Here is a 49245-nt window from a genome sequence, read left to right as displayed (position 1 = left end):
ATCGCCGCTCGTCTTCCCACCACACCTCATCGGCACGGTGATGATCAAGCGACAGATGTCATGAGACTTCATCCCTGACACATCTCATGGGACTCGACACAGGCGTCACGCCGACGGGTCTCCTCCGGTATCGCGACGGACGCGGAGTCCTAGACGCCGAGGTGGGCCAGCGCCTGGAGCAGCAGGGCGCCCTGCCCGCCGGCCAGCTCCGCGAGGACGCCGGGGTCGCGCGCCTCGTCCGGGGAGAACCACGTGAGCTCGAGCGCGTCCTGCTGCGGTGCGCAGTCCCCCTCGACCGGGACGACGTAGGCCAGCGACACCGCGTGCTGGCGCGGGTCGTGGAACGGCGTCACCCCGGGGGTCGGGAAGTACTCCGCGATCGTGAACGGCTGCGGCGCGGGCGGTACCCGCGGCAGCGCGAGCGGGCCCAGGTCCTTCTCCAGGTGCCGGAGCAGCGCCGAGCGCACCCGCTCGTGGTACAGCACCCGGCCCGACACCAGCGCCCGCTTGACCTGCCCGTCCTCGCCCATCCGCAGCAGGAGCCCCACGGCGGTGACCGCTCCCTGGTCGTCCACCCGCACCGGCACCGCGTCGACGTACACGATCGGCAGCCGCCCGCGGGCGGCGTCCATCTCCTCCGGGGCGAGCCAGCCGGCGTCGGACTCGGTCACATCGGTCACCCGCACTGTCTATCCGACGCCGGTCCGGCGCCCGTGCAGGGGCCCGCTCAGTCGGGCCAGACCGGCGGTCGCTTCTCCAGGAACGCCGTCATCCCCTCGCGGGCGCCGTCGAGCTGGCTGGCGGCGGCCATGACCTCGACGGCGACGTCGTAGGCGTCCCGCTCGGGCCGGTCCAGCTGCGCGTACATCGTCGACTTGCCCCAGGCCTTGCTGGCCCGCGACCCGCGCGTAGCCCGGCCCATGAGATCGGCGACGGCGGCGTCCAGGTCGGCATCGGGCACGACCCGGTTGACCAGCCCCCACTCCAGCGCGGTGCAGGCGTCGATGACGTCGCCGGTGAGCGCCAGCTCCATGGCGCGCTTGCGGCCGACGTTGCGCGCGATGGCGACCATCGGGGTGTGGCAGAACCAGCCACCCTTGCCCCCGGGGGCGGCGAAGCCGGCGGACTCGGCGGCGACCGCGAGGTCGCAGGAGGCGACGAGCTGGCAGCCGGCCGCGGTGGCCAGCGCGTGCACCCGGGCCAGCACGACCTGCGGCACCTCCTGCAGCGTCTGCATCAGCTCCGTGCACAGCGCCAGGAGGCTCCGCACCTCGGTCACCGGGCGGCCGGCCACATCGGCGAAGTCGTGGCCGGCGCTGAACACCGGCCCCTCGGCGGCCAGCACGATCCCCGTGGCGTCGGTGCCGGCGGCGTCGGTCACCGCCTGCAGGAGCTGGCCGAGGTGCTCCCGGGACAGGGCGTTGCGCCGCGCCGGCCGGCACATCGTGATGGTCACGACGTCCCCGGCCCGCTCGGCCCGGGGGACGCCGCTGGTGCTTCCGGTCGCGATGCCGCTCATGCACCGACGCTACCGAGCGGCGGCCCCCGCGGCACCGCCCGCGGGGACGTCGTCCCCGGCCCGCGGGACCGGGAGGTCGCCGCCGCCGGCGTGCAGGACCCCGCGGCCGCGGGCCTTCGCGCCGTACATGGCCAGGTCCGCCTGGGCGAGCACCTCGGGGAACGTCGCCCCGGGCCCGGCCAGGGCGAGCCCGATGCTGACCGAGACCCGCACCGTCCGCCGTCCGACCTCGACCTCGTCGGCGAGCTCGTCGACCAGCCGCTCGCCCACCGCGGCGGCCTCCTCCTGCGTGAGGCCGGGCAGGACCGCGGCGAACTCGTCCCCGCCGAGCCGACCCGCGATCGCGCCGGGCAAGCCGGTCAGCCCCGCCTCCAGCCGCTGCGCCAGCCGGGTCAGCAGCCGGTCCCCCACGGCGTGCCCCGCGCGATCGTTGACCTCCTTGAACCGGTCGACGTCGACGAACAGCACCGCGCCGCCCCGCCCGGTCAGCGCCTTCTCGCCGGCCGCCATCAGGTGGCCACGGTTGGCCAGGCCGGTCAGCGGGTCCACCCGGGCGGTGCGGGTGAGGGCCCGCCGCCAGGCGTCGGCCTCGGTGGCGATCGCCGACAGCCGGGCCACGGTGTCGTCGAGCGCGAGCCGCTGGGCGGCATCGGCGTCCGGGGCCATGCCGCGGACGGCGGCCGCGACGAGGTCGAGGACCTCCTCCCGGCGACCGCCGGTGGCCACGCACTCCAGCGCGCGGTTCTGCAGCTCCAGCAGCCGCGCGTCCCAGCGGTGCGCGGCGACCTGGCGCCGCAGCGACAGCACGCTGCGCACCAGCCGCACCTGGATCTGCAGGACGTCGAGGTCCGCGCCGAGGAACGTGCGCACGTCGTCGTCGAAGACGCCGAGGGAGCCGAGGACGAAGCCGTCCTCGTCGACGAGCGGCACCCCCAGGTAGGCGCGGATGGCCCCGGCGGCCACCGCCGGGTTCTCCGCGAACACCGGGTGTGCCGACGCGTCGCTGATCTCCAGCGGCTCACCGGTGGCCACCACGTAGGCGCAGAAGGACAGCTCGTCGGGCACCGCGGAGAAGGGCACCCCGACACCGATCTCCGCCGGGAAGCACTGCAGGTCCGGACCGACGAGGTTGATCACCGCGATGGGCGCGTCCAGGGCGCGGGCCATGTAGGCCACGACCGCGTCGAGGTCGTCGTTGCCCGCGTGGCCCCCGAGCCGGTAGCTCGCGAGGGCCGCCAGCCGGGCCGGGTCGGCGACAGCGGCGCGGGGGGACTCCACATGCCGCACGGTAACCGCTGTCGGTCACCGTGCACACACGTTGCGGTACGGCGGAGCCGGGACCGTCCCGGCCGCCCGACGCGGTGCGCGAGGTGCATGATCGCGGGATGGACCCCGTGCGCTTCGGCCTGGTCGGCTACGGATTCGGCGGTCGGTGGTTCCACGCCCCGCTGCTCGCCTCGGCGCCGGAGGTCGACCTCCTCGGCGTGGTGACGACGTCGCCCGAACGGCGGGCCCTCGTGGCCGCCGACCACCCCCGCGTGGCCACCTTCGACTCGCTCGGGGAACTGGTGGCCGCGGGCGCCGAGGCGGTCGCGATCTCGACCCCGGCCGGCACCCACACCGCGCTCACCGAGCAGGCCCTGGAGCTCGGCCTCGCGGTCGTCTGCGACAAGCCGTTCGCGCTCGACGCCGCGGCGGCCCGGGGCAGCGTGGAGCTCGCCGCGGCCCGGGGGCTGCCCCTGGCGCCGTACCAGAACCGGCGGTGGGACTCCGACTTCCGCACCGTGCGCGCGCTGGTCGCCGACGGCCGGCTGGGGCGGGTCGCCCGGTTCGAGTCGCGGTTCGAGCGCTTCGCTCCGGAGCCCGGCCCGCCGGCCGCCGGCGGCGGGACGCTGCTGGACTTCCACAGCCACCTGGTCGACCAGGCGCTCGTGCTGCTCGGCCCGGTCACGTCGGTCTACGCCGAGTGGCGGGTGCGCGACGGCGGCCTGGACGACGACGTCTTCGTCGCGCTCGCCCACGCCGACGGCGGGCGGTCCCACCTGTGGGGCAGCTGGAGCCAGGGCGCCCCGGGTTACCGGTTCCGGGTCTCGGGCACCGAGAGCGCCTACGTCGTCGGCGGCCCCATGGACGGGCAGGAGGCGGCCCTCCTCGCCGGCCGGACCCCGGCCGGCGAGGGCGAGCACTGGGGTGTCGAGCCCCCGGAGCGGTACGGCCGGCTGCGCCGCGGGGACGACGGGGCGGTCGTGCCCACCGAGCGCGGCCGGTGGGACGTCTTCTACCCCGCGTTCGCCGCCGCCGTCCGGGGCACCGGGCCCGTGCCCGTCGACCCCCGTGACGCCGTGGTCACCGCGACCGTGCTGGACGCCGCCCGGCGCAGCGCCACGACGGGCGAGGTCGTCCGGCTCGGCTGATCGCCGACGGCGGTCAGGCCGGCGCCGGGACCCGCTCGCCGGAGTCGGCGGGCAGCCCGTTGGCCTCGCGGACCACGTCGACGATCTGGCCCATGATGTCGGTCAGGCCGAAGTCCTTGGGCGTGAAGACCCGGGCCACGCCCTGCTCCCGCAGCCGGCGGGCGTCGCTGTCGGGGACGATGCCGCCGACGACGACCGGGACGTCGTCCAGGCCGGCCTCCCGCAGGCCGCGCAGCACGGCCGGGACCACCTGCAGGTGCGAGCCCGACAGCACCGACAACCCGACCACGTGCACGTCCTCCTCGACGGCGGCCGACACGATCTGGGCGGGGGTGAGCCGGATGCCCTGGTAGACGACCTCGAAGCCGGCGTCCCTGGCCCGGACGGCGATCTGCTCGGCGCCGTTGGAGTGACCGTCCAGGCCCGGCTTGCCGACCAGGAGCCGCAGCCGGCCGCCGAGCTCCTCCCCGGTGGCCCGCACGCGGTCGCGGACGGCGGCCAGGCCCTCGCCGGCCTCCCCGCCGGTGGCCGCGGCGACACCGGTCGGCGCGCGGTACTCGCCGAACACCTCGCGCAGCACCCCGGCCCACTCCCCCGTCGTCACGCCCGCGCGGGCGCACTCGAGGGTGGCGTCCATCAGGTTCTCGTCGGTGCCGGCGACCCGGCGTAGCCGCTCCAGCGCCTGCTGCACCGGCTCGGGGGCGCGCTCGGCGCGCCACCTCCGGACGGCCTCCTGGGCCGCGTTCTCGACCGCCGGGTCGACGACCATGATCGCGGCGTCCAGATCGGCGGTCAGCGGGTTGGGCTCGGTGCTGTCGAACCGGTTGACGCCGACGACGACGTCCTCGCCGCTCTCCATCCGGCGCCGGCGCTCGGCGAGCGAGGCGACGAGCCGGCCCTTCATGTAGCCGGACTCGACGGCGGCGACCGCACCGCCCATCTCCTCGACGCGGGCCATCTCGGCACGCGCGCCCTCGATCAGCTCGGCGACCTTCCGCTCGACGACGACCGAGCCGGTGAACAGGTCCTCGTACTCGAGCAGGTCGGTCTCGTAGGCCAGCACCTGCTGCAGCCGCAGCGACCACTGCTGGTCCCACGGGCGGGGCAGGCCGAGCGCCTCGTTCCACGCCGGGAGCTGCACGGCCCGGGCCCGGGCGTCGCGCGACAGGGTCACCGCGAGCATCTCCAGCACGATGCGCTGGACGTTGTTCTCCGGCTGCGCCTCGGTGAGGCCGAGCGAGTTGACCTGCACGCCGTACCGGAAGCGGCGGTGCTTCGGGTTCTCGACCCCGTACCGCTCCCTCGTCAGCTCGTCCCAGAGCTCGGTGAAGGCGCGCATCTTGCACATCTCCTCCACGAAGCGGACGCCCGCGTTCACGAAGAAGGAGATGCGCGCGACCACCTCGCCGAACTGCTCCTGCGGCACCTGCCCGGAGTCGCGCACCGAGTCCAGCACCGCGATCGCGGTGGACAGGGCGTAGGCGATCTCCTGCACCGGCGTCGCCCCGGCCTCCTGCAGGTGGTAGCTGCAGATGTTGGTCGGGTTCCACTTCGGCATGGCGGTGACCGTGTAGGCGACCATGTCGGTGATGAGCCGCATCGACGGCCCGGGCGGGAAGACGTAGGTCCCGCGCGACAGGTACTCCTTGATGATGTCGTTCTGGGTGGTGCCGGCCAGCTTGCCGACGTCGTGGCCGTGCTCCTCGGCGACCGCCTGGTAGAGCGCGAGCAGCCACATCGCCGTCGCGTTGATCGTCATGGACGTGTTCATCTCGTCCAGCGGGATGCCGTCGAACAGCGCCCGCATGTCGCCGATGTGCGTGACCGGCACGCCGACCTTGCCGACCTCGCCGACGGCCAGCTCGTCGTCGGGGTCGTACCCGGTCTGGGTCGGCAGGTCGAAGGCCACCGACAGGCCGGTCTGGCCCTTGGCCAGGTTGCGGCGGTACAGGGCGTTGGACTCGGCGGGCGAGGAGTGGCCCGCGTAGGTGCGCATGACCCAGGGACGGTCGCGCTCCTCTGGCGACGAGGGGAACGGCATGGACGGAGGATAGGGCGGTTACCGGCCAGTAGCAGCCCCGCCCCCGGCTCCGGCACCCGGTGGAACACTCGAACGGCCGGCCACCGATGGGGTGGGGCGCGAGGCGGGAGGTGGCGGCCGTGGCGGTCGCGGGCAGCGTGAACTGGGTCGTCGGGCCGATCGTCGTCTTCACCGTCCTGTCCCTGCTGGCCCTGTTCATGCGCTGGGCCTTCGGCACCGGCGGCACGCAGCCCCGGCACCGCCGCCCCGCGCCGGCCGACGACGGCCTGCTGCTGCGCGTGGCCACCACCTCGAGCCGGGAGTCCGCGCTCGCGCTGCGGGCCGTCCTGTCCGACGCCGGCATCCGGTCCACGGTCCGGTTCCCCGGCCCGCACCGGGCCGAGGTCCTGGTCTTCCCCGAGGACGCCGACCGGGCACGGTCGCTGGCGGCGACCTTCCCCGGCTGAGGGTCAGTCGGGGCGGGTGACCCGCTCGATCGTCGCGCCCAGTCCCCGCAGCTGGTCGACGAAGTCCGGGTAGCCGCGGTCCACGTGGTGGACGTCGGCCACCTCGGTGACGCCGTCGGACACCAGCCCGGCGAGGACCAGGCCGGCGCCGGCCCGGATGTCGGTGGCCAGCACCGGCGCGCTGGACAGCCGCTCGCGCCCCCGCACGACGGCGTGGTGCCCGTCGATGCGCACGTGCGCCCCGAGCCGGACCAGCTCGTTGACGAACATGAAGCGGCCCTCGAAGACGTTCTCGGTGATCAGCGCCGTTCCCGAGGAGACGGCCGCCAGCGCGACGGCCATCGGCTGCAGATCGGTCGGGAACCCGGGGAACGGCAGCGTCACGACGTCCACGCAGCGCGGGCGCTCCTCCATGACCACCCGCACCCCCTCCGGCAGCACGTCGACCGCGGCGCCGGCGTCGGTGAGCTTGTCGAGCGCGACCGTGAGGTGCTCGGGCACCGCCCGCTCGATGACGACGTCCCCCCGGGTCATGACGGCGCCGATCGCCCAGGTTCCCGCGACGATCCGGTCGGTCACGGTCGTGTACTCGACCGGGTGCAGGCCGGCGACGCCGTCGACGGTGATCGTGGAGGTGCCTGCGCCGTCGATCTGCGCGCCCATCGCGTTCAGCATGGCGCAGAGGTCGGCGATCTCCGGCTCGCGGGCGGCGTTGTCCACCACCGTGGTGCCCTCGGCCAGGACGGCGGCCATGACGAGGTTCTCCGTGGCCCCGACGGAGGGGAAGTCCAGCCAGATCGTCGTCCCGACCAGGCGGGGGGCCTTGGCCACCAGGAAGCCGTGCTCGCTGTCGATGGTGGCGCCCAGCCGCTCGAGTCCCGCGATGTGCATGTCCAGGCCGCGCGACCCGATCGCGTCGCCACCGGGCAGGGCGACCCGGGCGCTGCCGCAGCGCGCGACCAGCGGGCCGAGGACGCTGATCGAGGCCCGCATCTTGCGCACCAGGTCGTAGTCGGTCTCGGTGCCGGGCTGCTCGGGGACGTCGATGGTCACCCGGCCACCGCCGCCGGTGCCCGGCCGCCGCTCGTAGGTCACCTCGCACCCCAGCCGGCGCAGCACCTCGCTCATGATGGCGACGTCGAGGATGTCGGGGACCTCGTCGATGGTGGTGCGCCCCGCCGCGAGCAGCGCGGCCGCCATCAGCTTGAGGGCGCTGTTCTTCGCCCCGGTCACGCGGACCCGGCCGGTGAGCGCGGTGCCGCCGGTGACCTCGAAGCACTCCACGCGGTCACCCTATGGCCCCGCTGCAGGGGCCCGCCGCGAGCCTGCGAGTGGCGGGGGGCAGCGGGGTCCTTCTTCTAAGCTCTGTCCCATGACCGTCCGGCTGACCCGCATCTACACGCGCACCGGGGACGCCGGGCAGACGCACCTGGGAGACATGAGCCGGGTCGCGAAGACCGACCCGCGGCTCGTGGCCTACGCCGACGTCGACGAGACCAACAGCGTGCTGGGGGTGGCCCTGGCCCTCGGAGAGCCGGCCGAGGACCTGGCCGCGCTCCTGCGCGGCGTGCAGAACGACCTGTTCGACGTCGGGGCCGACCTGTCGACGCCGATCGTGCCCGAGCCGGCCCACCCGCCGCTGCGGGTCACCGCCGACTACACCGCCCGGCTGGAGGCGGCCTGCGACGAGCACAACGCCCACCTCACCGCGCTGACCAGTTTCATCCTGCCCGGCGGGACACCGCTGGGCGCCCTGCTGCACCAGGCCCGCACCGTAGCCCGGCGGGCCGAGCGCAGCGTGTGGGCGCTGCTGCAGGCCGATCCCGACCGCACCAACGCCGAGACGGCGCGATACCTCAACCGGCTGTCGGACCTGCTGTTCATCCTCGCCCGGCGGGCCAACCCCGACGGCGACGTGCTCTGGCAGCCCGGCGGGGGCCGGGCCCGCTAGCGGCTCCGGGGGGGGTTAGCGGCCCCGGGGAGCCGACTCCACCCAGGACAGGAAGCCGGTCACCGTCGAGGAGTCCATCGCCAGGTCCTGCGGCCCGTCCGCCGTGGAGCACGACAGGACCACGACGTCGTCGGGGAGCGCGACGTCGTCCCGGGTGGCCCCGCGGCGGCCCCGCACCTCGAGCTCACCCCGGCACAGCCGATGCTGCGGGCGCACCGAGAGCGACAGCGCGCGGTACCACAGCAGCGCGTCCCCGCCGTACCAGGCGACGCCCACCGACCAGCGCGAGGACCCGCCGGGGCGCAGCCACATGGTCACCGCGCCGAGGCCGGAGAGCAGGAAGCGGCGGCGCAGCAGGAACGCCACGACGACCAGGAGCAGCAGGACCCCGACCAGGACCAGCACCACGGTGGTCATGCGGCGCGTCCGGGGTCCGGCCGAAGGCGGCTGCGGGTGGGGTGGACCGGCAGGGAGCTCAGGCTCCGTGGCCGGCGGCGCGCAGCCGGCTCTGGGCCCGCCGGGCGGCGGCGAGGGACTCGGGGTCGTCGCCCTCCCCCTCGGCCCGGCGCAGTGCCTCGCGGGCGCGCTCGACGTCGATCTCGGAGGAGATCTCCGCCGTCTCGGCCAGGATGGAGACGCCCTGCTGGGACACGGACAGGAAACCGCCGTGCGCGGCGACGACCAGGTCCTCGCCCCCGGTGGTACGGATCGTCACGACACCGCCGTCGGCCAGCTGGCCGAGCAGCGGCGCATGGCCCGGCAGGACGCCGAGCTCGCCCTCGGTGGTGCGGGCGATGACCATGCTCGCCTCGCCGGACCAGATGGTCCGCTCGACGGCCACCAGCTCGACCTGCAGGGTCGCCACGACACTCCTCGTTCCTGGACTGGTACTCGATGTGGTCACGGGGGCCGGCAGGGGCCCCGCTGCCCGGGCCCGGGTCCCGCGTGCGGGACCCGGGGGGCAGCGGGGTCCTCCGTCAGCCCTTCTTGAGCTTGTCGGCGTTGCGCTCGAGGTCCTCGAGCCCGCCGCACATGAAGAACGCCTGCTCCGGCACGTGGTCGTACTGGCCCTCGGTGAGCGCCTTGAAGGCCTCGAGGGTCTCCGACAGCGGCACGAAGGAACCGGGCTGACCGGTGAAGGCCTCGGCCACGAACATGTTCTGCGAGAGGAAGCGCTCGATGCGCCGGGCCCGGTTGACCGTGACCTTGTCCTCCTCGCCGAGCTCGTCGATGCCGAGGATGGCGATGATGTCCTGCAGCTCCTGGTAGCGCTGCAGGATCTGCTTCACCCGCTGGGCGACCTGGTAGTGCTCCTGCCCGACGTACTGCGGGTCGAGGATCCGGCTGGTGGAGTCCAGCGGGTCCACGGCCGGGTAGATGCCCTTCTCCGAGATCGGCCGCGACAGGTTCGTCGTGGCGTCCAGGTGGGCGAAGGTGGTGTGCGGCGCCGGGTCGGTGATGTCGTCGGCGGGCACGTAGATCGCCTGCATCGAGGTGATCGACCGGCCGCGCGTCGAGGTGATCCGCTCCTGGAGCTGCCCCATCTCGTCGGCCAGGGTGGGCTGGTAGCCCACGGCCGAGGGCATGCGACCCAGCAGCGTGGAGACCTCGGAGCCGGCCTGGGTGAACCGGAAGATGTTGTCGATGAAGAGCAGCACGTCCTGGTTCTGCTCGTCGCGGAAGTACTCGGCCATGGTCAGGGCCGACAGCGCGACCCGCAGGCGGGTGCCCGGCGGCTCGTCCATCTGGCCGAAGACCAGGGCGGTGGACTCGATGACCCCGGACTCGGTCATCTCCGTGATCAGGTCGTTGCCCTCACGGGTGCGCTCGCCGACACCGGCGAACACCGACACACCACCGAACTCCTGGGCGACGCGGCGGATCATCTCCTGGATGAGCACCGTCTTGCCCACACCCGCGCCGCCGAACAGGCCGATCTTCCCGCCGGCCACGTAGGGCGTGAGCAGGTCGATGACCTTGATGCCGGTCTCCAGCATCTCGGTGCGACCCTCGAGCTGGTCGAACCGCGGCGGGTTGCGGTGGATGCCCCAGTGCAGGGCGTCGGCCCCGTAGCCGGGGGTGTCCAGGCACTCGCCGAGAGCGTTGAACACGTGGCCCTTGGTCACGTCACCGACCGGCACCGAGATCGGGCGGCCGAGGTCGGTCACCTGGGCGCCGCGCACCAGGCCGTCGGTCGGTGCCATCGAGATGGTGCGCACCACGTTGTCACCCAGGTGCTGGGCGACCTCGAGGGTCAGCGTCTTGCCCAGGTCGGCGAGGGTGACCTCGACCTCCAGGGCGTTGAACAGGTCGGGCATCGCGTCGCGGGGGAACTCGACGTCGACGACCGGCCCGGTGACCCGGACGACGCGGCCGGTCGACTGGGTGGTCGGACGGTCCTCGGTGACGGTCATGGGTGGCTCTCCTGCTCTGCCTCTAGAGGGCGGGGATCAGTCGTCTGCGTTCGCCGAGACCAGCGCGTCGGAACCGCCGACGATCTCACTGATCTCCTGGGTGATGTCCGCCTGGCGGATCTGGTTGGCCTGGCGGGCGAGGTTCTTGGCCAGCTCCTCGGCGTTGTCCGAGGCCGACTTCATCGCCCGCCGCCGCGACGCCGACTCGGAGGCGGCCGCCTCGAGCATCGCCGCGTAGATGCGGGTGGTGACGTACTTCGGCAGCAACGCGTCGAGCAGTGCCTCGGCGGAGGGCTCGAACTCGTACGAGGTCGGCACGCCGGAGTCGGCGGCGCGGCCGGCCTCCCGGTCCTCCCGCTCGTAGTCGAACTCCTCGACCTCCTCGACCTCCAGCGGGGCCATCCGCTTGGCGACGGGGACCTGGGAGAGCAGCGAGCGGAACTCCGTGTAGACGATGTGCAGCTCGTCCACGCCGAGGAGGCCGTCGGTGCCGGCTGCGCCGTCCTCGTCGTCCTCACCGGCGGCGAAGACCGCGATCAGCTCCTGGCCGACGCGCTGGGCGTCGGGGTAGCCCGGCTGCTCGGAGAACCCGGTGAAGGTGTCGGCCATCTCCCGGTTGCGGAAGCGGTAGTAGGTCTCGCCCTTGCGCCCCACGACGTAGAGCACCGGCTCCTTGCCCTCCTGCCGCAGCAGGCTGAGCAGCTCCTCGGTACGCCGCAGGACGTTCACGTTGTACGAGCCGGCGAAGCCCCGGTCCGACGTGATGACCAGGACCGCGGCCCGCCGCGGGTTCTCCCGCTCGGTGAGCAGCGGGTGGTCCAGCGACGCCGACGAGGCCAGCGCCGACAGGACCCGGGTGATCTCGCGGGCGTAGGGCTGGGAGGCCTCCACCCGCGCCTGGGCGCGCACGATGCGGGCACCGGCGATCAGCTCCTGGGCCGAGAAGATCTTCTTCGTCGACTTGGTGGAGCGGATGCGGCGCCGCAGCGCGCGGAGGTTACCGGCCATGGGTCAGGCGCTCCGCTTGACCTGGACGCGCTCCTGGCCGCGCTCGGACGCGTCCATGGCCTCGGCCTCGGGCTCGTTGAGCAGCAGCGAGCCGCCGTCGGGGAGCTGGAACTGGCCGTAGAAGGACTCGACCGCGCGCTCGAGGCTGGAGACGGCGTCGTCACCGAGGGCCCGCGAGGTGCGGATCTCGTCGTAGACGCCGTTGTCGCCCCGGCCGACGAAGTCGAGGAACTCCGACTCGAACCGGCGCACCTCGCTGACCGGCACCTTGTCGAGCTTGCCGGTGGTCCCCAGCCACAGCGAGACGACCTGGCGCTCCACCGGGTACGGGCTGTACTGCCCCTGCTTGAGCAGCTCGACCAGGCGCTGGCCGCGGTCCAGGGTCGCGCGGCTGGCGGCGTCCAGGTCGGAGGAGAAGGAGGAGAACGCCTCGAGCTCGCGGAACTGCGCCAGGTCCAGCCGCAACCGGCCGGCGACCGACTTCATCGCCTTGATCTGGGCGGACCCGCCCACGCGGGACACCGAGATGCCGACGTTGATCGCGGGGCGGACACCGGAGTTGAACAGACCGGTCTCGAGGAAGATCTGCCCGTCGGTGATCGAGATGACGTTGGTCGGGATGTAGGCCGAGACGTCGTTGCCCTTGGTCTCGATGAGCGGCAGACCCGTCATCGAGCCGGCCCCCAGGTCGTCGGAGAGCTTCGCGCAGCGCTCCAGCAGCCGGGAGTGGAGGTAGAAGACGTCGCCCGGGTAGGCCTCGCGGCCCGGCGGACGGCGCAGCAGCAGCGAGACGGCGCGGTAGGCCTCGGCCTGCTTGGTGAGGTCGTCGAAGACGATCAGGACGTGCTTGCCCTCGTACATCCAGTGCTGGCCGATGGCCGAGCCGGTGTAGGGGGCGATGTACTTGAAGCCCGCGGCCTCGGAGGCGGGGGCGGCGACGATGGTCGTGTACTCCATCGCGCCGGCCTCCTCGAGGGCCGAGCGGATCGAGGCGATCGTCGAGCCCTTCTGGCCGACGGCGACGTAGATGCAGCGGACCTGCTGGGCCGGGTCACCGGTGGCCCAGGCCTGCTTCTGGTTGATGATCGCGTCGATGGCGATCGCCGTCTTGCCCGTCTGCCGGTCGCCGATGATCAGCTGGCGCTGGCCACGGCCGATCGGGGTCATGGCGTCGATGGCCTTGATCCCGGTCTGCAGCGGCTCGTGCACCGACTTGCGCTGCACCACGGTGGGCGCCTGCAGCTCCAGGGCGCGGCGGCCGGAGGTGGTGATGGCGCCGCCACCGTCGATCGGGTTGCCCAGCGGGTCCACGACGCGGCCGAGGTAGCCCTCGCCCACCGGCACCGACAGGACCTCGCCGGTCCGGCGGACCTGCTGGCCCTCCTCGATGCCGGCGAAGTCACCCAGGACGACGACGCCGACCTCGCGCACGTCCAGGTTCAGCGCCAGACCCCGCACGCCGCTCTCGAACTCGAGCAGCTCGTTGGTCATGACCGAGGGCAGGCCCTCGACCCGGGCGATGCCGTCGCCGGCCTCGGTGACGATCCCGACCTCTTCCCGGGAGACGTCCGGGGAGTACTCGGTGACGTAGTTCTGGATGGCACTGCGGATCTCGTCTGCGGAGATCGTCAGCTCGGCCATGGCTCGCGTCCTCTTCCCTGCGGGGGTTCGTGTCTGTGGTGCGGGCTGGGTGGGTGGCGGCTCGGGGTCAGCCGACGAGTCGGCGGCCGGCCTCGTCCAGGCGGCGCAGGACGCTGCCGTCGATGACCTCGTCCCCGACGCGGATGACCAGGCCCCCGAGGAGCTCGGGGTCGACGGTGACCTGCACGCCGATGGTCCGGCCGTAGATCCGGCCGAGGACGGCCGACAGCCGCTGCTCCTGGGCGGCGGTCAGCGGCGCGGCGGCGGTCACGTGCGCCACGGACCGGCCGCGACGTCGGGAGGCCGACTCGGACAGCCGCTCGATGGCCGTCTCCGCGGTGGAGACGGCCGGCCGGGTCAGGTGGTTGCGCAGCAGCTGCTCGGTGACCGGGCTGACCCGGCCGGCGAGCAGCCGGTCCAGCAGCGCGGTCTTGCCCGCCGCGGGACCGGACCGGTCGGACAGGATCCGCGACAGCGCGGAGTCCCCGGCGACGATCCGCCCGAACCGGAACAGCTCGTCCTCGACGTTCTCCAGTTCCCCGCGCGCGTCCGCCGCGTCGAGCGCGGCCTCCGTCGCGAGGGTCTCGAAGGCCTCGACGAGGTCGAACGGCCGGGACCAGCGCTGCCGGGCGACGGTCTCGACCAGGTCGAGCGTCGCGCCGGACACCTTGCCGCCGAGCAGCCGCTGCGCCAGCGCCGCCCGGTCGGCCGGCTTGGCCGCCGGGTCCGACAGCGCCCGCCGCAGAGACGGCTGCCCGTGCAGCAGCCGCGCCACCGCGAACAGCTCGTCGGCGAGCCCGACCAGATCGGCGGCCTCGACGACCCGCGGCTGACCGGTCACCCGGTCCCGGGCGCGCTCGAGCAACCCCGACGCCGGTCGGGTCAGGTCGGTGAGGCGCTCCCGGGACTCGCGGAGCGCCGCCCGGCTGGCGGCGTCCATCAGCGGCCGCCCTCCGGGACGGTCGCCCCCGCGCGGCCGTCGGCGCTGCCGGCCATGCCCTCGAGCTGGTCGAGGAACCGGTCCACGGTGCCGCGACGCCGGGCGTCCTCGGTCAGGGACTCGCCGACCACCCGGCCGGCCAGGTCCACCGCGAGGGTGCCGATGTGCGTCCGCAGCTCGTTGACGACCTGCAGCCGGGAGGCGGCCAGCTGCTCCTCGCCGCGGGCGAGGATGCGTGCCGACTCCTCCTGGGCCTGGGCGCGCAGCTCCTCGAGGATCTGCTGCCCCTCCGCCCGGGCCTGGTCGCGGATCTGCGCGGCCTCGGTGCGCGCCTCGGCCAGCTGGGCCCGGTACTGGTCCAGCGCGGCCTTGGCCTCGGCCTGCATCGTCTCGGCCCGCTCGATGCCGCCCTCGATCGCCGCGCGGCGTGCCTGGAAGGCCTGCTCGAAGCGCGGTGCGACGAACTTGATCATCACGAACATCAGCACCGAGAAGGAGATGAGGCCGATGATGATCTCTTGGTACGGCGGGAGGAGCGGGTTCTGCGCCTCCACGGCCAGGATGCTCATCGTGTCAGTGTCCCGTCTGGATCGGTGGTCCGTACCTGGGTGGTACGGATCAGGTGCCGTAGACGAGGGGGGCGACGAAGCCGATCAGCGCGAGCGCCTCGGCCAGGGCGAACCCGAGGAAGGCGTAGGTACGGGTCAGGCCGGCCGACTCGGGCTGGCGGGCGGTGGCCTGGATGTAGGCGGCCCAGACGAGACCGACGCCGATGCCGGGGCCGATCGTGGCGATGCCGTAGCCGATCGAACCGACGCTGCCGGTCACCTCAGCGAGAACGTCCAACATGGTGCGCTTCCTCCTGTGTCGTCGCCCGGGGGATGCCGGGCGGCTTGCGGGGGTCGTACGGGTGGTGCGGATCAGGGCCGGCGGGATGCGCCGGAGCGGTTCGGCCGGGCGCCCTCTGCGCCGCGGCAGGGGGGCCGCGGCCCGGTCAGTGGGCGGCCTCGACGGAGCCGTTGAGGTAGGTGCCCATCAACATGGTGAACACGTAGGCCTGCAGGAAGATGATCAGCAGCTCGAAGAAGGTCACGAAGACGGCCATCAGCATCGAGATCGGCCCGAACACCGCGGAGAAGTTGCCGACGGTGAACAGGTAGGTCGCGCCCAGGGCGAACGTGGCCAGCAGCATGTGGCCGGCGAAGAGGTTCGCGAAGAGCCGGATCGCCAGGGTGAACGGCCGCACGATGAAGTTCTGCAGCAGTTCCAGCGGCGTGATCAGCAGGTACATCGGCTTGGGCACGCCGGGCAGGAACATGATGTCCCGGAAGTAGGGCCACAGGCCCTGGTTGCGGATGCCGACGGCGATGTATACGACCCAGCAGATGACCGCCAGCACCAGCGGGAAGGCGAAGCGCGCCATCGGCGAGATCTGGATCAGCGGGATGATCGCCAGCGCGTTGTTGGCCAGGATGAAGAAGAAGAGCGCGGCCAGGAACGGCGCGAACGGCAGACCCTTGGGGCCGACGACGTCCCGGGCGATGCCGTCGCGCACCAGGGAGTAGCCGGACTCGCCGAGGAACTGCAGGCGTCCGGGGACGATCTCGGACTTGCGCGCGGCCAGCACCAGGAAGAGGAGCATGGCCGCCGTGACCACCCACAGCGCCAGGATGATCCGGTCGATGTCGAACTGGACGCCGAGGATGGTGAACGAGAACAGCGTCTCCGGGAAGAAGTCCCCGATGCCGGGGGGCACGAACCCCCCACCGGGGTCGCTCTCCGCGGCGAGGACGTCGCCGAGCGCGTGGGCGCTGGAGGTCACCGTTGTCCCTTCTGCGTCCTGGGCCGGCTCCGTCGGCCGCCCGTGTCGTCACCGGAGGACTGGCGCCCCGTCGCCGGGTCGACCGCTCCGTACTTCACGACGACCACGTAGATGGCCACCGCCACGCCGAGGATGACGCCGGCCGCGAAGAACACACGGGTGTCCCACCACCGGTCCAGCAACCACCCGACCCCACCCCACACGGCCATCCCGGAGATGAGCGTTCCGGTGACCCCCCAGCCCATGTCAGCACCACTGGGCTGACGAGCAGGGGTCGCAGGGCGTGGTCGGTCTCCCCCGTTCCCGGAGGTGTCCTCGGCCATCGGCCCGGACACTATCAGCCGCTTTCCCGCGGCTCGTCCGGGCCAGGGGTGGGGGTACCTCCCGCCACCCGTCCGGGTGGCGGCGGGGGCGGCACGTAGAACAGCTGCCGGGTCCACACCCAGCGCAGGTGGACCGCGCTCCAGCCGAGGGCGCCGGCCACCACCGTCCACGCCAGCGCGCGGCGGTCGATCCACCCGTCCTCGGGCAGCGCGCTGAGCAGGGCGAAAATCACGAGGGCCTTGAGCATGAAGGTGAGCAGCGCCGCCGGGAGCGTCAGGGTGTCGCCGATGCGTCCCGCCCAGGCCACCACCAGCCCGGAGACCGCGAAGAACGCGGCGACCACGACGAGGCCGAGGAGCACCCCCCACGCGACGGCCCAGCCGCCGGCCAGCCCGGCCACCGGGACGGCGACCAGGGCCGCCGTCGCGCTGACGAGCAGGCCCACCCGGAGGAACGACAGGTCCCACGGCGCCTGCGAGGGGGCCTCTGCTGTGCTCACCCCTCCAGTCTGCCTGGCGCTCACCGGACCGCCTGCCCCGCGCCCGGGGTGCTGGGGGTGTGCACCGGCGCCGCGTCGGCCGGCGGGGACGGCGGCGGGGTGGCCGAGCGCAGGGCGCGGGACGTCGGGTGCGCCGCGCGGCTGCGCCTCCGCTGGGCGATCAGCTCCGCGGCCCGCGCCTCCCGGGCGGCGCGGCGGGTGCGCGGGGCCAGGACGACGACGACGCCGACGACGAGCAGGGCGCCGATCGCCGCGAGCAGCTCCACCCGTCCCCCGGTGATGGACAGCCCGACCGCACCGCTGGACAGCAGCGCGGCCCAGAAGTACATGACGAGGACGGCGCGGCGGTGGGAGTGCCCGATCGCCAGCAGCCGGTGGTGCAGGTGCATCTTGTCCGGGGAGAACGGGGAGCGCCCGCGCCGGGTCCGCCGGATCACCGCCATGAGCAGGTCGATGAAGGGGATGAACAGGACGGCGATCGGCACGAGCAGCGGCAGGGCCAGGGGCAGCAGGCTGGCGGCGGAGTCGAAGGACTGCGGGTCGACGTTGCCGGTCGCCGAGACCGCGGCCGCCGAGAGCATGAGGCCGACGAGCATCGAGCCGGAGTCGCCCATGAAGATGCGGGCCGGGCTGAAGTTGTGCGGGAGGAACCCCAGGCAGGCGCCGGCCAGGACCGCCGTGATGAGGGCCGGCGCGCTGGCGACGTCGTCGTAGCCGGTGAGGCCGAGGTTGTAGCTGTAGGCGAAGAACGCCAGGGCGGCGATGGCGGAGACCCCGGCGGCCAGCCCGTCGAGCCCGTCGATGAAGTTGAGCGCGTTCACCGTCAGCACGGTGAGCAGGATCGTGAGCGGGACCCCGACGTCGGGCCCCAGCGAGATCGTGCCGAGGTCGGCCACCGGCAGGAACACGAACGACAGCTGCACGCCCAGCAGCACCATCACGCCGGCCGCGGCGATCTGGCCGGTGAGCTTGGTCAGCGCGTCGAGGCCGAACTTGTCGTCCAGCACGCCGAGCAGGCAGATCAGCCCGCCGGCGGCGAGCACCGCGGCGGTCTGCGAGTCGTCGAAGGTGCGCTGCAGCGCCGGCAGCCGGGTGGCGACCAGGACCGCGGCCGCGACACCCAGGTACATCGCGACCCCCCCGCCCCGCGGCGTGGGGATGACGTGCACGTCCCGCTCGCGCGGCGCGGCCATCATCCGCAGCCGCACCGCGGCCAGCCGGACCACCGGGGTGGCGAGGAAGGTGACCAGCCCGGCGGTCAGGAGGACGACGAGGTACTCGCGCACGGCGTCAGCCGGTGGCCTGCGGTACGGGCGGGGTGCCCCGGCCGGGGATGCGCATCGGGTGGATCTCCCGGGCTGGACGACGGCGGTCGGTCCACGGTAACGCCCCGCCCCGTCGACGCAGCGTCACCGGCTCGTGGCCCCGTCCAGAGGCTCGTCCCGAGCTTGCGAGGGATGAGGAGGACGGGGTCCTTCTTCAGTCGGTCAGGTCGGGGACGACGGCGCGCAGCCGGTCCACGTCCACGGCGCCGATCCGCAGCACCCGCGGCGTCGGCGCCGTGCAGTCGACGATGGTGCTCGCCGCCGAGCCGGTGCGCGGGCCGCCGTCCAGCACCACCGCCGCCCGGGCGCCCAGCTGCTCGACGGCGGCCGCCGCGTCGGTCGCGGCGGGCCGGCCCGAGCGGTTGGCGCTGGAGACGGCCAGCGGCCCGGTGCGGCGCAGCAGGTCGCGGGAGATCTCGTCGTCGGGCAGCCGGACGGCGACGGTGCCCTCGGCGTCCCCGAGGTCCCAGGCCAGCGAGGGCGCGTGCTCCAGGACCAGGGTCAGCCCGCCCGGCCAGAACTCCTCGGCCAGCCGGCCGGCCACGTCGGGGAGGTCGACGACCAGGCCGGCCAGCGTGGAGGCCTCGCCGATGAGCACGGGCACCGGCATCGCCCGGCCGCGGTTCTTCGCCGCGAGCAGCCGGGTGACGGCCTCGGGGCTGAAGGCGTCGGCGGCCACGCCGTAGACGGTGTCGGTAGGCAGCAGCACGAGCTCGCCGCGCCCGATCGCCGCGGTGGCGGCGTCCAGGCCGGCGGCGCGTGCCTCGGGGTCGGAGCAGTCGTAGAGGTCGGCCACGACCGGTCAGTCTGCCCGGGTGCCCGGATCGGCCCGGCGGGCGGTGGTGAACCGGGGCCGCCCGGCGAGGTCGGGGTGGTCGGCGACGTCGTCCCAGCCTCCGTGGGCGCGCACCAGCGCGGGCAGCGACGTGCCCTGCTGGTCGGCGTGCTCGATGCCCAGCGCGCCGCCGGGGCGCAGCAGCCGAGCGGCCGTGCGCAGCAGGCCGCGGACGACGTCCAGCCCGTCGGGCCCGCCCCACAGCGCCAGCGGCGGGTCGTGGTCGGCCACCTCGCGGGGCAGCCGGGCGCCGTCGGGAACGTAGGGCGGGTTGGAGACGACGAGGTCGACGCCGCCGTCGAGCTCGCGCAGCAGCTGCGCGTCCGTCATGTCCCCGGCGACCACCGTCACCGGCCGGTCCCCCGCCGCCGCCCGGGCCGCGGCGTTGACACGGGTCCACTCGATGGCGTCGGGGTCGCGCTCCACCGCGGTGACCCGCGCGCCGGGGTGCTCGCCGGCGATCGCCAGCGCGATCGCCCCCGAACCGGTGCCGAGGTCGACGACGACGGGCTCCGCGACGCCGGCGAGCAGCTCGAGCGCCCAGCCGGCCAGCTGCTCGGTCTCCGGCCGCGGCACGAAGACCCCCGGTCCGACCGCGAGCTCCAGGTGGCGGAACGCCGCACGCCCGGTGAGGTGCTGCAGCGGCACGCGGTCGGCCCGCTGGTCGAGCAGCTCGCCGAAGCGGACGGCCGCCTCGGCGGGCACCTCGTCGAGGGTGAGCAGACCCGAGCGGGTCCGGCCGGTGGCGTGGGCGAGCAGCAGCTCGGCGTCGACCCGCGGGGAGGCCACGCCCGCCTCGGCGAGCCGGCGTGCGGCGTCGGCCAGGAGGAGGCGGGTGCTCAGGAGCCGGCCGCCAGCAGCTCGGCGGTGTGCGCCCGGGTCAGGGCGTCGATGACCGGGTCGAGCTCGCCGTCGAGGACGGCGTCGAGGTTGTGCGCCTTGAAGCCGACCCGGTGGTCGCTGATCCGGTTCTCCGGGAAGTTGTACGTGCGCACGCGCTCGCTGCGGTCCACCGTGCGGACCTGGCTGCGGCGCTGGTCGCTGGCGGCGGCGTCGGCCGTCTCGCGGGCGGCGGCCAGCAGCCGGGAGCGCAGGATCCGCAGCGCGGACTCCTTGTTCTGCAGCTGGCTCTTCTCGTTCTGGCAGCTCACCACGATGCCGGTGGGCAGGTGAGTGATCCGCACCGCCGAATCGGTGGTGTTGACGCTCTGCCCGCCGGGCCCGGAGGACCGGAAGACGTCGATGCGCAGGTCGTTGGGGTCGACGGTGACGTCGACCTCCTCGGCCTCGGGCAGCACGAGCACGCCGGCGGCGGAGGTGTGGATCCGACCTTGGCTCTCGGTGACCGGCACCCGCTGCACGCGGTGCACCCCGCCCTCGAACTTCAGCCGCGACCAGATGCCCTCGTCGCCGCGGCTCTTCACCGCGACCGACACGTCCTTGTAGCCGCCCAGGTCGGCGTCGACGGCGTCGATCACCTCGGCCGACCAGCCGCGCCGCTCGGCGTAGCGCAGGTACATGCGCAGCAGGTCGCCGGCGAACAGGGCCGACTCCGCGCCGCCCTCCCCCGCCTTGATCTCGAGGATGACGTCCTTGTCGTCGTCGGGGTCCTTGGGCAGCAGGAGCTCGCGCAGCCGGCCGGTCAGCTCCTCGATCTGCTGCTCGAGGGACTCGGCCTCCGCACGGAAGGACGCGTCCTCGGCCCCCAGCTCGCGGGCGGCGGTGAGGTCCTCCCGCGCCTGCTCGAGCGCCCTGGCGGTCTCGACCACCGGGGCGAGCCGGGCGTAGCGGCGGCCGAGCCGGCGGGCGCGGCCGGCGTCGGCGTGCACCGCGGGGTCGGCGAGCTCCACCTCGAGGGCGGCGTGCTCGTCGAGCAGCCCGCGCAGCCGGTCGGTGCCGGCGTCGGTGCTGGTCATCGCGGGAACTCGTGGCCGGGGACCGCCGATGGGGCCACAGCGGCGGGGAGGACGGGGGCGGACACGACGACGGCGCCCGCCCCGCTCCCGGGAGGAGTGGGTGCGGGCGCCGTCGGGGGTGCTACTGGCCGGCCTTGGCGCCGGCGTCGGCGCCGCGCTTGCCGAAGCGCCGCTCGAAGCGGGCGACGCGGCCACCGGTGTCGAGGATCCGCTGCTTGCCCGTGTAGAACGGGTGGCAGGCGGAGCAGGTCTCGACGGTCAGCTGACCGCTGGGGACGGTGCTCTTCGTGGTGAAGGTGTTCCCGCAACCACAGGTCACCGTGGTGGTGTGGTACTCGGGGTGGATGCCGGGCTTCATGCCGTGGACCTCTTCCGCAGGTGTCGGTGCTGTACTCGTGAACGCCGCCTACCGGTGCGGCATTCCAGGGCTGCCGGGCGGTACGTCGACCGACGAGTATCCCCGATCGGTGACCCCGCCCGGCGGGCGGGGTGGTTCAGTCGCCGCCGGGGCCCAGCGTCGTCTTCTGGATCTGCATCAGGAACTCGATGTTGTTACGCGTCTTGCGCAGCTTGTCCTGGAGCAGCTCCATCGCCTGCTGCGGCTCGAGGGCCGCCAGCACCCGGCGCAGCTTGATGACGATCGCCAGCTCGTCGGGTGCCAGGAGGATCTCCTCCTTGCGCGTGCCCGACGCGTTGACGTCGACGGCCGGGAAGATCCGCTTGTCCGCCAGCCGGCGGTCGAGCTTGATCTCGGCGTTCCCGGTGCCCTTGAACTCCTCGAAGATGACCGTGTCCATCGTCGAGCCGGTCTCGACCAGCGCCGAGGCGATGATGGTCAGCGAGCCGCCGTTCTCGATGTTGCGGGCGGCGCCGAGGAAGCGCTTGGGCGGGTAGAGCGCCGTGGAGTCGACACCGCCGGAGAGGATGCGCCCGCTGGCCGGGGCGGCCAGGTTGTAGGCGCGGCCCAGCCGGGTGATCGAGTCCAGCAGGACGACGACGTCGTGACCCATCTCGACCAGGCGCTTGGCCCGCTCGATCGACAGCTCGGCGACGGTGGTGTGGTCGGCCGGCGGGCGGTCGAAGGTCGAGGCGATGACCTCGCCCTTCACCGACCGCTGCATGTCGGTGACCTCCTCCGGCCGCTCGTCGACGAGGACGACCATGAGGTGGCACTCGGGGTTGTTCGTGGTGATCGCGTTGGCGATCGCCTGCAGCACCATCGTCTTGCCGGCCTTGGGCGGGCTGACGATGAGCGCACGCTGGCCCTTGCCGATCGGCATGACCAGGTCGATGACCCGGGTGGTCAGCTGGTGCGGGTCGGTCTCCAGCCGCAGCCGCTCCTGCGGGTACAGCGGGGTCAGCTTGGTGAACTCCGGGCGCTGCCGGGCCTGCTCGGGCTCCAGGCCGTTGACCGTGTCGAGCCGGACCAGCGCGTTGTACTTGTCCTTGCGCTCGCCCTCCCGCGGCTGGCGGACCGCGCCGGTGATCGCATCGCCCCGGCGCAGGCCGTAGCGGCGCACCTGCGACAGCGACACGTACACGTCGTTCGGGCCGGTCAGGTAGCCGGAGGTCCGGACGAAGGCGTAGTTGTCGAGGACGTCGAGGATGCCGGCCACCGGCAGCAGGACGTCGTCCTCGCTGACCGTCGGCTCGCTGGGCTGGTCGAAGCGCTCGCGCCCACCGCGCCGGTTGCGGTCGCGGTAGCGGCGCCCGCGGCGGCCGCGGCCGCCCTCGAAGTCGTCGTCGTCCTCGTCGTCGCGGGGAGCGCGGTCGCTCCGCCCCTCCGACCGGGCGCCGTCGGCGCGGCTGTCGGGTCGCCCGGAACGCTCGCCGCGGTCGGGACCACGGTTGCCGTCGCGCCCGCCGTCGCGGGCGGCACGGTCGCCGTCGCGGTCGCGGTCGCCGTCGCGGGCGGCACGCTCGCCGCGGTCACTGTCGCCGTCGCGCGCGGCACGCTCGCCGCGGTCGCCGTCGCGCGCGGCACGCTCGCCGCCGTCCCGGTTGCGCCCGCGGTTGCGGCCGGGCCGCTCGTCGCCGCGGTCGCCCTCGGTGCGGGAGCCCTCGGTGCGGGGACCCTCGGTGCCCCCGTCGGCCTGCGGGACCGCCGCGGCCTCCTCGGTCCCGGCGGCAGCGGCTCCGGCGACCGGGCTCTGCTGTGCGGCGGCGCCGGCGGCGGGCGTTCCCGCCGGGCGGCTGGCGGCGCGGCGGCGACGCGGCTGCTCGGGGGCAGCCGTGGAGGCCGGCGCGGGATCCGGCGCGGCGTCCGCGGTGGTGCCGGGGGCGGTCAGCGGCCCGCCGTTCGCGCCGCCGCTGACGGGTGCCTCGAGGGGGGTCGCGGTCGCCGCGGCGCCGCGCGGGGCCGGCACGCTCTCCCGGGTGCCGGCGTCGGCCGCCGTCCCGGTGGTGGTTGCGCCGGTCCCGGTGTCGCCGGCGCCGATCTGGCGGGCGGAGATGGCGGCGACCAGGTCGCCCTTGCGCATCCGGGCCGTGCCGGAGATGCCCAGTTCGGCCGCCAGGCGCTGCAGCTCGGGCAGCAGCATCCCCGACAGCCCGCTGCCGCGGCGGCGGGACCGGCCCGCCTGCCCAGAAGCGGCAGGAGCCTCGCCGTCAGCACCCTGGGGCGCGGCGGCGAGGTCGGTGGTTTCGCTCACGTACAGGTCCTTCCCTGCGGTGCCCTGCGCCTACCGGCGCAGGGGGTGACCCGGTCCGCCCGGTCGCCCGGACGGTTTCCGGGGTCGACAGGAGGAGAGGACCGGGTGGGTGCGGGGCGGGATCTGCGGCGATGATCTCCTCGCCAGCAACGCCCCGCGCGAGGCCAGCCCCAGCGGGGCGGCTACGCCGTAAAGCCTAGATGCAGCTCACGGGCAGTGACAACACCGCTCGATCCCGGTGTGTTCCTCGTTATGCAGACGATACCTGACCGGCGGACAGCACCCGCACGCCCGTCCGGTCGACCGACAGCGGCAGCAGCCGCCAGCCCTCCGGGAGCAGCCGGGCGACCTGGCGGACCGCCGCGCCGTCGCTGTGGTCGGCGGGGTCGTCGCCGGGCTGCCGCCGCGCGAGCACGAGCACGCTCGGGCCGGCACCGGACACGACGGCGGCCAGCCCGTCGGCCCGCAGCCGGTCGACCAGCGCCAGCGTCTCCGGCATCGCGTCGGCCCGCTGGCGCTGATGCAGCCGGTCCTCGGTGGCGGCCGTCAGCAGGTCGGCGTCCCAGGTCAGTGCCGCGACGAGCAGCGCCGCCCGGCCGGCGTTGAAGGCCGCGTCGGCGTGCGGGACGGTGTCGGGCAGCAGCCCGCGGGCCGTGTGCGTCGACAGCGTCGACGCGGGCACCAGCAGCAGCGGCTGGATGGCGGGATCGACGTCGAGCCGCTCGGCGACCGGGCCGTCGTCGCCGTCCCACGCGAGGGTCACCCCGCCGTGCAGGCAGGCGGCGACGTTGTCGGTGTGGCCGTCCAGCCGGGCCGCCAGCCGCAGGACGGCGCCGAGGTCGACGGCCGGCACGTGGGGGCACAGCGCCCACGCGGCGAAGACCCCGCCGACCACGGCCGCGGCCGAGGAACCCATGCCGCGGCCCTGGGGGATGGCGTTGACCGCGCGCAGCCGCAGGCCCGGCGGGCTCCAGCCGAGCTCCTCGCACGCCGCGCGGAAGGCCCGCACCACCAGGTGCGACTCGTCGGCGGGCAGGCAGTCGGCGCCCTCACCGGTCACCTCGACCGACAGCCCACCGTCGGTGACGGTGAACTCCAGGTCGTCGGCGCAGCTCAGCGCCAGGCCGGCGCAGTCGAAGGCCGGGCCGAGGTTGGCGCTGGTCGCCGGGACACGGATCCGCACGGTGGTGCGGACCGGGGTGCGCGCGGCGGGACCGGTGGAGGTGCTCACAGGCCGAGCTGCGCGGCCGCCACGGCCGCGTCGACCGGGACCGTCACCGGAGCCGGCGCGCCGGAGATCGCCCACTCCGGGTCCTTGAGACCGTTGCCGGTCACCGTGCAGACCACGCGCTGGCCGGGCTCGAGCCCGCCGGCCGCCGCGACCTTGAGCAGGCCGGCCACCGAGGCCGCCGACGCCGGCTCCACGAACACCGCCTCGGTGCGGGCCAGGAGCCGGTAGGCGGCCAGGATCTCGCGGTCGGTGACCGCGTCGATCAGCCCGCCGGACTCGTCGCGGGCGGCCAGGGCCTTGGTCCACGAGGCGGGGTTGCCGATCCGGATGGCGGTGGCGATGGTCTGCGGCTGCTCGACGACGGCACCGTTCACGATCGGCGCGGCACCGGCGGCCTGGAAGCCCCACATCCGCGGCGTCCTGGAGGCGGGGCCGGGATCCGGGGAGTCGGCGCAGTACTCGCGGTAACCCTGCCAGTAGGCGGTGATGTTGCCGGCGTTGCCGACCGGCAGGCAGTGGACGTCGGGAGCGTCGCCGAGGACGTCGACGATCTCGAACGACGCCGTCTTCTGCCCCTCGATGCGGAACTGGTTCACGCTGTTGACCAGGCTGACCGGGTAGTCGATGGCCAGCTTGCTCGCCAGCGCGAGGCAGTCGTCGAAGTTGCCGTCGACCTGCAGCAGCTTGGCGCCGTGCACCAGCGCCTGGGCCAGCTTGCCCAGCGCGATCTTGCCCTGCGGCACCAGGACGGCGCAGACGAGCCCGGCCCGGGCGGCGTACGCGGCGGCCGAGGCGCTGGTGTTGCCCGTGGAGGCGCAGATGACCGCCTGCGAGCCCTCCTCGACGGCCTTGGTGATCGCCATCGTCATCCCGCGGTCCTTGAAGGACCCGGTCGGGTTCGCGCCCTCGACCTTGAGGAAGACGTCGCAGCCGGTGCGCCGGGACAGCTCGACGGCCGGCACCAGCGGGGTGGCGCCCTCCTGCAGCGTCACCACCGGCGTGCCCTCGCTCACCGGCAGCCGTGACCGGTAGGCCTCGATGAGCCCCGGCCAGTGCGGCGACACGGCCCCCGGCAGCGTCCCGGTCCCGGTCATGACAGCCCCTCCACTCTCAGCACGCTGGTCACCCCGCGGACGGCGGGCATCTCGCGGAGCGCGGCGACGGTCGCCGACAGCGCCGCGTCGGGCGCGCTGTGCGTGACGATGACCAGCGACGCGGCGTCGCCGTGCCCGTCCTGGCGCACGGTCGCGATGCTGACGCCGTGCCGGGCGAACTCCTGGGCCACGGTCGCCAGCACGCCGGGCCTGTCGGCCACGTCGAGGCTGACGTGGTAGCGGGTCGGCGTCTCGCCGATCGACCGCGCCGGCAGCCCCGCGTAGCTGGTCACGCCCGGGCCCGCCACCCCGGCCACCCGGTTGCGGGCCACCGCCACGAGGTCGCCGAGGACGGCGCTGGCGGTCGGCTCGCCGCCGGCGCCGCGGCCGTAGAACATGAGCTCGCCGGCGGCCTCGGCCTCGACGAAGACGGCGTTGAACGAGCCGTTGACGGCGGCCAGCGGGTGCGCCGTCGGGATCATCGCGGGGTGGACGCGGACGGCCACGGAATCCCCCGAGCCGTTGGCCACCCGCTCGCAGATGGCGAGCAGCTTGACCGTGCAGCCGATCTCGGCGGCGCGGGCGACGTCGGTCGCGGTGACCGCGGAGATGCCCTCCCGGTACACGTCGCCGGCGGTGACCGGCGTGTGGAAGGCCAGCGAGGCCAGGATCGCGGCCTTGGCGGCGGCGTCGAAGCCGTCGACGTCGGCGGTCGGGTCGGCCTCCGCGTAGCCCAGGTCGGTGGCCTCGGCCAGCGCCTCGGTGAAGCCGGCGCCGGTCTCGGCCATGCGCGACAGGATGTAGTTCGTCGTGCCGTTGACGATGCCGACCACCCGGCGCAGCTGGTCACCGGCCAGCGACTCGCGCAGCGGGCGCAGCATCGGGATGGCACCGGCCACCGCGGCCTCGTAGTAGAGGTCGACACCGGCCTCGGCCGCGGCGGCGTGCAGCTCGACGCCGTCGTCGGCCAGGAGCGCCTTGTTGGCGCTGACCACCGACTTGCCGGCGGCGAAGGCGGCCAGCAGCAGCGTGCGTGCCGGCTCGATGCCGCCGATGACCTCGACGACCAGGTCGACGTCGTCGCGGGTCACCAGCGCGTGCGCGTCGGTGGTGAGCAGGTGCGCCGGCACGTCCGGGTGCCGGTCGGGTCGGCGGACGGCGACACCGGCCACCTCCACCGGCCGGCCGATGCGCGCGGCGAGGTCGTCGCCCTGCTCGTCGAGCAGGCGCAGCACGGCAGCGCCGACGGTGCCGCAGCCCAGCAGCGCCACCTTCAGCGGCGCCGTCACGAGCGCATCCCGGCGGCGTGCTCGGGTGCCGGCTGGTCGATCGCCGGCGACGGGGCCGGGACGTCGGCGAGGACGGCGTCGAGGGCGAACACGTCGGACAGTGTCTGACGCCGGACGATCTCGGTGGCGGCGCCGTCCCGCACGGCCACGACCGGCGGCTTCAGCAGGTAGTTGTAGTTGCTCGCCATCGACCAGCAGTAGGCGCCGGTCGCGGCCACCGCGAGCAGGTCGCCGGGGACGACGTCCGAGGGCAGCCACAGGTCGCGGACCAGCACGTCACCGCTCTCGCAGTGCTTGCCGACGACGCGGCACAGCGCCGGCGGCGCGGTCGAGGTCCGGTTGGCCAGCACGCAGGTGTAGGAGGCGTCGTAGAGGGCGGTGCGGATGTTGTCGCTCATGCCGCCGTCGACCGACACGTAGTTGCGCACCGGCGGCGTGCCCGGGCCGCCGCCGGCCCCGAGCCGGACCGGCTTGATGGTGCCGATCTCGTAGAGGGTGACCGTGCCCGGACCGGCGATCGCCCGGCCCGGCTCGACCGCCAGCCGCGGCACCGGCAGGTCGAGCGCCGCGCACTCGGCCGCGACCACGGTGCGCAGCCGGCGGGCGACGTCGGCGGGGGCGACCGGGTCGTCGTCGGGCAGGTAGGCGATGCCGAAGCCGCCGCCGAGGTTCAGCTCCCCCAGCACCTGCCCGGTCGCCTGGGAGATCTGGCCGAGCAGCCCGACCACGCGGTGCGCGGCGGCCTCGAAGCCGGCGGTGTCGAAGATCTGCGAGCCGATGTGGCTGTGCAGCCCGGCCAGGTGCAGCGCGGACTCCCGGATCACCCGGACGGCGGCGGTGAGCGCGTCGCCGGTGGCGAGGGAGAAGCCGAACTTCTGGTCCTCGTGCGCGGTGGCGATGAACTCGTGGGTGTGCGCCTCGATGCCGACCGTCGTGCGGATCAGCACCGGCACCGGGGCGCCGCCGGCGGCGACCCGGGCGGCGGCCAGCGGCACCAGCCGCTCGATCTCGTCGAACGAGTCGACGACGACGTGCCCGATGCCGGCGTCGACGGCCAGCCGCAGCTCGACCAGCGACTTGTTGTTGCCGTGCAGGGCGATCCGCTCGGCGGGGAAGCCGGCGGCCAGCGCGAGGGCGAGCTCGTTGCCGCTGCACGCGTCCAGGTGCAGGCCGTCGTCGGCGATCCAGCGGGCGACCTGGCCGCAGAGGAAGGCCTTGGAGGCGTAGTGGACGTCGGCGTCGGCGAACGCGGTGGCGAACTCCTCCGCGCGCCCGCGGAAGTCGGCCTCGTCCAGGACGAACAGCGGGGTGCCGTGCACCCGCGCGAGCTCGGTGACCGCGCGTCCGGCCAGGTGCAACACGCCGTCGACCCGGGCCGCCGAGCGCGGCCAGACGTGCGGGTCGAGGGCGCCCAGGTCGGCCGGGGGGACGCCGATGGCGGCCGGGGTCTCGAAGGCCCCGTGCAGCGGCCCCGCGGGGTGCGCCCTCACATCCGCTCCGGAGCGGAGACGCCGAGCAGTCCCAGGCCGTTGCGCAGCACCACCGCGGTCGCGGCGCACAGCCACAGCCGGGCGGTGGTCAGCCCGGTGGCCTCCTCGTCACCGCGCGGCAGCACCCGGCACGAGTCGTAGAAGCGGTGGTAGGTGCCGGCCAGCTCCTCGAGGTAGCGGGCCACCCGGTGCGGGGCGCGCAGCTCGGCGGCGGAGGTGACGATCCGCGGGAACTCCGCCAGCGCGCGGAGCAGGTCGTTCTCCCGCTCGTGGGTCAGCAGCCCGGCGTCGACGTCGGCGGGGGTGGGCGGGTGGAGGCTCTCGCCCAGGCCCAGGTCCGCGGCGTTGCGCAGCACCGAGGAGATCCGGGCGTGCGCGTACTGCACGTAGAAGACCGGGTTGTCGTTGGTCTGCCGGCTCCACAGGTCGACGTCGATGTCGATCATCTGGTCCACCGAGGCCCGCGCCAGGGCGTAGCGGGCGGCGTCGATGCCGATCGCCTCGACCAGGTCCGACAGCAGCACGATCGTGCCGGCGCGCTTGCTCATCCGCACCGGCTCGCCGCCGCGGAGCAGGTTGACCAGCTGGCCGATGAGGATCTCGAGGTGCTCGGCCGGGTCGTCGCCGGTGGCGGCGACCAGCGCCTTGTACCGGCCGACGTAGCCGGAGTGGTCGGCGCCCAGCATGATCACGACCCGGTCGAAGCCCCGGGCCCGCTTGTCCAGGTAGTAGGCGCAGTCGGAGGCGAAGTAGGTCGTCTCGCCGTCGGCCTTGACCAGCACCCTGTCCTTGTCGTCGCCGAAGGTCGTCGTCCGCAGCCACACCGCGCCGTCGTCCTCGTAGACGTGCCCCTGGTCGCGCAGCCGGCCGATCGCCTTGTCCACCGCGCCGGAGTCGTACAGGGACTTCTCGCTGAACCAGACGTCGAACCCGACGCCGAAGTCCTCCATCGAGCGGCGGATCTCGTCGACCATCAGCGCGACGCCCCGGTCGCGGAACACCTGCACCTGCGCGGCCTCGTCCCGGCCCGTCACGTCGGGCTCGACGGCGACCACCTGCGCGGCGATGTCGGCGATGTAGGTGCCGCCGTAGCCGTCCTCGGGCACCGGCCGGCCCGTGGCCGCGGCCTGGAGGCTGCGGGCGAAGCGGTCGATCTGCGCGCCGGCGTCGTTGATGTAGTACTCGCGGGTCACCTCGGCGCCGCCGGCCTCGAGCAGCCGGCCGATGGCGTCGCCGACCGCCGCCCACCGGCTGCCGCCGATGTGCACCGGGCCGGTCGGGTTGGCCGAGACGAACTCCAGGTCCAGCCGGAGCCCGGCCAGCGCGTCGGTGCGGCCGTACCGCTCGCCGGCGGTGACCGCGTCGACGGCGATCCGGCCGAGCGCGCCCTGGGCGAGGGTGATGTTGAGGAAGCCGGGGCCGGCGACGTCGACCCGGTCGATGCCCGGCAGCGCGCTCAGCTCGCCGGCCAGGACCTCGGCGACCTCGCGCGGCGGGCGGCCGGCGGGCTTGGCCAACCGCAGGGCGACGTTGGTCGCGTAGTCGCCGTGCTCGGGGTTCCTGGGCCGCTCGACCACCGGGTCGTCGGGGACGGGGACGGCGAGCGTGCCGCGCTCGACTGCCGCCCCGACCGCGGTCCGGACGAGGTCGCGCAACTGCTCGGGTGTCACCGCGCGATCGTACGGGGCAGGTCCCGCCGCCCCGCCGCTCCCCGTCCGACGTCCAGGGAGCGCCCAGGTTCGGGACCTAGACTGGCCGGTCGGGAGCCGCCGCCCAGCGCCCCCCGGCTCGCTCCTGGCGGGCCCCACGAGGACGAGCACGAGGAGACGCTGTGCCCAAGGACGACAAGCCCGCCGACGCCCGGAGTGGGCCGGGAGCGTCCGGCCGGGGCGACGCGGCGTCGTCCGGCCGCGGCTCGTCGGGCCGGGCGGGCAGCGGCACGCCGGGCAGGAGCGGCAGTGGCTCGCGGCCCTCCGGGGCGCGCGGGAACGGCGCCCGGGGCAGCGGCAACGGCGGCAGGGGCAACGGCGGCAGGGGCGCCGCCGGCAAGGGCGGCCGCACCCGCCCGGCGGCCAACGTGGTGACCCCCCAGCGCCCCTGGGGCCTGATCGCCGCCGCGATCGCCGTCGTCGTCTTCGCCGCCGCGGTGCTGACGTACGCCGTGCTCCAGGCGCGGGAGTCCGAGGCCGTCGCCGACGACCCGGCGGGCTCCATCGACGGCGTCCAGCAGTACGACTACGCGGCCGGCCAGGAGCACGTCACCACCAGCGTCGACTACTCGGAGTCCCCGCCGGTCGGAGGGCCGCACGACGGGGAGTGGGCCGACTGCACCGGGACGGTCTACGACGCCGACATCCGGCACGAGAACGCCGTGCACAGCCTCGAGCACGGCGCGGTGTGGGTCACCTACGACCCCGAGGCGGTCTCCGACGACGACATCGCCACGCTGGGCGGGCTCGTCGAGGGCACGCCCTACCGGATGATGTCGCCCTACGCCGGGCAGGACTCGCCGATCAGCATCCAGGCCTGGAACCACCAGCTGGCGGTCGACTCCGCCGACGACCCGCGGCTGGCGCAGTTCGCCGACGCCCTCACGCAGAACGACGCCAACACCCCCGAGCCCGGCGCCAGCTGCGAGAACCCGCAGTTCCTGACCTCCCCGCTGGTCGCCGGCGACCCGAGCAGGGGGACGGAGAGCATGGTCACCGACCCGCCGTCGTCCCCGACCGGCGAGACGGCGCCGTGACGGCCGTGCTGGACCGCCCGGCCGCCGCGACGCCCGCACCCCCGGCCCGTCAGCCGCTGCGGGTCGCGCTGCTGGCGGTCATCGCGGCCGGGCTCGTCGCCCTCGGGGGCGGGCTGGCCGTGGCCCTCGGCATCGGTGCCGACGCGGCGCCGGCCGCGCCGGCGGCCGACTCGGTCGACGCGGGGTTCTCCCGCGACATGACGGTGCACCACCTGCAGGCCGTGCAGATGGCCAACCTCGCGCTCGAGCGCAGCACCGATCCCGAGGTGCGCCAGCTCGCCTTCGACATCTCGGCCGGGCAGACCAACCAGGCCGGCCGCATGCAGGGGTGGCTGGCGCTGTGGGGCCTGCCGCTCACCGGGCCCGAGCACATGACCTGGATGGCCGGCGACGACATGGCCGGCCACCACACGGGCGGCACGGACGGGGCCGGGGGGGCCCTGATGCCCGGCATGGCGAGCCGGGAGGAGCTGGCGCAGCTGCGCGGCCTGACCGGCACGGAGTTCGACGTGGAGTTCCTCCGGATGATGATCCGGCACCACCAGGGGGGCGCGGAGATGGCCCGGTACGCCGCCGAGCACGCCGACCGGAGCGCGGTCCGGGTCCTGGCGGGGTCCATCGCCGACGCCCAGGCGGCCGAGACGACGACCATGACGTCGATGCTCACCGCCCGCGGCGGAACGCCGCTGCCGCCGCCCTGAGCGGGGAGGGACCAGCGGCCGGCACCGCCGTCGGCCCGGCCGGGCGGGGCTGGTAACTTCCTCCCTGACCCCGAGCCCCCGTAGCTCAGGGGATAGAGCACCGCCCTCCGGAGGCGGGGGCGCAGGTTCGAATCCTGCCGGGGGCACACATCGCAGGACCGGCCGGACGGCGCTCCACACCCCGCGGCCTCACACCCCGCGCCGCGCGGCACCCGGGGGCTCCCCGGTCACCCGCTTGAAGGCCCGGGCGAAGGCCGCCTCCGACCCGTACCCGAGCTGCCGGGCGACCTCCCCGACCCGCGCACCGCGGGCCAGTGCCCGGCCGGCGACGTGCATCCGGCGGCGGGTGACGTACTGCATCGCCGGTTCGCCGGCCAGCGCGGCGAACCGCGCCGCGAAGGCCGACCGCGACATCCGGGCCTCGCGGGCCAGCCGGGTCAGCGTCCAGTCCGCCCCCGGGTCCTGCAGGACCCGGGCGACGACCGCGCCCACCTGCGGGTCGCGCAGCGCCAGCAGCCAGCCGGGGCCGGTCTCCCCCGCCTCCAGCCACGCCCGGACGACCTGGATCACGATCACGTCGGCCAGCCGGGTCACCACGGCCTCGGAGCCGGGCCGGTCGTGCCGCACCTCCTCCGTCAACAGCCCGAGCAGCACCGGCGACCACCCGTGGGGTGCCGCGTCGCGGGCCGGGACGACGAGCACCGGCGGAAGCAGGTCCAGCAGGGGCTGCGCGCCCGGGCGCTCGGCCTCCATCACCCCGCACACCATGCCCGTCCGGACGCCGCCCCCGCCGATCCGCAGCACGGAGTAGTGCTCGCCCAGGAAGTCCTGCGGGAGCCGATCGGCCCGCCCGGCGATCGGCGCTCCCGGCCCGCTGCGGAGCAGGTGCCCGCGGCCGTGCGGCACCAGGGCGAGATCGCCGGCGCTCAGCGCGTGCGCGGCGCCGGCCACCTCGAGCAGGCAGCTGCCCTCGGTCACCACGTGGAAGGCCAGGCAGCCGTCGAACGCCGGCATCTCCACCCCCCACGGCGCGGTGCCCTCCGCGCGGCAGGAGAAGGTGCCGCGCACCCGCAGGTCGGCGAACACCCCGCCGACGGGATCCACCGGCGTCCAGGGGACGGCGGCCTCGGCTGCCATGGCAGGAGCCTGGCCGCCGCCGGACCGTCCGTCCAGCCCGCGCGGACGAACGGTCATGTCTCCGGGACGGCCGGGGCTGCCGCGGCCGTCCGGCCGCCCCGACGCTGGACGACGCCGGCACCGGGCCGGCGACGAGTCGGAGGAGACGGTCATGCGGGTGCTGGTGGTGGGGGCGACGGGCCGCTCGGGGCGGGCGGCGGTGCGGGCGCTGGCCGACGGCGGGCACGAGGTGACCGCCTTCGCGCGGCGCGCCTCGTCGGTCCCCGATGTGCGGGCGGTGGACGGGGACGCCACGGCGCCGGCCGACGTCGACCGCGCGGTCCGGGGGCAGGACGCCGTCGTCGTGACGCTCGGGATCAGCGAGAGCGCGCTGCGGGTGCGGCTGCGCGGCAGCTCGGGCACCCCGGGCGACGTGCGCTCGCGCGGCACCGCCGAGGTGCTGCGGGCGATGCGGGAGCAGGGCGTGCGCCGGCTGGTGGTGCAGTCCTCCTACGGCGTGGGCCCGAGCCGGGACCGGCTGCCGTTGTCCAGCCGGCTGGTGTTCGCGGCGCTGCTGCGCCCGCAGATCGACGACCACGAGCGGCAGGAGGAGCTGGTGCGGGCCGCCGGGCTGGACTGGACGGTCGTCCAGCCGGTCTACCTGACCGACGGGACGGAGGAGGCCGCGTGCTCCCCGGCCGGGGACGTGCAGGGCTGGCGGGTCTCGCGTGCGGCGCTGGGCGGCGTCCTCGCCGGGGCGGTGGCCGACCCGGGTCTGGCGGGGACCACCCTCGCGGTGTCCGGGGCCGCCCGGGCCGCGCGCGGGTCCCGACCTCCGGCGGGGATCCGTTCCACCGGGTGACGCCGACGCCGGCCCCCGGCTCCGCGGCGGTACCGGGCGGCGAACAGGGCGACCAGCAGCGCGAGGTCGGCGAGGTGGCCGCCGTGGTACATGACCTGGGCGGCCACCTCGACCTCCGGTGCGGCCGGCCCGGCGCCGGGAGGCAGTTCCCCGGCCCGCGCGTAAAGCAGCCGGGCCAGCACCGCGTGCGACCCGCCGGCCGCGACGACGGCGGCCACGCGCACGCCGGTGCCCGGCCGCCGCGGCGCGGGGTCGGGACCGGCCACGGCCCAGGCGAACAGGCACCCGGCGGCCAGCAGGTGCCCGTGCACGAGGACGTGCACCGCCCCGGAGCGGGTGCTCAGCACGTGGAGCGGGGTCGCGTACAGCAGCCAGAGGCCGCCGGAGGTCAGGACGGCACCGGTGGCCGGATGCACGAGGACCCGCAGCGCCGGTGCGTGCAGGACGGCGGCGAGCGGCCGGCGCGCGGGCGGGGACAGCGCCCCCAGCAGGACCGTCAGCGGAGCACCGAGCACGAGCGCGAGCGGCGCGGCCGCGCCCAGGACCAGGTGCTGCACCATGTGGCCGGGCGCACCGGCGGCGGCCTCCTCCAGCGGCGGCGCGAGCGCCGCGCCCACCAGCAGGCACCCCAGCAGCCAGGCCGCCGTCCGCCCGGGTGGCCACGTCCGGCCGCCGTCGCGGCGCACGCGCACACCGGCGAGGTAGAACGCAGCGGGGAGCAGCGCCGCGCCTCCGGCGAACAGCCAGCCGGCGGCCAGCGCGCCGGTCACGCCGGGTCGCGGCCCTCGCCGCGGGAGGCGAGCACCAGGGCCGTTCCGGCGACGAGCAGCAGCACCGCGCCGCCGATCCAGGCCAGGTCGTAGGGGAACAGGTCGACGCCGTAGCGGACCTGGTGCAGCCGGAACACCTTGTGGTCGACCACGCCGTCGAAGAGCTGGAACCCGCCCAGACCGGTGACGAACCCGGCCAGGGCGGACCGGCGGGCCAGCGCGCCGGCCCGCCGCGCGTCGGCCAGCCGGAACGCGCCGGCGACCAGGAGCGCCAGGTAGACCGTCTGCAGCAGGCCGTCCGACAGCAGCCCGACGGCGGTGGTGGAGCGGTCGTAGAAGTGGTGCCAGCCCAGCACCAGGTGGAAGACGACGACGTCCGCCGCCGCCATGGCACCGACGCCCAGCATCGCCCCGGTCAGCAGCGAGCGGCGGCGGGCGAGCGGTCGCGGCACGGCGGTCACGCTCCCGGGGTGCCCGCCCGCGACGCCGCCACACCGGCGCCCGCGTCCTGCTACACCCGGCGGGCTAGCGTCGGCGTCATGGAGCACAACGGGGTGCGGCGCACCGGCGTCGGGGACGTCGAGATCGCCTACGAGGAGTTCGGGTCGCGCGGGGACACCCCGCTGCTGCTGGTCATGGGGCTGGCCACGCAGATGATCGGCTGGCCCGACGGGTTCTGCGCGGAGCTGGCGGCCCGCGGGATGCACGTCGTCCGGTTCGACAACCGCGACATCGGGCTCTCGACGCACCTCGACGACGCCGGTGCACCCGACGTCGTGTCGCTGCTCGCGGGTACCGGGACGGCGCCGTACTCGCTCGCCGACATGGCCGACGACACCGCCGGCCTGCTCGACGCCCTCGGCTGGGGCAGCGCGCACGTCGTGGGCGCCTCGATGGGCGGGATGGTCGCCCAGTCGCTGGCCGTCCGGCACCCGACGCGCGTGCGCAGCCTCACCTCGATCATGTCGACCACCGGCGACCGCAGCGTCGGCAGCCCGGCCGAGGTCGCGCTCGGCGTGCTCCTGGCCCCGGCGGCGCGCACCCGCGAGGAGGCGCTGCAGCGGGCGGTCGACACCTACCGGGTCATCGGCTCCCCGGGCTTCGAGTTCGACGAGGGGTCGCTGCGCGAGCGGGCCGGCCTGTCGTTCGACCGGGCCCACGACCCGGCCGGCGTCGCCCGCCAGCTGGCCGCGATCCTCACCACCGACGACCGCACGCCGCACCTGGGCGGGATCGCGGTGCCGACGCTGGTCGTCCACGGCGCGCAGGACACCCTGGTCGACGTCAGCGGCGGCCGGGCCACCGCCGCCGCGGTCCCCGGCGCGGAGCTGTGGGTGGTCGAGGGCATGGGCCACGACCTGCCGAGGGAGCTGTGGGGCGACCTGGCGGACCGGATCGCCGGGCTCGTGGAGCGTGGCGAGGCCGCCCGCTGACGAGGCTCAGCCGGGCAGCGGGCGGACGACGACCGAGGACACGACCAGCTCGGGAACCGGCACCCCCGTCTGCCCGGCGGGTGCCTTCGCCGGGAAGTCGAACACGCCCAGCATGAGCTGGACCGGGTAGTCGGGCGCCTGGGCGATCCGGCGGACCACCGCGCCGTCGACGGCGAAGACGAGGGAGCCCGGTGCCCAGTCGACGGCGTAAGTGTGGTCCCGGGCGACGTCGAGGGTCATCCGCTCCGCGGAGAACTCCTCGGTGAGGGCCGGGTCGCGGAACCGGTGCAGGCCCGTGCCGACCGCCGCCGTCCCGTCGGCGACGGTCTCGCCGAACACCTCGGCCACGCAGATCTCCCCGGAGTGCTCCGGCACGTCCTCGATGCCCGACAGCCAGAAGGCGACCATCGACCGGGCCGTGACCGTGGCGCGCATCGTGACCTCGAGGTGGCCGTAGGTGGGCGTGAGGCCGCGGAAGTCGGGCTGCTCCTCGCGGACGACCAGGCCCTCGGTGAACGGCTGCTGGCCGCGGGTGCTGCCGACCGGACCGGCCAGGCAGGCCGCCTGCAGGCAGGAGACCCGCAGCGGTTCGGGGTGCAGGTCCGGGCACCACAGCGGCTGGTCGGCCGGGATCGTGAGGCGCAGCCCGCCGTCCCGCACCTCGTACGTGGCCGCCGACGCCGCCCGCGAGCTCCAGTGCGGCAGGTAGTACGGGAACCAGACCTCGCGGTCCAGGTCGTCGCCGGTGAACCGCTCGTCCAGGGTCTCGGGCACGGCGGCACCGTAGGGGGCCGCCGCCGGCGCCCTCAACTGGTCAGCAGGCCGCCCTCGACCGGGATGGTCGTGCCGGTCACGTAGCCGCCGGCCGCGCTCACCAGGAAGACCAGCGCGGCGGCCAGCTCCATGGGGTCGCCGGGCCGGCCGACCAGCACCCGGCCCAGCTGCTGGTCGATGTAGCCCTCCGGGTACTGCTCGGTCATCTCCGAGTCGAAGAACCCGGGGGCCAGCGCGTTGACGCGGATGCCCTTGCGGCCGGTCCACTGCTGCGCGAGGTCCCGGGTCAGCCCGATCAGGCCCGCCTTGCTGGCGGCGTAGGCGGCCTGCGGCAGCCCCGCGGTGGTCAGCCCCAGGATGCTGGAGATGTTGACGACGGAGCTCCCCGGCTGCATGACCCGCCCGCAGGCCTGCGCCATCCAGTAGCAGCCGTTGAGGTTGACGTCGATGACCGAGCGGAACTGCTCGGGGGTCTCCCGGGTGGCCGGCACCGCGGTGCCGATGCCCGCGTTGTTGACCAGGACGTCGACCCGGCCGAACTCGGCCATCGTCGCGTCGACCAGCGCCTGGCAGTCCTCGGGGCGGGCGACGTCGGTGCGCACCGTGATCGCCCGCCGGCCGGCCGCCTCGACCGCCTCGCGGGTGGCCGTCAGCCGGTCCTCGCGCCGGGCGGCGAGCGCGACGTCGGCACCGGCCTGCGCCAGCGCCCGCGCGAAGACGACGCCGAGGCCGGACGACGCCCCGGTCACGATCGCCACCTTGCCGTCGAGCCGGAACATGTCGAGCACGTTCTCGGCCGCGTTGCCGGCCGGGCCCTCGTCCGCCACGCCTGCCTCCTGTCGTCGAAGGATCGGAGGACGACCGTAACCGGCCGGGCCCCCGGCCGCCGCCGTGCCCGCCGGGCGGGCCCGGCACCAGCCGTCGTGCGATCGCAGCGCGACCGTCCCCGCACCGTCACCGCCCCGACACCTGCGGCGCCGACGCTGCTGGTGTGAGCCCGACGCTGATCGCGCCCGCCGCCCCGCACCCCGACGTCCGCCCGCTCCGCCGGCTCCGCACCGCCGCGGTGCTCGCCGGCGCCGGCCTGCGCCCGGGCACCTCCCGCCGTGCCGCGGTCTGCGGCGCCGCCCGCCTGCTGACCGCGCTCGGCGTCCGGGTGCGGGTGCACGCCCCGCTCGTCGCCTGGCCGCGGGTCCGCCCGGGCGCCCCCGGCGTCCTGGTGGTCGCCGACTCCGGATCCGACCTCGCCCACCTCGCCCTGGTGACGGCGGTGCCGGGGACGGTCGCCGTCGACGGCGCCCGCCGCGGACGCCACGCCCGGGCGCTGCGCCTGCCCACCGTGCCGGAGACCACCGGGGCGATCGCGGCCGCCCTGGCCGCCGGCACCACGGTGACGGTGCGGCCCGGCCCGGCGGGCCGGCACTCCCCCGCCGGCTTCGCCGCGGCCGCGGCGGCCGGTGCGGCCGTGTGCCCGGTCGCCGTCCGGAGCCGGCCCGGCGCCGGCGTCACCGTCGTGGAGCTGCACCTGCTGCCCGAGGTCGCCGGCGCGACCGGCGACCCGGCGGCGCTGGCCGACGGCGCCCGCCGCGCGCTGGCCGCCGTGCCGGACGGGCTCAGCCGGCGCTGACCCGCCCCTCGCGGACGTCGAGGCGCCGCGTCGTCTCGACCGCCGCCAGCATCCGGCGGTCGTGCGTGACCAGCAGCAGCGTTCCCCGGTAGCCGGCCAGCGCCTCCTCCAGCTGCTCGATGGCCGGGAGGTCGAGGTGGTTGGTCGGCTCGTCGAGCACCAGGACGTTGACCCCGCGCGCCTGCAGGAGCGCGAGCCCCGCGCGGGTCCGCTCCCCGGGCGAGAGGGTCTGCACCGGGCGCAGCACGTGATCGGCGGCCAGCCCGAACTTGGCCAGCAGCGTGCGCACCTCGGCGGTCGGCCGGTCGGGGATCTCGGCCGAGAACACGTCCAGCAGGGGTTCGGGGCCCACGAACCGGCCGCGCGCCTGGTCGATCTCGCCGATCCGCACCGCCGGCCCCAGCGACCCGCTGCCCTCGTCGAGCGCGACCCGGTCCAGCAGCGCGGCCAGCAGCGTCGTCTTCCCGGAGCCGTTGGGGCCGGTGATGGCCACCCGGTCGCCCCAGTCGACCTGCAGGTCCACCGGGCCGAGGGTGAAGTCCCCCCGCCGGACGACGGCACCGCGCAGCGTCGCCACGACCGCCCCGGCGCGCGGCGCCGCGGCGATCTCCATCCGCAGCTCCCACTCCTTGCGGGGCTCCTCGACGACCTCGAGCCGCTCGATCCGCCGCTCGGTCTGCTTGGCCTTGGCGCCCTGCTTCTCCGCCGTCGAGCGGGCGTGCGCGGTGACGTGCTTGTCGGGGTCCTTCTTCTTCTTGATCGAGTCCCGGACGCCCTTGGCCAGCCAGTTGCGCTGCATCCGGGCCCGCGCCTCGAGCTCGGAGCGGGTGTCGGCGTACTCCTCGTACTCCTCGCGGGCGTGCCGGCGGGCCACCTCGCGCTCCACCAGGTAGCTGTCGTAGCCGCCGTCGTGCACCCGGACCAGCTGCTGGGCCAGGTCGAGCTCCACGACGCGGGTGACCGTGCGGGCGAGGAACTCGCGGTCGTGGCTGACCACGACCACGCCGCTGCGCGCGGAGGAGACGAAGCGCTCGAGCTGGTCCAGCCCGGCCAGGTCCAGGTCGTTGGTCGGCTCGTCGAGCAGCAGGACGTCGTAGCGGGACAGCAGCAGCGCGGCCAGGCCGACCCGCGCCGCCTGCCCGCCGGACAGCCCCGCGGTCGGCGCGTCCGGCACGACGCCGGGCGCGACCTCGGCGACCACCTGCTCCGCCCGCTCGTCCAGGTCCGCCCCACCGAGGGCCAGCCAGCGCTCCAGCGTCTCGGCGTAGTCGTCGTCGGCCCCGGGCTCGCCGGCGGACAGCCGCTCGGCCGCCGCGTCCATCGCCGCCCGGGCCGCGGCGACCCCGGTCCGCCGGGCCAGCAGCCCGGCCACGGTCTCCCCCGGCCGCCGCTCGCTCTCCTGCGGCAGGTGGCCCACGGTCGCGTGCGGCGGGTTCAGCGCGATGCTGCCGGACTCCGCGGGCAGCTCACCGGCGAGGATCCGCAGCAGGGTGGACTTGCCCGCCCCGTTGACGCCGACCAGCCCCACGACGTCGCCCGGGGCCACGACGAGGTCCAGCCCGGAGAACAGGACGCGGGCACCGTGGCCGGCGGCCAGTTCCCGGGCGACGAGGGTGGCGCTCACGGGACACCACCCTGCCAGGGCGGCTCACCCGCTCTCGCGCTCGTCCGCCGGGGGGTCGTCGTCCCCCTCCTGGTCGAGGACGTCGTCGGCGATCTCGTCGAGCATCGCCTCGAAGGCCGGGTCGTCCCCGCCCGGCGGACGGCGGCGCAGCAGCCACGGCTGCAGGTGTTCGTAACCGCGCACCGACACCCGGCGCAGCGGCCGCACCCGGAAGTCCGGCAGCCCGCGGAGGCGGCGGGCGAGCTCCCGGTCGACCAGCACGGTTCCGTGCCGGGCGATCGAGGTCAGCCGGCTGGCCAGGTTGACCACCGGCGAGTACACGTCGCCGAGGTGGGTGAGGACGGTCCCGTAGGCCGCCCCGACCCGCAGCGGGGGCCGGTCCTCGGCCTGCCAGGCCTCGGGCAGGTCCAGCGCGATGTCGGCCGCCGCGGCCGCCGTCGCCGCGGTGAACAGGACGCCGTCCCCCACGGTCTTGACCACCCGGCCGGCCCGGCGGGCGACCACCTCCGCCGCGGTCGACTCGAAGTCCTCGATCAGCGCGCCGAGCTCGCGACCGCCCATGCCGCGGCTGCGGGACGTGTAGCCGACGAGGTCGGCGAAGCCGACGGCGAGCTCCCGGCGGTCCCCGCCGCCCCCGGGACCGGCCAGCAGGCGGTCGGCGTTGGCGGCGAGGTGGCGCCGCCAGACGTAGTCCTGCACCGCCCGCAGCACCGGCAGCACCCGCTGGGTGCGCTCGACCGCCTGCTCGGGGTCCACCCGCTCGGGGCCCTCGGCGTCGCGGGTGAGCACCTCGGCCAGCAGGTCCGCCTGCCAGTCCGCCAGGCGGGAGAGGGCCTGCGCCAGCGCCCGGGCGATCGAGGCCTCGGTGTTCTCGTCGACGAAACCGGCGTCGATCAGCGACGAGAGCAGGCCCAGCGCGTGCACGTCGGCGTCGGTGAAGACGGCGGCGTCGTCGGCGACGTCGGGGAAGCCCAGCGCGCGCCACAGCCGCTGCGTCCGGGCGGGGGGCATCCCGGCCATCTCCGCCACCTGGCGCCGCGTCCACCGGCGCGGCCCACCGAGCAGCAGCCGCTCGATCGCGTCGCGCGCCCCTCTGCCGGCGTCGGCGTCCGGCTCGTCCATCGGCGACCGCCCGCGGCTCAGCCGGTGGTGTGGACGACGAGCACGTCGCAGGCCGACCGGCGCGTGGCATCGGCCGGCACCGAGCCGAGCAGCCGGCCCTTGACGCTGTTGAGCCCGCGGTTGCCCACGACCAGCAGGTCACCCTCCTCCCGCCGGACGACCTCCATGAGCACCTCGACGGGCGACCCGGCCACGGCGACCGACCGCACCCGGCCGGCGCCGGCCGACGCCGCCCGCTCGGCGGCCGTGCGGACCGTCTCGTCGGCCGGTGAGGACCCGACCACCTGGTAGGCCTCGTCGCCGAGCACGTCCCGGGCGCGGGAGAGCTCGCGGTCGTCGGCCTCGTCGGGCAGGTACGCGCAGGCGATGACCAGCTGGGCCCCGCAGGCGCCGGCCAGGGCCCCGGCCCGGGCCACGGCCCGCAACGAGGACTCCGAGCCGTCCGTGCCGACGACGACCGTGCGATACCCGCTCACGTCTGCCCGCTCCGCTCTCTCGACCCGTCGCCGGACTGTAGGTGACCGGCGTCCCCCGCGCGCCCGGTGCAACGAGACCGCCGGCGGGAGGACACGGCCGGCTGTTTGCAAACTGGTAGCAACAAGGTCGCTCCCGTGCGGTTGGATGGTCACGACAACGTCCCGAGTCCCCAGGAGGGCGTCATCGCCACCGGCAGCACGGCTCCCGGCCCCGCTCCCCGCGACCCCGTCCGGGTCGAGGTCAGCGGCCTGACCAAGACCTTCGGCGCGGTCCGCGCCGTCGACGACCTGAGCTTCACCGTGGAGCCCGGGTCGGTGACCGGCTTCCTCGGGCCCAACGGGGCGGGCAAGACGACGACGCTGCGCATGGCCCTCGGCCTGCTCGTGGCCGACAGCGGCGGCGCGACCTTCAACGGCCGCCCCTACCGCGACCTCCCCGAGCCCACCCGCACCGTGGGTGCGGTCCTGGAGACGGCGTTCCACCCCGCCCGCTCGGGCCGCAACCACCTGCGGGTCTACTGCCGCGCCGCGGGCTACCCGGTCGGCCGCGCCGACGAGGTGCTGCGCCAGGTGGGGCTCGCCGACGCCGGTGGTCGTCGCGCCGGGGGCTACTCCCTGGGCATGCGGCAGCGGCTGGCCCTGGCGACGGCGCTGCTCGGCGATCCGGCGGTGCTGGTGCTCGACGAGCCGGCCAACGGCCTGGATCCCGAGGGCATCCAGTGGCTGCGCGGCTTCCTGCGCCACCTCGCCCACGCGGAGGGCCGCACGGTCCTGGTCTCCAGCCACCTGCTGGCCGAGGTCGAGCAGACCGTCGACCGGGTGGTCATCGTCGGCGGGGGCCGGCTGGTCCGCGAGGGCTCGATGGCCGAGCTGCGGGCGGGGGCAGAGGGCGCGGGCAGCGTCGTCGTCCGGAGTCCCGAGGCGGCGCGCCTGGCCGCGCTGCTGGAGGGCCCGGGCCGGTCCGTCGCCGTGGAGGACGGCACCCGGCTGACCGTCTCGGGCGCGACGACCGACCAGATCGGCGCGACGGCGTTCGCCGCCGGGGTGGAGCTGCACGAGCTCGCCTCGCGGTCCAGCGGCCTGGAGCAGATCTACTTCCAGCTCACCAGCGGCACCGAGCAGTACGCCGCCGCTCCGGCCGGGACGCAGGGAGACCTCCGATGAGCGCGCTGGTGCGGTCCGAGTGGACCAAGCTGTTCACCACCCGCACGTGGCTGGGCATGCTGCTCGGCGCGTGCGTCCTCGCCGGGGGGTTCGCCGCGCTGTTCACCGCCCTCGCCGGCCAGGACGGCGCCGGTGGTCCGGGGCTGCCCGCGGTGGGCACCGCCCAGTACGAGGAACTGGTCTTCTCCGTGGCGGCCAACGCCAGCGTCCTCCTGCTGATCCTCGGGATAATCGGGATGACCCAGGAGTACCGGCACCGGACGGCGACGCCCACCTTCCTCACGACACCGCGCCGCGGCCGGGTGATCGCGGCCAAGGTGCTCGCCTACGCCGTGGTGGCCGTGCCCATGGCGCTCGCGGTCCTGGCGGTGACGGTGGTCGTCGTCCTCCTCTACGCCGGCGCCCGGGGCGCCGCCCCGTCGCTGGCCGGCGACAACCTGCGGACCCTGGCGGCGTCGGGGCTGGTCCTCGTGGTGTTCACGGTCATCGGCGTGGGCGTCGGCGCGCTCGTGCGCAACCAGGTCGGGGCGATCGTCGGCTCCCTGGTCTACCTCAACGTCATCGAGCCGATCGTCGCCTCGATCGGCGCGCTGCAGGGCGCGTACAAGTGGCTGCCCGGCGGGGCGGTGCAGGCCATCACCTCCGACTTCGACGCGCCGGACCTGCTGGCGGCGTGGCAGGGAGCCGCCCTGCTGGTGGCCTACGGGCTGGTGGCCGCGTTCGTGGGCACCGTCCTGGCCAGCCGGCGCGACGTGGTCTGAGGCCCCCGGTCCGACCGGCGCGTGCCCTGCCGTCCCAGGCGCCCCGCCGGCCCCGTGCGGCCGGGACGTCCCGACGCCCGCCGGTCCGCGGCAACCGGCGGGCGTAGAGTCGGACACCGGTCCAGACACGTCCAACCGATGCGAAGAAGGCACTCGACCCCGTGTCAAGCTCCAGCCCCTCCCGGCCGTCCACCCCCTCCTCCCCCTCCTCCGCGGTGGCCGGTTTCGGCACCAACGAGTGGCTGGTCGAGGAGATGTACCAGCAGTACCTCGCCGACCCGTCCACCGTGGACCAGGCCTGGCACGACTTCTTCGCCGACTACCGGCCGGGCAGCCCCGTGTCCGGCAGCTCGGACCGCGAGCCCGCCCCCGCGGCGCAGGCGGCCCCGGCCCGGAAGACCGCGCCGTCGCAGCCCGCCGCGGCCGGCGACGGCGCCGCCGCGTCGAAGCCCGCCCCGGAGCCCGCCGCACGGCCGGCGGACGCCCGGCCGGCAGGTGGTCGGCCTGCCGATGGCGAGCCCGCAGGTGGCAAGCCCGCCGCCGCGAAGCCCGCCGCCGTCGGCATCGAGGCGAAGACGGAGGCCACGGTCGTCCACCGGGCCGCCGACCGCACCGACCAGCAGCGCCCGGCGGCCCCCGCGCCGAAGGCGGCCAGGCCGCAGCCGGCCGCGGCCGGCGAGGGCCCGAAGCAGTCGCCGTTGCGCGGCGCCGCCGCCAGCGTCGTCAAGAACATGAACGCCTCGCTGACCGTCCCGACGGCCACCAGCGTGCGTGCGGTGCCGGCCAAGCTCCTGGCCGACAACCGCATCATCATCAACAACCACCTCACCCGCGCCCGCGGCGGGAAGGTGTCGTTCACCCACCTGATCGGCTACGCGCTGGTCCGCGCGCTGGACGACTTCCCCAACATGAACAGCGCCTTCGCCGAGGTCGACGGCAAGCCGGTGCTGGTCCAGCCCGAGCACGTCAACTTCGGCCTGGCCATCGACCTGCCCAAGCCCGACGGCTCCCGGTCGCTCGTGGTGGCCTCGATCAAGGCCGCCGAGACGATGGACTTCGCCCAGTTCTGGGCGGCCTACGAGGACGTCATCCGGCGCGCCCGGCAGAACAAGCTGACCCTCGAGGACTTCTCGGGCACCACGATCAGCCTGACCAACCCCGGCACCATCGGCACCAACCACTCCGTGCCCCGGCTGACCGCCGGGCAGGGCGCGATCATCGGCGTCGGGGCGATGGAGTACCCGGCCGAGTTCCAGGGGATGAGCCCCGACGCGCTCACCGAGCTCGGCATCTCCAAGATCATCACGCTGACCTCGACCTACGACCACCGGATCATCCAGGGCGCCGAGTCCGGCGACTTCCTGCGCCGGCTGCACCAGCTGCTGCTGGGCGAGGACGGCTTCTACGACGACGTCTTCCGCTCGCTGCGGATCCCCTACGAGCCGGTGCGCTGGATGCCGGACGTGCGGGTCGGCCGCGAGGGGCAGATCGACAAGGAAGCCCGGGTCATCGAGGTCATCGAGTCCTACCGGCGCAACGGCCACCTCATGGCCGACACCGACCCGCTGGAGTTCAAGGTCCGCACCCACCCGGACCTGGACATCCTCCAGCACGGGCTCACCCTGTGGGACCTGGACCGCCGGTTCCCCGTCGGCGGGTTCGCCGGCGAGCGGGTGATGGCCCTGCGCGACATCCTCGGCGTGCTGCGCAACTCCTACTGCCGCACGGTCGGCGTGGAGTACATGCACATCACCGATCCCGAGGAGCGGGAGTGGATCCAGCAGCGGGTGGAGCTCAAGGCCGAGCAGCCCGACCGGGAGAAGCAGAAGCACGTCCTCGGGCGGCTGAACGCCGCTGAGGCGTTCGAGACCTTCCTGCAGACCAAGTACGTCGGCCAGAAGCGCTTCAGCCTCGAGGGCGGCGAGTCGGTCATCCCGCTGCTGGACGAGGTGCTCATCGCCTCGACCGACCACCAGCTCGACGAGGTCGCCATCGGCATGGCCCACCGCGGCCGGCTGAACGTGCTGGCCAACGTCCTGGGCAAGAGCTACGCCAAGATCTTCGGGGAGTTCGAGGGCAACATCGACCCCGGTACGGTCCAGGGATCCGGCGACGTCAAGTACCACCTGGGCGCGACCGGCACCTTCCGCAACCCGCTGGCCGAGGGCAAGGAGATCGCCGTCTCCCTGGCGAGCAACCCCTCGCACCTGGAGACGGTCAACCCGGTCCTGGAGGGCATCGCCCGCGCCAAGCAGGACATGATCAACAAGGGTGAGAGCGGCTTCACGGTGCTGCCCGTCCTGCTGCACGGCGACTCCGCGTTCGCCGGGCAGGGCGTGGTCGCCGAGACGCTCAACCTCTCGCAGCTGCGCGGCTACCGCACCGGCGGCACCGTGCACGTCGTCATCAACAACCAGGTCGGCTTCACCACCAGCCCGGCCGCGGCCCGCTCCAGCCTCTACTCGACCGACGTCGCCCGGATGATCGGCGCGCCGATCTTCCACGTGAACGGTGACGACCCCGAGGCCTGCGTGCGGGTGGCGCGGCTGGCGGTCGACTACCGGCAGGAGTTCCGCAAGGACGTCGTCATCGACCTCGTCTGCTACCGGCGCCGCGGGCACAACGAGGGCGACGACCCCTCGATGACCCAGCCCCTGATGTACGACATCATCGACCGCAAGCGGTCGGTCCGGAAGCTGTACACCGAGGCGCTGATCGGCCGCGGGGACATCACCCTGCAGGAGGCCGAGGAGGCCCTGAAGGACTACCGCGGTCAGCTCGAGCGGGCCTTCGCCGAGACGCACGACGCGCGGGACACGTCCAAGCCCGAGCCGGTCATGGACCCGCGGACGGCGCAGGAGTCCGACGTCGCCACGGCCATCTCCGGCGAGGTGCTCAAGGCGATCGGCGACGCGCACGTCTCCTTTCCGCCGGACTTCACGCCGCACCCGAAGCTGCAGAAGATGCTCGAGCGGCGGGCGGCGATGGTCAGCGAGGGCGGCATCGACTGGGCGATGGGCGAGCTGCTCGCCTTCGGGTCGCTGCTCATGCAGGGCGTCCCGGTCCGCCTCGCCGGCCAGGACTCCCGCCGGGGCACCTTCGTCCAGCGGCACGCCGTGCTCATCGACCGGGAGAACGCCGCGGAGTACACGCCGCTGCTGCACCTGTCGGAGGACCAGGCGAAGTTCTTCGTCTACGACTCGCTGCTGTCGGAGTACGCCGCGCTGGGCTTCGAGTACGGCTACTCGGTGGCCAACCCCAAGGCGCTCGTGCTGTGGGAGGCGCAGTTCGGCGACTTCGTCGACGGTGCGCAGATGGTCATCGACGAGTTCATCAGCTCCGGCGAGGCCAAGTGGGGGCAGCGCTCCGGCGTCGTCCTGCTGCTGCCGCACGGCCTGGAGGGCCAGGGCCCCGACCACTCCAGCGGCCGGATCGAGCGGTTCCTGCAGCTGTCGGCCGAGAACAACATGACGGTCGCCAACTGCTCGACCCCGGGCAACTACTTCCACCTGCTGCGGCGCCAGGCGCTGTCGGACGTGCACCGACCGCTGGTCGTGTTCACGCCGAAGTCGCTGCTGCGCTCGCGGGCCGCGGTCAGCGCGGTCTCGGAGTTCACCGACCAGGGCTTCCGCCCCGTGCTGCCCGACCCGGGCATCGGTGGGCAGCCGCTCAACGAGGGCGCGGTGCGCCGCGTGCTGATGTGCAGCGGCAAGGTCGCCTACGACCTCATGGCCCACCGGGAGAGCGCCGGGGTCCGGGACGTCGCCGTCGTGCGGGTCGAGCAGCTGTACCCGCTGCCGGTCGAGCAGATCCACGCGGAGCTGGAGCGCTACCCGAACGCCTCGGACGTCGTCTGGGTGCAGGAGGAGCCGGCGAATATGGGTGCCTGGCAGTTCATCGCCCTGCACCTGTACACGGACATGCCGGAGGGCCGGCGGCTGCGGCCGGTCAGCCGCCGGGCGTCGGCCAGCCCGGCCGTCGGGTCGGCCAAGGTGCACGAGGTCGAGCAGCGCCGGCTCGTCGCGCAGGCCTTCGCCGACTGACGGGCGCTCGACCGGCGATGTACTTCACGGACAGGGGCCTGGAGGAGCTGGTCGACCGGCGTGGCGAGGAGCAGGTCTCCCTCGCCTGGCTGGCCGACCAGCTCCAGGCCTTCGTCGACCAGAACCCGGAGTTCGAGGTGCCCGTCGAGCGGCTGGCCACGTGGCTGGCCCGCGGCGGCACCGACGACGACGAGGAGTAGGCGGCCGCTCCCGCGGGGGCTCCCGGCGCTGCCCGGAGCCCCGCCGGCGGTCGCCCCCGGCCCGACCCCGGTCGGCCGGTCGCCGGGCCGCGGTGGCCGCGCAGGCCTGGCCCTCCCGCGCGCCTCCCCCGCCCGCGGCGCGCGGCGCGGCACTCTCCGCGCGTGCTCGGTCACTCCCACGCCCTGTCGGGCCTGGCCGTCGGCGCCGCGTCGCTGCCCTGGGCCCCGGTCGACGGGACGGTCGCCCAGGTCGCGTGGGTGGCCGCCGTCGGCGGCTTCGCCATGCTGCCCGACCTCGACGCCCACGGCTCCACGGTCTCGGACATGTGGGGCCCGCTCACCGACGTGCCCTCGGGCGCGATCGGCCGGCTCGCCCAGGGGCACCGCTGGGGCACCCACGACGCGCTGATCGCACCGCTGGCCTTCGGCGCGCTCGCGGTGGCCGCCGCGCGGACCTACTGGTCGAGCCTGCTGTTCATGGCGCTGGCGATCGGCCTGGCGCTGCGGGCGCTGCACTTCATCATCCCCGGACGCGCCGAGAACACCGTCGTCGGCAACCTGGTCCTGTCCTGGGCCGGTGCCTGGCTGCTGCTCGCGCACATGCCCCAGCCGATGTGGCTGCCCTGGGCGGTGGGGCTGGGCTGCCTGGTGCACATCGCCGGGGACATGATCACCAAGCAGGGCGTCCCGGTGCCGCTGATCTGGATCGTGCACCGATGCCGGCTCGTCCTGACCCCGATGCGCACCGGCGCGTGGCTGGAGAAGGCCGTGCTCGTGCCGGCGTTCGTCCTGGCCGCGCTGTGGTTCCTCTACGCCAACACCGCCGTCCGCGACACCGTCGACCCGCTGGTCAGCGACCTCCTGGCCCGGGTGTAGGCGCGGAGGAGATCCGTCGGCGTCACGCCGATGTCGTGTCCCCGGACATGTGTCGTGGTGTGGGCTCATGACATGTGTCGCGGTTGGGTTCAGGCGGCGT

General features: G+C 74.7%; 47 protein-coding genes, 1 tRNA gene and 1 pseudogene. 14 read left to right on the top strand and 35 right to left on the bottom strand.

Annotated features, from left to right (window positions below):
* Window positions 1-149: 149 nt before the first annotated feature.
* From ACK586_RS16975 to ACK586_RS16965, 3 genes are read right to left on the bottom strand one after another with little or no spacing between them, the layout of a single operon-like run.
* Window positions 150-680: a DUF4916 domain-containing protein gene (locus ACK586_RS16975; RefSeq protein WP_409331674.1), complete on the bottom strand. Its 531-nt coding sequence runs from the start codon at window positions 678-680 to the stop codon at window positions 150-152.
* A 47-nt stretch (window positions 681-727) separates the two neighbouring features.
* On the bottom strand, window positions 728-1519 hold the full coding sequence (locus ACK586_RS16970) for an enoyl-CoA hydratase-related protein (protein WP_409331673.1): 792 nt from the start codon (window positions 1517-1519) through the stop codon (window positions 728-730).
* A 9-nt stretch (window positions 1520-1528) separates the two neighbouring features.
* Entirely contained in the window at window positions 1529-2797 is a 1269-nt protein-coding gene (locus tag ACK586_RS16965; RefSeq protein ID WP_409331672.1) for a diguanylate cyclase domain-containing protein, read from the bottom strand.
* Window positions 2798-2904: 107 nt separating this feature from the next.
* Between ACK586_RS16965 and ACK586_RS16960 the strand changes: the two genes are divergently transcribed.
* On the top strand, window positions 2905-3933 hold the full coding sequence (locus ACK586_RS16960) for a Gfo/Idh/MocA family protein (protein WP_409331671.1): 1029 nt from the start codon (window positions 2905-2907) through the stop codon (window positions 3931-3933).
* 13 nt (window positions 3934-3946) lie between these two features.
* Here ACK586_RS16960 and ACK586_RS16955 read toward each other — a convergent pair whose 3' ends face one another.
* Window positions 3947-5974, bottom strand: a complete 2028-nt coding sequence (locus ACK586_RS16955; RefSeq protein WP_409331670.1) for a protein meaA — start codon at window positions 5972-5974, stop codon at window positions 3947-3949.
* Between the two features lie 119 nt (window positions 5975-6093).
* Here ACK586_RS16955 and ACK586_RS16950 point away from each other — a divergent pair, with 119 nt between their 5' ends.
* Window positions 6094-6420, top strand: a complete 327-nt coding sequence (locus tag ACK586_RS16950) for a hypothetical protein (protein WP_409331669.1) — start codon at window positions 6094-6096, stop codon at window positions 6418-6420.
* Window positions 6421-6423: 3 nt separating this feature from the next.
* On the opposite strand, the gene murA is transcribed toward ACK586_RS16950, so the two are convergent.
* Window positions 6424-7704 carry a UDP-N-acetylglucosamine 1-carboxyvinyltransferase gene (gene murA / locus ACK586_RS16945; RefSeq protein WP_409331668.1) on the bottom strand — a complete coding sequence of 427 codons (1281 nt, stop codon included), beginning with the start codon at window positions 7702-7704 and terminating at the stop codon, window positions 6424-6426.
* A gap of 88 nt (window positions 7705-7792) precedes the next feature.
* On the opposite strand from murA, the gene ACK586_RS16940 reads away from it, so the two are divergent.
* Window positions 7793-8371 carry a cob(I)yrinic acid a,c-diamide adenosyltransferase gene (locus ACK586_RS16940; protein ID WP_409331667.1) on the top strand — a complete coding sequence of 193 codons (579 nt, stop codon included), beginning with the start codon at window positions 7793-7795 and terminating at the stop codon, window positions 8369-8371.
* 15 nt (window positions 8372-8386) lie between these two features.
* Here ACK586_RS16940 and ACK586_RS16935 read toward each other — a convergent pair whose 3' ends face one another.
* The 22 genes from ACK586_RS16935 to argS all read right to left on the bottom strand — a co-directional run bounded on the left by ACK586_RS16935 (window position 8387) and on the right by argS (window position 30520).
* On the bottom strand, window positions 8387-8788 hold the full coding sequence (locus ACK586_RS16935) for a DUF2550 domain-containing protein (RefSeq protein WP_409331666.1): 402 nt from the start codon (window positions 8786-8788) through the stop codon (window positions 8387-8389).
* Window positions 8789-8846: 58 nt separating this feature from the next.
* Entirely contained in the window at window positions 8847-9236 is a 390-nt protein-coding gene (locus ACK586_RS16930) for a F0F1 ATP synthase subunit epsilon (RefSeq protein WP_409331665.1), read from the bottom strand.
* Window positions 9237-9348: 112 nt separating this feature from the next.
* Entirely contained in the window at window positions 9349-10785 is a 1437-nt protein-coding gene (atpD, locus tag ACK586_RS16925; protein ID WP_409331664.1) for a F0F1 ATP synthase subunit beta, read from the bottom strand.
* Window positions 10786-10821: 36 nt separating this feature from the next.
* A complete protein-coding gene (locus tag ACK586_RS16920; RefSeq protein ID WP_409331663.1) occupies window positions 10822-11793 on the bottom strand; it encodes a F0F1 ATP synthase subunit gamma in 972 nt (323 codons plus the stop codon).
* Window positions 11794-11796: 3 nt separating this feature from the next.
* Window positions 11797-13434, bottom strand: coding sequence for a F0F1 ATP synthase subunit alpha (atpA, locus tag ACK586_RS16915; RefSeq protein WP_409331662.1), 1638 nt, complete (start codon window positions 13432-13434; stop codon window positions 11797-11799).
* Between the two features lie 67 nt (window positions 13435-13501).
* Window positions 13502-14374 (bottom strand): F0F1 ATP synthase subunit delta, encoded by an 873-nt coding sequence (locus ACK586_RS16910; RefSeq protein ID WP_409331661.1) that lies wholly within the window; start codon window positions 14372-14374, stop codon window positions 13502-13504.
* Window positions 14374-14943, bottom strand: a complete 570-nt coding sequence (locus ACK586_RS16905; RefSeq protein WP_409331660.1) for a F0F1 ATP synthase subunit B — start codon at window positions 14941-14943, stop codon at window positions 14374-14376. The genes ACK586_RS16910 and ACK586_RS16905 overlap by 1 nt, the downstream gene beginning before the upstream one ends.
* 49 nt (window positions 14944-14992) lie before the next feature.
* Window positions 14993-15223: an ATP synthase F0 subunit C gene (gene atpE / locus ACK586_RS16900; RefSeq protein WP_409331659.1), complete on the bottom strand. Its 231-nt coding sequence runs from the start codon at window positions 15221-15223 to the stop codon at window positions 14993-14995.
* Between the two features lie 145 nt (window positions 15224-15368).
* Window positions 15369-16196 carry a F0F1 ATP synthase subunit A gene (gene atpB / locus ACK586_RS16895; RefSeq protein WP_409331658.1) on the bottom strand — a complete coding sequence of 276 codons (828 nt, stop codon included), beginning with the start codon at window positions 16194-16196 and terminating at the stop codon, window positions 15369-15371.
* Window positions 16193-16441: a hypothetical protein gene (locus ACK586_RS16890; RefSeq protein WP_409331657.1), complete on the bottom strand. Its 249-nt coding sequence runs from the start codon at window positions 16439-16441 to the stop codon at window positions 16193-16195. Before ACK586_RS16890 ends, atpB begins: the two co-directional genes overlap by 4 nt.
* A 92-nt stretch (window positions 16442-16533) precedes the next feature.
* On the bottom strand, window positions 16534-17019 hold the full coding sequence (locus ACK586_RS16885) for a Cg1360 family ATP-synthase-associated protein (protein ID WP_409331656.1): 486 nt from the start codon (window positions 17017-17019) through the stop codon (window positions 16534-16536).
* A 20-nt stretch (window positions 17020-17039) separates the two neighbouring features.
* A complete protein-coding gene (locus tag ACK586_RS16880; protein WP_409331655.1) occupies window positions 17040-18305 on the bottom strand; it encodes a glycosyltransferase family 4 protein in 1266 nt (421 codons plus the stop codon).
* 193 nt (window positions 18306-18498) lie between these two features.
* On the bottom strand, window positions 18499-19140 hold the full coding sequence (locus ACK586_RS16875; protein ID WP_409331654.1) for an L-threonylcarbamoyladenylate synthase: 642 nt from the start codon (window positions 19138-19140) through the stop codon (window positions 18499-18501).
* 6 nt (window positions 19141-19146) lie between these two features.
* The gene (gene prmC / locus ACK586_RS16870) at window positions 19147-20004 is read right to left on the bottom strand and encodes a peptide chain release factor N(5)-glutamine methyltransferase (protein WP_409331676.1); all 858 of its coding nucleotides are present in this window, start codon (window positions 20002-20004) and stop codon (window positions 19147-19149) included.
* A 14-nt stretch (window positions 20005-20018) separates the two neighbouring features.
* The gene (gene prfA, locus ACK586_RS16865) at window positions 20019-21095 is read right to left on the bottom strand and encodes a peptide chain release factor 1 (protein WP_409331653.1); all 1077 of its coding nucleotides are present in this window, start codon (window positions 21093-21095) and stop codon (window positions 20019-20021) included.
* A 121-nt stretch (window positions 21096-21216) separates the two neighbouring features.
* On the bottom strand, window positions 21217-21453 hold the full coding sequence (gene rpmE, locus ACK586_RS16860) for a 50S ribosomal protein L31 (protein WP_409331652.1): 237 nt from the start codon (window positions 21451-21453) through the stop codon (window positions 21217-21219).
* Between the two features lie 136 nt (window positions 21454-21589).
* Window positions 21590-23746 carry a transcription termination factor Rho gene (gene rho / locus ACK586_RS16855; protein WP_425330389.1) on the bottom strand — a complete coding sequence of 719 codons (2157 nt, stop codon included), beginning with the start codon at window positions 23744-23746 and terminating at the stop codon, window positions 21590-21592.
* A 250-nt stretch (window positions 23747-23996) separates the two neighbouring features.
* Window positions 23997-24977: a homoserine kinase gene (gene thrB, locus ACK586_RS16845; RefSeq protein ID WP_409331651.1), complete on the bottom strand. Its 981-nt coding sequence runs from the start codon at window positions 24975-24977 to the stop codon at window positions 23997-23999.
* Window positions 24974-26071: a threonine synthase gene (thrC, locus tag ACK586_RS16840; RefSeq protein WP_409331650.1), complete on the bottom strand. Its 1098-nt coding sequence runs from the start codon at window positions 26069-26071 to the stop codon at window positions 24974-24976. Before thrC ends, thrB begins: the two co-directional genes overlap by 4 nt.
* Entirely contained in the window at window positions 26068-27360 is a 1293-nt protein-coding gene (locus tag ACK586_RS16835; RefSeq protein ID WP_409331649.1) for a homoserine dehydrogenase, read from the bottom strand. The genes thrC and ACK586_RS16835 overlap by 4 nt, the downstream gene beginning before the upstream one ends.
* Window positions 27357-28850, bottom strand: coding sequence for a diaminopimelate decarboxylase (gene lysA / locus ACK586_RS16830; protein WP_409331648.1), 1494 nt, complete (start codon window positions 28848-28850; stop codon window positions 27357-27359). Before lysA ends, ACK586_RS16835 begins: the two co-directional genes overlap by 4 nt.
* Window positions 28847-30520, bottom strand: coding sequence for an arginine--tRNA ligase (gene argS, locus ACK586_RS16825; RefSeq protein ID WP_409331647.1), 1674 nt, complete (start codon window positions 30518-30520; stop codon window positions 28847-28849). Before argS ends, lysA begins: the two co-directional genes overlap by 4 nt.
* Window positions 30521-30681: 161 nt before the next feature.
* Here argS and ACK586_RS16820 point away from each other — a divergent pair, with 161 nt between their 5' ends.
* From ACK586_RS16820 to ACK586_RS16810, 3 genes are all read left to right on the top strand, one after another.
* On the top strand, window positions 30682-31596 hold the full coding sequence (locus ACK586_RS16820) for a thioredoxin-like domain-containing protein (RefSeq protein ID WP_409331646.1): 915 nt from the start codon (window positions 30682-30684) through the stop codon (window positions 31594-31596).
* On the top strand, window positions 31593-32297 hold the full coding sequence (locus ACK586_RS16815) for a DUF305 domain-containing protein (protein ID WP_409331645.1): 705 nt from the start codon (window positions 31593-31595) through the stop codon (window positions 32295-32297). Before ACK586_RS16820 ends, ACK586_RS16815 begins: the two co-directional genes overlap by 4 nt.
* 74 nt (window positions 32298-32371) lie before the next feature.
* Window positions 32372-32443 (top strand) — tRNA-Arg (locus ACK586_RS16810).
* Between the two features lie 43 nt (window positions 32444-32486).
* Here ACK586_RS16810 and ACK586_RS16805 read toward each other — a convergent pair.
* Window positions 32487-33434 (bottom strand): AraC family transcriptional regulator, encoded by a 948-nt coding sequence (locus tag ACK586_RS16805; protein ID WP_409331644.1) that lies wholly within the window; start codon window positions 33432-33434, stop codon window positions 32487-32489.
* A gap of 55 nt (window positions 33435-33489) precedes the next feature.
* On the opposite strand from ACK586_RS16805, the gene ACK586_RS16800 reads away from it, so the two are divergent.
* A complete protein-coding gene (locus tag ACK586_RS16800) occupies window positions 33490-34275 on the top strand; it encodes an NAD(P)-dependent oxidoreductase (protein ID WP_409331643.1) in 786 nt (261 codons plus the stop codon).
* A 38-nt stretch (window positions 34276-34313) separates the two neighbouring features.
* On the opposite strand, the pseudogene ACK586_RS16795 reads toward ACK586_RS16800, so the two are convergent.
* Both ACK586_RS16795 and ACK586_RS16790 read right to left on the bottom strand, forming a co-directional pair.
* Window positions 34314-35045: pseudogene (locus ACK586_RS16795) on the bottom strand (cytochrome c oxidase assembly protein); the annotation flags it as partial.
* Window positions 35042-35497, bottom strand: a complete 456-nt coding sequence (locus tag ACK586_RS16790; RefSeq protein ID WP_409331642.1) for a DUF2243 domain-containing protein — start codon at window positions 35495-35497, stop codon at window positions 35042-35044. The gene ACK586_RS16790 and the pseudogene ACK586_RS16795, both read right to left, overlap by 4 nt.
* 87 nt (window positions 35498-35584) lie before the next feature.
* Here ACK586_RS16790 and ACK586_RS16785 point away from each other — a divergent pair, with 87 nt between their 5' ends.
* Window positions 35585-36478, top strand: a complete 894-nt coding sequence (locus ACK586_RS16785; RefSeq protein WP_409331641.1) for an alpha/beta fold hydrolase — start codon at window positions 35585-35587, stop codon at window positions 36476-36478.
* Window positions 36479-36484: 6 nt separating this feature from the next.
* Here ACK586_RS16785 and ACK586_RS16780 read toward each other — a convergent pair whose 3' ends face one another.
* Window positions 36485-37252 (bottom strand): glycoside hydrolase family 16 protein, encoded by a 768-nt coding sequence (locus ACK586_RS16780; protein WP_409331640.1) that lies wholly within the window; start codon window positions 37250-37252, stop codon window positions 36485-36487.
* Between the two features lie 32 nt (window positions 37253-37284).
* Complete coding sequence (locus ACK586_RS16775) at window positions 37285-38079, bottom strand: SDR family NAD(P)-dependent oxidoreductase (RefSeq protein ID WP_409331639.1); 795 nt, start codon at window positions 38077-38079, stop codon at window positions 37285-37287.
* Between the two features lie 164 nt (window positions 38080-38243).
* On the opposite strand from ACK586_RS16775, the gene ACK586_RS16770 reads away from it, so the two are divergent.
* Window positions 38244-38879 (top strand): hypothetical protein, encoded by a 636-nt coding sequence (locus ACK586_RS16770; RefSeq protein ID WP_409331638.1) that lies wholly within the window; start codon window positions 38244-38246, stop codon window positions 38877-38879.
* On the opposite strand, the gene ACK586_RS16765 is transcribed toward ACK586_RS16770, so the two are convergent.
* The 3 genes from ACK586_RS16765 to ACK586_RS16755 are packed head-to-tail and all read right to left on the bottom strand — an operon-like array spanning window position 38866 to window position 42101.
* Window positions 38866-40503: an ABC-F family ATP-binding cassette domain-containing protein gene (locus ACK586_RS16765; RefSeq protein WP_409331637.1), complete on the bottom strand. Its 1638-nt coding sequence runs from the start codon at window positions 40501-40503 to the stop codon at window positions 38866-38868. The two genes, ACK586_RS16770 and ACK586_RS16765, sit on opposite strands and share 14 nt — an antisense overlap.
* A gap of 24 nt (window positions 40504-40527) precedes the next feature.
* On the bottom strand, window positions 40528-41625 hold the full coding sequence (locus tag ACK586_RS16760; protein WP_409331636.1) for an adenylate/guanylate cyclase domain-containing protein: 1098 nt from the start codon (window positions 41623-41625) through the stop codon (window positions 40528-40530).
* 17 nt (window positions 41626-41642) lie between these two features.
* Window positions 41643-42101, bottom strand: a complete 459-nt coding sequence (locus ACK586_RS16755) for a universal stress protein (protein ID WP_409331635.1) — start codon at window positions 42099-42101, stop codon at window positions 41643-41645.
* 135 nt (window positions 42102-42236) lie between these two features.
* Here ACK586_RS16755 and ACK586_RS16750 point away from each other — a divergent pair, with 135 nt between their 5' ends.
* From ACK586_RS16750 to ACK586_RS16730, 5 genes are all read left to right on the top strand, one after another.
* A complete protein-coding gene (locus ACK586_RS16750; protein WP_409331634.1) occupies window positions 42237-43265 on the top strand; it encodes an ABC transporter ATP-binding protein in 1029 nt (342 codons plus the stop codon).
* Window positions 43262-44026 (top strand): ABC transporter permease subunit, encoded by a 765-nt coding sequence (locus tag ACK586_RS16745; protein ID WP_409331633.1) that lies wholly within the window; start codon window positions 43262-43264, stop codon window positions 44024-44026. Before ACK586_RS16750 ends, ACK586_RS16745 begins: the two co-directional genes overlap by 4 nt.
* 161 nt (window positions 44027-44187) lie before the next feature.
* A complete protein-coding gene (locus tag ACK586_RS16740; RefSeq protein ID WP_409331632.1) occupies window positions 44188-48069 on the top strand; it encodes a multifunctional oxoglutarate decarboxylase/oxoglutarate dehydrogenase thiamine pyrophosphate-binding subunit/dihydrolipoyllysine-residue succinyltransferase subunit in 3882 nt (1293 codons plus the stop codon).
* A gap of 17 nt (window positions 48070-48086) precedes the next feature.
* A complete protein-coding gene (locus ACK586_RS16735; protein WP_409331631.1) occupies window positions 48087-48269 on the top strand; it encodes a DUF6104 family protein in 183 nt (60 codons plus the stop codon).
* Between the two features lie 162 nt (window positions 48270-48431).
* Window positions 48432-49145 (top strand): metal-dependent hydrolase, encoded by a 714-nt coding sequence (locus tag ACK586_RS16730; RefSeq protein ID WP_409331630.1) that lies wholly within the window; start codon window positions 48432-48434, stop codon window positions 49143-49145.
* Window positions 49146-49245 lie beyond the last annotated feature (100 nt).

Source organism: Trujillonella humicola, assembly GCF_046233715.1.
Taxonomy (GTDB): Bacteria; Actinomycetota; Actinomycetes; order Mycobacteriales; family Geodermatophilaceae; genus Trujillonella; species Trujillonella humicola.
This window is presented reverse-complemented; position numbering and strand designations above follow the sequence as displayed.

Bases quoted from the DNA above. Each gene is read 5' to 3' on its own strand.
- ACK586_RS16970 (WP_409331673.1), bottom strand. From the start codon at position 1,519: ATGAGCGGCATCGCGACCGGAAGCACCAGCGGCGTCCCCCGGGCCGAG.
- ACK586_RS16960 (WP_409331671.1), top strand. From the start codon at position 2,905: ATGGACCCCGTGCGCTTCGGCCTGGTCGGCTACGGATTCGGCGGTCGG.
- ACK586_RS16955 (WP_409331670.1), bottom strand. From the start codon at position 5,974: ATGCCGTTCCCCTCGTCGCCAGAGGAGCGCGACCGTCCCTGGGTCATG.
- ACK586_RS16940 (WP_409331667.1), top strand. From the start codon at position 7,793: ATGACCGTCCGGCTGACCCGCATCTACACGCGCACCGGGGACGCCGGG.
- ACK586_RS16935 (WP_409331666.1), bottom strand. From the start codon at position 8,788: ATGACCACCGTGGTGCTGGTCCTGGTCGGGGTCCTGCTGCTCCTGGTC.
- atpD (WP_409331664.1), bottom strand. From the start codon at position 10,785: ATGACCGTCACCGAGGACCGTCCGACCACCCAGTCGACCGGCCGCGTC.
- ACK586_RS16920 (WP_409331663.1), bottom strand. From the start codon at position 11,793: ATGGCCGGTAACCTCCGCGCGCTGCGGCGCCGCATCCGCTCCACCAAG.
- atpA (WP_409331662.1), bottom strand. From the start codon at position 13,434: ATGGCCGAGCTGACGATCTCCGCAGACGAGATCCGCAGTGCCATCCAG.
- ACK586_RS16910 (WP_409331661.1), bottom strand. From the start codon at position 14,374: ATGGACGCCGCCAGCCGGGCGGCGCTCCGCGAGTCCCGGGAGCGCCTC.
- ACK586_RS16905 (WP_409331660.1), bottom strand. From the start codon at position 14,943: ATGAGCATCCTGGCCGTGGAGGCGCAGAACCCGCTCCTCCCGCCGTAC.
- atpE (WP_409331659.1), bottom strand. From the start codon at position 15,223: ATGTTGGACGTTCTCGCTGAGGTGACCGGCAGCGTCGGTTCGATCGGC.
- ACK586_RS16890 (WP_409331657.1), bottom strand. From the start codon at position 16,441: ATGGGCTGGGGGGTCACCGGAACGCTCATCTCCGGGATGGCCGTGTGG.
- prfA (WP_409331653.1), bottom strand. From the start codon at position 21,095: ATGACCAGCACCGACGCCGGCACCGACCGGCTGCGCGGGCTGCTCGAC.
- rpmE (WP_409331652.1), bottom strand. From the start codon at position 21,453: ATGAAGCCCGGCATCCACCCCGAGTACCACACCACCACGGTGACCTGT.
- thrC (WP_409331650.1), bottom strand. From the start codon at position 26,071: ATGACCGGGACCGGGACGCTGCCGGGGGCCGTGTCGCCGCACTGGCCG.
- ACK586_RS16805 (WP_409331644.1), bottom strand. From the start codon at position 33,434: ATGGCAGCCGAGGCCGCCGTCCCCTGGACGCCGGTGGATCCCGTCGGC.
- ACK586_RS16800 (WP_409331643.1), top strand. From the start codon at position 33,490: ATGTCTCCGGGACGGCCGGGGCTGCCGCGGCCGTCCGGCCGCCCCGAC.
- ACK586_RS16785 (WP_409331641.1), top strand. From the start codon at position 35,585: ATGGAGCACAACGGGGTGCGGCGCACCGGCGTCGGGGACGTCGAGATC.
- ACK586_RS16760 (WP_409331636.1), bottom strand. From the start codon at position 41,625: ATGGACGAGCCGGACGCCGACGCCGGCAGAGGGGCGCGCGACGCGATC.
- ACK586_RS16745 (WP_409331633.1), top strand. From the start codon at position 43,262: ATGAGCGCGCTGGTGCGGTCCGAGTGGACCAAGCTGTTCACCACCCGC.
- ACK586_RS16735 (WP_409331631.1), top strand. From the start codon at position 48,087: ATGTACTTCACGGACAGGGGCCTGGAGGAGCTGGTCGACCGGCGTGGC.